This window comes from Pseudomonas sp. GW822-FHT04H02, assembly GCF_058800645.1.
On sequence record NZ_JBXAMM010000006.1, the window covers coordinates 115,344 to 171,345 of the forward strand.

Below are 56,002 nucleotides of genomic sequence, written 5' to 3' on the forward strand. Positions count from 1 at the left end.
GTAGACGGCGATTGGCGCGCTTTCGGAAAATCCCGGAAACGCAAAGGGCGCCCCAGGCGCCCTTTGCGTTGTCAGTCGCAGGTCACTGGACCTTGGACAGATCCCCGCGCAGCGCTACACCAGCCATGATGGCGCCGGCATGGCACTCATAGGTGGTGGCGTCCTTGCGCTCGTGGCTCTTGTAGAAGCTGGCAATGTCGGTCACGGCGTTGGCGCCGACTTTCTTCGCCGCTTCATGCAGGGTGATCAGTGCCGACTGCAAGGCCCACTCGCAGGCCACCTGGTCGGCCTTGCCGAAGGCATTGGTCTTCTTGTTGGTCACGGCGCCGGGGCTCAGCACGCTGACCTTGCCGGCCGGCTTGTTGCCTGCCAGGTAGAACTTCACGCTGCCGTCGATCTTGCCGGTGCTGATGGCCTCGGCCACGACCTTGTCGAAGGGCAGGTACAGGGTGGTATCGCGGGCCTGGCTGACGCCGGGCAGGGTGCACAGCAGCAGGGTGGCGGTGGCCGCCAGTGTCTTCAAACGCATCGCATTCTCCATGACATCAAAGGGGGTGAAGCAGCCCTGTGACCAGGGTCACAGGGAAGGGCTCATTGTGCGGCCGGGAAGCTCTTGGCCGCGGCATCCGACAGCTGTTGCGCGGCCCGCTCGTTCTGGTCGTCCCGCAGTTCGCGCAGGATTCCCTTGTCCAGCAGGCGCACCCAGCGGATGTAGTTCTTGTGGATCTTGCCGTCCTTGTAGTCCATGTCGCGGCTGTCGCGGTAGACGATCTTGTAGTAGCTGGCGGAGTACTGGATATCGATCTCCGCGTGGAACTGTTGACGCACGGTGATCTCGGCCTGGATCAGCTCCGGGCTGACGCGCTGCACGGTCCACTTGCGGGCTACGAGGTTCTTCAGGATCGCCTGCTTGACCTGCTCCTGGTCGGCCTGGATGGTGGCCGGGAGCACCCGGTTGGGGGTGTACATGCGCTTGCTGGTACAGGCGGTGACGCTCAGCAGGGCAAGGACGATGAGGGTGGCGCGAAACAGGGAAGACATTCCATTTCTCCAGTGAGGTGAGGCATCAGGACCAGCGGCGGAAGATCAACGAGGTGTTGACGCCGCCAAAGGCAAAGTTGTTGTTCATCACGTATTCGTGGCTCATGGCGCGAAAGCCTCCCTGCAGGTAGTCCAGCTCGCCGCAGCGGGGGTCGACCTGATCCAGGTTGCAGGTGTGCACATAGAGGTCGCGGTTGAGCATCTCGATGCTGAACCAGGATTCCAGCGCGCCGCAGGCGCCCAGGGTGTGGCCGAGGAAACTCTTCTGCGAACTGATGGGCATGCGGCTGCCGAACAGGCTGCTGGTGGCCAGGGTCTCGGCGATGTCGCCTTGCTCGGTGGCGGTGCCATGGCCGTTGACGTAGCCGATGGCCTCCGGGGCCAGGGCCCCATCCTCCAGCGCCAGCTCCATGGCCCGGCGCATGGTGCTCTGTTCGGGGCGGGTGGTGTGCTGGCCGTCGGCGTTGCTGCCGAAGCCGACGATTTCCGCGTGGATGCGCGCGCCACGGGCCAGGGCGTGCTCCAGCTCCTCGAGCACCAGCATGCCGCCACCTTCGCCGATCACCAGGCCGTCACGGCCGCTGTCGTAGGGGCGCGGGCTGGTGTGCGGCGCATCGTTCTTCAGGCTGGTGGCATACAGCGCGTCGAACACCATGGCTTCGGTGGGGCACAGTTCCTCGGCGCCGCCGGCGAGCATCAGCGGCAGGCGGCCGAACTTGATCGCCTCATAGGCGTAGCCGATGCCCTGGCTACCGCTGGTGCAGGCGCTGGAGGTAGGGATCAGGCGCCCGGTCAGGCCGAAGAAGATGCTGATATTGGCGGCGGTGGTGTGGGGCATCATGCGCACGTAGGAGTTGGCGTTGAGCCCCTCGGCCACCGAGTTGAGCAGCATGTTGCCGAAGGCCTTGATCTCGTCGGTGCTGCCGGTGGAAGAACCACAGGCCACGCCCATGCGTCCGTCCTTGATCGACGGGTCGCCCAGCAGCCCGGCGTCGGCCAGGGCCTGCTCGGCGGCGCCCACGGCCAGGCGCGAAACCCGGCCCATGCTGCGCAGCTGCTTGCGGGTCCAGTGCCCGGGCACCTGGAAGTCATCGATGGGGCCGGCCAGGCGGGTGTTGAGTTCGCTGAACCTGTCCCACTCGTCCATGCGCCGGATGCCGCTGCGGTTGGCGGCAAAGCGCTCGGCGATGCTGGCCCAGTCGCTGCCCAGGGAGGTGATGCCGGCCATGCCGGTGACGACCACGCGTTTCATCAGCACAGGCCCCCGTTCACCGACAGCACCTGGCGAGTGATGTAGGACGCTTCGGCGGACATCAGGAAATTCACCGCGCCGGCCACCTCTTCCGGGGTGCCCATGCGCTGCGCGGGAATCATTTTCAGCAGTTCTTCCACCGGCACGTTTTCATCCAGCATGGCGGTGTCGATCAGCCCCGGGGCCACGCAGTTGACGGTGATCTTGCGCTTGCCCAGCTCGATGGCCAGGGCCTTGGCGGCGCCGATCACGCCGGCCTTGGAGGCGCTGTAGTTGACCTGGCCACGGTTGCCGATCAGCCCCGAGACCGAGGTGATGCAGACGATGCGCCCGGCTGCGCGGCGGCGGATCATGGGCATCATCACCGGGTGCAGGACATTGTAGAAACCGTCGAGGTTGGTGCGCAGCACCTGGTCCCAGTCCTCTTCGCTGAGGGCCGGGAAGGCGCCGTCGCGAGTCAGGCCGGCGTTGAGCACCACGCCGTAATAGGCGCCATGGGCTTCGACATCGGCCTCCAGGGCAGCCCGGCAGGCCTCCCGGTCCGATACATCGAATTGCAGGACGCGGGCGCTGCGGCCCAGGGCCTGGACTTCGCCCCTGACGGCTTCGGCTTCGGTGCGGCCGCTGCGGCAGTGCAGCACCAGGTCATACCCGGCCCGGGCCAGACGCAGGGCGATGGCACGGCCGATGCCACGGCTGGAGCCGGTGACCAGTACGGAGTCAGTCATGACGGTGTTCCTGTAGAAGAGGCAGGTGTTTCATGCAGGTAGTCGGCGGCCTGGGGCGGACGGAACACGTTCAGGCGCGCGCTGGCGGAGATGCCGGGGCCACTGAGGTGGCACTCGAACACGCCCATGCCGTTGTCGTCTTCCAGAGAGCGCAGGGCATGGATTTCCAGGGTGCTGCCGAGGGGGAAGTGCTCGACATTGCATTCGAATTTGCGGGTGCCCAGAAGAAAGCCCAGCTCCACCGGCAAGCCTTGCTGGCGGGCGCGGCAACCGGCGTAGGCGGCCACGCTCTGGGCCATCAGCTCGACGCCGACCCAGGCCGGCAGGCTGCCGTCGGGGCGGTTGAACAAGCCACCGGGGCGAACTTCGAGGCGGGTGCGGATCTGTTCTTCATCAAAGGCCAGGACCTGATCGATGAGGATCATGTCCCCGGCGTGGGGCAGCAACTCGGCGAGCGGCCAGTCAATCATGGGGCGTCTCCGATAATCAGGCTGACGTTGTTGCCGCCGAAGGCGAAGGAATTGCTCATCAGGCGGCGCGGTGCGTGGGGAGCCAGGCGATCGTCCGGGGTGACCCAGCGCAGTGGAGGCAAGGCCGGGTCGGCCTGGGCATCCCAGACATGGGGCGGCAGCGCCAGGCCGGGGTTGTCGGTACTCAGGGCCAGCCAGCAGAACGCCGCCTCCAGGGCCCCGGCGGCCCCCAGGGTGTGGCCGCTCATGGGCTTGGTCGATGAGCAAGGCACGCCTTCGGGGAACAGCTGCGCAACGGCCAGGCTTTCCATGGCGTCGTTGTGCTGGGTGGCGGTGCCGTGCAGGTTCAGGTAGCCGATCTGCTGTGGCTGCAGGCCGGCGCTGCGCAAGGCCTGGCTCATGGCCTGCAGGGCGCCGCGGCCATCGGGGGCCGGGGCGGAAATATGGTAGGCGTCGGAGCTGGCGCCACCGCCCAGCAGGGCAACAGGGGCGTCGCCGGCAGGCTCCCGGCTCATGAGGAACAGCACCGCCGCTTCACCGATGTTGATCCCGTCGCGGTTGCGGGAAAAGGGGTTGCAGCGCTGCCCGGAGACCGCCTCCAGGGCTGTGAAACCATTGAGGGTCAGCTTGCACAGGCTGTCGACCCCGCCGCACAGCACGGCGTCGCACAGGCCCAGATCGAGCAGGCGCCGGGCACTGATCAGGGCCCGGGCGCTGGAGGTACAGGCGGTGGAAATCACATAGGCCGGGCCGCAGAGTTGCAGCCATTGGGCGAGGAAGTTCGCCGGCGCGCTGAGCTCCTGCTGACGGTAGTCGTAGCCCACCGGGAATTGCCGGTCCTGCAGGTAACGGGCGATGCCCCGGCTGGCTTCGTCGATGCCCGACGTGCTGGTGCCCAGGACGATGCCGATGCGGCCATGGCCGTAGCGCTGGATGGCCTGCTGGATGTCGTCTTCGATCTGCCGGGTGGCCTCCAGCAGCAGCTGATTGTTGCGGCTGTTCTGGGCTTCGAGGCCCGCCGGCATGCCCGCCAGCGGGCTGCGCACTGCCGCCACCGGCAAGGTGCGCTCGGGCACCCAGTGGCTTTCGTCGCGCATGCCCGAACAGTCGCCGGCAAACAGGCTGCGGGCGACTTCCTGGCGATTGCGGCCCAGGGCGCAGATCACCCCGAGGGCGTTGAGGTAAGCCGTCATGGCGTGGCCTCGGTGCTCAGAGCCGTGATGTGGTAGTGCGGGCCTTGGGGCAGGTTCAAGGTGAAATCCAGAGCGTGTTGATAGTCGACTCGCCAGCGCGGGCCGAGGGTACGTTGGGCGCCCTGTTGCCGGGCGTGCGGATAATTGGCCTGCAGTTCGGCCACAGGCGTCAGGGCGAACAGCAGGGCCGCGAACAGCTCCCGGGCCTCCGGGTTGGGTGGCAGCAGGCCGTCGGCCTGCCAGTGTCCGCCCACCAGGCGCTGACGGGCCTGGGGAATGCCCAGCGGGTCCATCAGCGACCAGCGCAGGTCCGGGCCTTCGGCCTGGATCACCAGCAGCCAGTCCTGGCGCTGGTCCTGAAGCTGGCGCTGTACGTGGAGCTGCAACGGCAGCACCAGCGAGGGCGTGCGCTCGGGCAGCGGAGCCTGACTGACGCAAGCGCTCAGCAACAGGACACAACCGAGCAGCAGGGCACGGATCATTCGGACGGACCTTCCTCGGCAACAGGGGGAGCGAGCGGCTTGCGGGCCACCACATTGACCAGGGTTTCCTCGCGCTGGCCCACCGGCGGCGGCTGGCGCAGGCCGAAGCGCTCCAGCAGGCCGAAGTCCTTGGCGCGACTCCACCACAGGTAGGGATAAGACACGTTCTGCGGGCCGAATTCAAAGCCCTGCTGACGAATCATCTGCAGGTACTGGGCGGCGCTTTTCTGCACATGCATCGGATGGCGGAACAGCCAGCGGATCACCCAGGTGTCGATATAGGCCTCGGTGGATTCGGCAAACAGCAGGTAACCCCCGGGCTTGAGCACCCGGTAGAACTCGGCCAGGGCTTTTTCCTGTTCCACCAGGTGGTGGAAGGTCTGGTGGCAGAACAGCAGGTCGACGCTGGCGTCGGCCAGTTCCAGGGTCGCGCAGTCGCTGCCGATCAACTCCACCTGCATCTGCTGGCGCCGGGCTTCCTCGGCGCTGAGCTTGAGGCTGTGGGGGTCGGCGTCCAGGCCGATCAGGCGTTGCGGGGCGAACACCTGGCGCAGGTACTGGAACGACTTGCCCTGGCCGCAACCGGCGTCCAGCAACACCGGATGCCGGGGCAGTTCGCCATCGAACAGCGAGCGCAGGTCATTGATCGCCACCCGCAGCACATGGTGCTGCCAGGTGTGGCTGCGCAGGAACCAGAAGCCGAAGCGGGTTTCCTCGACGTAGCTGTCACTCAGGTACTGGCTGGTTTGCTCACTCATGCGCGGTCCCTCGCACAGACTTCCGAGAGGGCCTTGAGCCGGCGCTTGGGCTCGCTGACGAAAGGGTTGCGTTCATCCCAGGCATAACCGGCGAGGATCGAGCTGATCATGCGGCGGATTTCCGGGGAGCTGCCCGGATGGTAGATCACGTCCTGGAAAGTGCCGGCGTACCAGCCCTCGACGTAGCAGCGGAAGGTGTCCACGCCGCGTTTCAGCGGTTCGGCGAACTCCGTCGCCCAGTCGACGCCCTGGCCCTGCAACTGCCGGTGCAACACGGCGGCGGCCATGCTCGCGGAACGCATGGCGATGGTCACCCCGGAAGAGAACACCGGGTCGAGGAATTCCGCGGCGTTGCCCAGCAGGGCGAAGCCCGGGCCATGCAGGGTGCTGACGTTGGCCGAGTAGCCGCCGATGGTCCGCGCCGGGGTGTCCCACTCGGCGTATTGCAGCACCTTGGCCAGGCTCGGGGTTTCGCTGATGAAGCCCCGCAGGCAGGCGTCCAGGTCGCCATCGCGCCCGGCGAAATGCTCTTGGGCGGCCACCACCCCTACCGAGCAGCGGCCGTTGCTGAAGGGGATGCTCCAGAACCAGATGTCGCGGTGCTCGGGGTGGGTGGTGATGAGGATCTTGTTGCGGTCGAAGTGCTCGCAGTCGATGCGGTCTTCGACATGAGTGAACACCGCTCGGCGTACCGGAAAGTTCGACGGCGCTTCCAGTTCCAGCAGACGCGGCAGGACCCGGCCGTAGCCGCTGGCGTCGAGGATGAAGTCGGCTTCGATGCGGTACTGGCTGCCGTCTTCACGGCGGCAGTCGAGCTGCGGCAAGGGCCGCTCCACCTCCACCGCGACAATCTCTTCGCCGTAGCGGATCTCCACCCCTTGCAGGGCGGCCTGGTCGGCCAGCAGCTTGTCGAAGTCGGCGCGCTGCACCTGGAAGGTGGTGGGCTTGCCATTGCTGAAGGTGTCGCCGAAATCGAAGGTGCTGTAGTGCTCGCCCCAGGCGAAGGCCGCGCCGTTCTTGAGCTGGAAGCCGGCGGCTTGCACGGCCTCCAGCATCCCGGCTTCCTCGACGAAATCCAGGCAGTGGGACAGCAGGCTTTCACCGATGGAGAAACGCGGGAAATGTTGCCGCTCGACGATCAGCACGTCGTGGCCCTGGCGCTTGAGCAGCGCGGCCGCGATGGCCCCCGAGGGGCCGGCACCGATCACCACGACTTGGCGACGTTCCATTTCAACTGTTGGCACTGGGGCTCCTTGCCGGTTTGGCGATGTTCAGGTTCAAGGGGGCAGCGTGGGGCGCCGCCTGGGGAGTTCGGTGCATTCCGGCCAGGGCCGGCAGCAGGGTGGCGATCAGGCCCATGAGCATCAGCGCGAAGTACAGCGCCGGGCTGATCAACTGTTGTTGCAGCAGCAGGTTGAGAAAGACGATCTCGCTCAAGCCGCGAATGTTCAGCAGCAGGCTTTCCCGCCAGCGGCTGGCGCCGGTAAAGGAAGCGCCGGCCCAGACCAGGCCCAGCCAGTTGCCCAGCAGCTTGCTGGCAATCGGCAACAGCAGCAGGGCCGCCAGTTGCACCCAGCCGAGGCTGCCCATGGCGCTGTGCACATCGATCTGCACGATGCCGAAGGTCAGGATCAGCGGGATGGCGATGTAGGTCTGCAAGCGGTTCATCCAGGCAGCCTGTAACGGCAGCACCAGCGCCAGCTTGAGGGCGGCCATGCACAGCAGGTAGCCGATGCCGAAGATCAGCGCATTGAGCCGGTAGTGCTCGGCCACCACCAGCAGGCCGAAAAAGCCCAGGCTGTAGAGCAGCGGCTGGCGCAGGCCCAGGCCGCGCAGCACCAGGGGCAGGCAGGCACCGGCCAGGGGCAGCAGCAGGCTGCTCAGGTGCAGGCTGCCCTGGGCCAGGGCGAACAGGCTCCAGCAGGTCAGGTCGATGAGGATCGCGGTCTGCACCAGGCGCCGGGTGGCGGCGGGCGGGTACTGGATGTGCCGCAGGTACAGGTAGAGCACCGGGATCGCGGTGATGGCGAACAGCAGGCCGACCGCCAGGGAGCTGATCCAGGGTTGCGCCGGCAGCAGCCAGAAGGCGGTGGCCAGGCCGCAGGCGAAGGGAATGCCGAAGCTCGGCACGGCGATCTTCAGGCTCTGGCGGTCCAGGCGCAGGTCGATCACGTCACTGAGGATATGCCCCAGCAGCAAGGCAAAGCTCAGGCTGTACAGATGCTTGAGCCACTGCGGCGAAACCAGCTGCGCACCACTTAGCTGCCAGTGCGGTTCGATCCACAGCAGCATCAGCAGCGGCAGGCCGAAGGTCGCCAGCAGCAGCTGGCTGACAATCGGGATCAGGCCCAGGCGCCGGCCGATGTGGGTGGCCAGGGCAAACAGCGCCAGGGCCAGTAGCCAGAACATCAGGGTCAGCATGCTGCACGCTCTGCGTCGGGCGCCGGGTGCGGCCTGTGGCCGGCCCAGGGCGCGAGGATGAAGCTGAAGGCCAGCCCCAGGCTGACCGCCAGACCGAAGTTGCTCACCGCCGGGGTGCTGGAAATGGCCAGCAGGCCGAACGACAGCCAGGTGGTCAGTGCCGCCAGCAGCGTGCCCAGCAGGCTCACCGCGGCGCCGCCGATCTGCTCGCGCATGAGGATCGCGTAGTCGACGCTGATGGCCGTCACCAGCAGCAGGCCGAACAGGCTGAACAGGGTCAGCGGCTGGCCCAGCCAGCCGAGGCTGGCCAGGCTGCACAGGGCTGCCAGCAGGGGCAGGGCTACCAGGCGCAAGGCGCCGCCGAGGCCGAAGGGCAGGATCAACAGCAGCACGATCAGCACGCAGGAGGCCAGCTTGAGTTCGGCGGCGCTGACCTGGGTGGCGGCGAATACCCGGTTCAGCTCACCCAGGCGGTCCACCAGTTGCACCCCTGGCAGATCATCGGCCTGGATTCGCAGCAGGGCGGCGTCGTTCAGCCCCTGCAGGCTGACCATGGCGGCCACGCCGTTGGCGTTGGCTCCCAGCCACAGCGGGCGATAGGGCTCGGCCAGCGGCCCGGAAAGCGCGGCGTCGAGGTCTTCCACCGGCAATTGCTGCAGCTGTTCCAGCTCCGCTTGCAGGGCGACCAGGGGCACCCCCAGGTCCAGCAGCGGCTGCCAGAAACGCGGCAGCTGTTTGAGGGCTTCGCGCACCTGCTGTTGTTCGGTCGGTTGGCTGAGCAACTGGTTCAGCGACAGGTAGCCCTTGAGCTTGCCCAGGTTCACCAGCTGTTGCAGGCGCAGGTCCAGGGCCTCCAGGCGCTCCAGCAGTTGCTGCTGATCGGTGGCGCGCACCAGGAAGAACTGGCTGGTGGGCTGATAGCCGGTGATCCGCGCAATGGCCTGGGCTTCCTGCAGCAACTGCGGCGGTGCGCCGACCCATTGGCGGATGTCGTTCTTGCTCTCGAGCTGCCACAGGCCGGCGGCGCAGAACAGCGCCAGCAATACCAGCAGCACCGGGCTGGGCACCCGCTTGAGCAAGGCCGCGCGGGCCTGCAGCAGGGCTTGGGCCACTTGCAGCGGCCATTGCGCCGGGCGCAGTTGCACCCCCTTGAGCAGTGCCGGCAGCAGGCACACCGCCGCCAGGTAGGCGCCCACCAGGCCGGCGGCGGAGAACACGGCGATCTGGGTCAGGGCCGGGAACGGGGTCCAGGCCAGGGCCAGGTAGCCGATGCAACTGGTGGCCAGGCTCAGGCTCAACCCCGGCAGGGTCAGGCGCAGGGCCGGCCAGCTGCGCCAGGGTTTCAGGCTCCAGCTCTTGGACAGGTAGTGCAGGGGGTAGTCGACGGCCACGCCGATCAGGCTCGACCCCAGCACCAGGGTCATTACGTGCATGCGGCCGAACAGCGCCACGCAGGCCACGGCGCCGAACAGCATGCCCACCAGCACCGGGACGAAGGCCAGCAGGGCACGCCAGCGGCGGAAGGCCAGCAGCAACAGCAAAAGGATGCCCAGGGTGGCGCCGCCGCCGACCCAGGTGATTTCCCGGGTGGCCTGTTGCTGGCCGTTGGCGGCGTACAGCAAACCGCTGGCGGCCAACAGTTGTACCTGTTGCTGGCTGGCCTGCTCACGGCTGTGGCGCAGCAGGTCAGCCACTTGCAGAGGCAGTTGCATGTCGAAGGCGTTGCCGCCGGTGCGGGCCCGCAGCAATACCCAGTGCTGGCCGTCGGCCTCGGCCACCAGGGCGCCGCTGCCGATGTCCAGTTGCACCGCGCCGTGTTGCGGCTGGCTGTTCTGGATACGTCCGGTCAGGCCCAGCCAGTCATCCTGGCTGGGCACCAGGGTAAAGCCGCCGAACGGGTCGAACAGGCTCTGCACCCGTTGCTGGATAAACGCCTGGGGCTGCTGGGCCAGTTGCTCGCGATCCTTGGCCCCGAGCATCGCCAGGCGGCCCTGCAACAGTTGCTGGCGCAGCGCCGGCAGGTCGGCCTGGAGGTTCCACTGGACCTTCTCGAACAACCCGCTGGCCTGCCATTGCTCGGCCAGTTGCCGGGCCATGGCCACTGCCTGCTGACGTTCGGCATGCCCCACCAGCACCAGGATTTCCCGGTTCAGCGGTTCCTGCATGCGTTGCTCGGCCTGTTGCTCCAGGGCATCCGGGGCGGTGCCGGGTACCAGTTCCATGAGGTTGGCCGACAGCGGCGCGCCATGGCGCCATTGCCAGGCACCGAGGGCCAGGACCAGGGTCAGCAGAATCAGGAAAAACCGCGGCAGCCAGCGTTCACTCGGCAAAGTCATGTTGCTCCGTTTCACTGAGCGGCTGGGCGCTGCTGCTGTCCTGCATGATCAGCAGGGTGCGGTCGCCCTGGGCTTCCAGCAGTTCGATGCGCTGCACCAGCTCGCCGCCGTCGATGTTGATCTGGTTGAAGATCTGTTTCAGCAGCAGGGAACGGGGGATCAGTTGCAACTGCCAGTTCTGCGCGCTGCCTTGCAGCTTGAGTTCGAAGTCCCGCTGCAGGCCGCTGCTGTCGCCTTGCAGCACAGCGAGGAACAGGCGGTTCTGCTCGGCCCCGGCGCTCTTGCCGGGAAGCATCTGCCAGCCGCCGCCATCGCGCCGGGCGATGCCCTGGGCAGTGATGCGGTAGTCCTGTTGCAACGGGGTCTGCAGCAGCCACAGCAGGCCATGGTTTTTCGCCAGCACGAAGTGACCCTTGCTGGTCAATGGCTGGGGCAGGGCCCGCAGGTGTTTTTCCTGGATGAAACGACCGTGGATCACCTCCGGCCGCGACAGTTGATCGCTCAACTGTTGCAGGTCGAAGGCCTGGGCCAGCCCCGGCACACACCAGAGCACCAAGAGCGTGGGCGCGAGCTTGCTCGCGAACCGCCGCACCACGGTACGCAGCCTCATGCAGCTGGCAGGCAGACCGACCCTCTTGGCGAGCAAGCTCGCTCCTACCTTCATGGCAAGGCCCTCGCGACGGCATCGGTGAAGACCTTGGGCGAGGCCAGTTGCATTTCCCGGCTGGCGATCTCCACGGCCACCTGCACCGAGCTGGCGCGGGTCATGCGCTCGCCCGTGGCCTGGTCGGTGATCAGGTAATTGATCTTCAGCCGGCTTTCCCACTCCACCAGGCTGGCGCGCACGTTCAGGGTCTGGCCGAACACCGCGCCGCGCACGTAGCGCAGTTGCAGGTCGATCACTGGCCAGGCGTAGCCGGATTCGAGCATCTGCTGGTAGTTGTGGCCGAGCTTGTCCAGCAGGGCGCAGCGGGCGACCTCCAGGTATTTGACGTAATGCCCGTGCCAGACGACGTGCATGGTGTCGACGTCGAAGAAGGGCACCTGGATCTGGGTGTCGGCGTGGATCACTCCCTTGCTACGCATGCAGCCTCCAGTGTTGTTCGGCGATGCGTTGCAGGCACAGGCGCAGTTCGTGCTCCAGGGCGCGGTCTTCGATCACCGGTGCGAAGTCCTCGGCCAGTTGCCGGTGCATGGCATCCAGGGCTGGTGGCAAAGGCCGGGCATCGGCTTCCTGGCTGCGCAGCCAGACCCCCTGGTTGGCCGCCAGCAAGGTGGCGGCGGCCACTTGCTCGGTGAGCTCCAGCACGCGGATCGCGTCCCGGGCGGCGATGGTGCCCATGCTCACCTTGTCCTGGTTGTGGCACTCGGTGGAGCGCGAGAACACGCTGGCCGGCATGGTGTTTTTCAGGGCCTCGGCGGTCCAGGCGCTGGCGCCGATCTGCACCGCCTTGAAGCCGTGGTTGAGCATGGCGCGCTCGGCGCTGGCGCCGGAAAGGTTGCTCGGCAGGCCGTGGTTGTAGCGCACGTCCACCAGCAGGGCCAGTTGCCGGTCCAGCAGGTCGGCGACGTTGGCCACCAGGTTCTTCAGGCTGTCCATGGCGAAGGCGATGTGCCCGCCATAGAAGTGCCCGCCGTGCAGCACGCGCTCGGCCTCGGCGTCGATGATGGGGTTGTCGTTGGCGCTGTTGAGCTCGGTCTCGATGAAATCGCGCAGCCAGTTCAGGCTGTCGGCCAGCACCCCCAGTACATGGGGGGCGCAGCGCAGCGAGTAGCGGTCCTGCAGGCGATGCAGGGGCGCGGTCGGCGCGTCGATCGCCAGGTCCTGGCGCAGCCAGGCGGCCACTTGCATCTGCCCCGGGTGCGGCTTGGCGGCGAACAGGCGTTCGTCGAAATGTTCCGGATTGCCCTGCAGGGCCACCACGTTGAGGGCGGTGATGCGGGTCGCCAGGCGCAGCAGGTAGTCGGCCCGGGCAAAGGCCAGGCAGGCCAGCCCGGTCATTACCGCGGTGCCGTTCATCAGCGCCAGGGCTTCCTTGGGCCGCAGCACCAGGGGTTCCCAGCCCAGCTCGCGGTGCACGTCGGCGGACTCACGCCGTTCGCCGCGGAACATCACCTCGCGTTCCCCGGACAGGGTTGCCGCCACATAGGACAGCGGCGTCAGGTCGCCGCTGGCGCCCACCGAGCCCTCTTCCGGGATCAGCGGCAGGATGTCCTGGTCGAGGAAGGCCTGCAGGCGCTCCAGCAGTTCCACGCGCACCCCGGAAACCCCGTGGCACAGCGACTGCAAGCGCGCCGCCAGCACCGCACGGGTAGCCTGGGCGTCCAGCAGCTTGCCCAGGCCGCAACCGTGGAAGGTGTACAGATGGCGCGGCAACGCCTCGACGTGCTGCAGCGGCACCGCCACCACGCAAGAGTCGCCGTAGCCGGTGGTCACGCCGTAGATCACCCCTTCCTTGTCCAGCAGGGAATCGAGGAACTGCGCGCCCTTGGCGATCCGCTGGCGCCAGGCGGCGTCGCCTTGCAGGCGCGTCGGCACCTGGCGGTTGGCCAGGGCCAGCACGTCTTCGATGCGCAGGGGGTGTTCGCCGAAGGTTACCGGCTCATGGGTCGAGGTCGTCATCGGTCTTCCAGAATGGGTAAAAGTTGAACCATTGTTGCGGGGCTTGCAGGCAGTACTGGCCCAGGCGCTCGGCGTAGCGGGCGGTCCACTGGGCGATCACCTGCTGGCGGTCATTGCGTTTCCACTGCACGGCGTCGGCGAAGGGCTCGAGGATCACCTGGTAGCGGCCTTGCTGTTTCAGGCACAGCAGCAGGTTGACCGGGCACTTGAGCAGCCCGGCCAGCAACCAGGGGCCCTGGGGGAAGGCGGCCGGGTGGCCGAGGAAATCCACCCGCACGTTGCGCCCGCCGTGCAGCGGCACGCGGTCCCCGGCAATCGCCAGCCATTCGCCGCGATCCAGGCGCTGGCTCAGTTGCAGCATGATCGCCGGGTCCAGCTCGCTGACCTGGATCAGCCGCAGGTTGCTGGCGCCGGCCTCGCCCAGCAGGCGGTTGAAGCGTTCGGCGTGCTTGGTGTGCACCAGCACGTTCATGGTCACCTGCTCCCCCAGCTCGGCAAGGGCCCGGCACACTTCCAGGTTGCCCAGGTGCGCGCCCACCAGCATCTGCCCGCGTTCGCCGCGCAGCTGGTGGCGCAGTTGCGCCGGGTCGACGATCTCGATCTGTTCGATGCGCAGTTTGCCGTTCCACACGTCGAGCTTGTCCAGCAGGGCATCGGCAAAGGCCATGAACTGGCCGAACACCCGCCAGTGGCTGGAGCGCAACTCGTCGCGCCCGCTCCATTGGGCCAGGTGCTGCTGGTACTGCCAGATGCTGCGCCGGGCCCGGCGGCCGAACAGGAAGAAGTAGAACACGATGGCGTACAGCACCGGGCTCAGCAGCCGGCGCCCCAGCACCCGCACGCCCAGGGCGGTGAGCTTCATCAGCCAGAAGCTGCCGCGCTCCTGATGGTCGGCCCAGTGTTCGTTGCCGGGCTCCTTGGGTTGCTCCTGGCTCATGGACGCCACCGGCGCCAGAGGATCAGCGGCAGGCGCGCCAACATGCCGATGAACAGCTTGGCGTGCATCTTCGAGATCAGCGCGTTGTCATGGAACAGGCGAAAGTGCGAGAGGCCGTCCTGGGGATAGTGGACCCGGGTCGGCAGCCAGCGCATGGGCTGGTTGCGCCAGGCCAGGCGCACCAGGATCTCCGGATCGAAGTCCATGCGCCGGCCCAGTTGCACCGAGTCCAGCAGGGCCAGGGTCGGTGGCAAGGGGTAGACCCGGAAGCCGCACATGGAATCGGGAATCTGCAGTGACAGGCTGTTGATCCAGACCCACACGTGGGTCAGGTAGCGGGCATACAGGCGCCCCTTGGGCACGCTGGCGTCGTACTGTGGATAACCGCAGACCAGCGCCTCGGGGTGGGCCTGGGAGTGCTGGATGAAGTTATCCACATCCGTGAGGTCGTGCTGGCCATCGGCATCGACTTGCAGGGCATGGCTGAAGCCCAGCTGCGCGGCTTCGCGCAGGCCGGCCATGACCGCGCCGCCCTTGCCCTGGTTGATCGCCAGGCGGATCAGGAACACCTGGTCTCGGCCGGCCAGTTGCTCCAGCACCGCCGCGCATTGGGGGCTGCTGGCGTCGTCCACCAGGACACAGGGCAGGCCGCGGGCCAGGAGCGCCTCGACCACCGCCGGCACGGCGGTTTCATGGTTGTAGACCGGGATCACCGCGCAAGGCTTATGCATGGCAGCGGGCCCCTTTAGCGTAGGCGCTGGCTTGCCAGCGAATCCCGGGCGCGAGGCCGTACAACTTATCCACAGCTGGCCTCCAGGACGATCCGCCCGCTGGAGCAGGGAGCCCCGTCATTGAGGTAGGCGAAATACAGTTTCTGGCGCTGGGCATCGAAACGCAGGTTCAGCTGGATGCGGTCGCCGGGGCGTACCAGTTGCTGGAACTTCAGCACTTCCATGCCGGCGAAGCGGCCCGGCAGCTCCAGCAGTTGCTGGCCCAGGGCCAGGGCCCAGTCCACCTGCACCACCCCCGGCAGCACCGGGGTCTGGGGGAAGTGCCCGCTGAAGTACGCCAGGTCCGGCGGAATGGCCAGTTGCAGCTGCCACTCCTCCTCGTGCTGCCGTTGCTCCAGCACTTCCGGGGCTTGCGGGCGTGGAGCCAGCAGCAGGGCCTGGACTTGCGCCTGGGGCAGCTTGCCCTGGCTGTTCAGCGGCAGTTGCCGCACCAGGCGCCAGCGCCGGGGCCGGGCCAGGGCTTCGCAATGCCCGGCCAGGTGCTGGCGCAGGGCCTGGGTCAGGTGGCGCCGGCCCTGGTTGCGCAGGGCATGCAGGCCGGGCTCGCTGAGCACCAGCAGGGCGCCGAGGTAGGCGCGGTTGTCTTCGATCACCCCGAGCCGCGCTTCCGCCACCCATTCGTGGCTGGCCAGGGCCTGCTCAAGCATGGGCAGGGAAATGCGTTTTTCTTCCAGCTTGACGATGCGATCCAGGCGCCCCAGCAGTTCGAAGCGCCCGTCGGCGGCGATCCGCGCGGCGTCGGCCGTGTGTTCCACATGCCCGGCCGGCAGGTAGGGCGAGGCGATCAACAGCGCGCCGTCGGCATCCTGGCTCAGCCGTACATCGGCGAAGGGCTGCCACAGGCCTGGCCCCTGGCGCCAGGCGATGCCGCCGGTTTCCGAGCTGCCGAGGATTTCCGTCGGCCATTGCTGCAGGCGCTGGTGCAGGCCGCTGGCCGCTTCGGCGGGCAAGGCGCCGCCGGAGGAAAATACCCGCCGTACCTGGCTCAGGGCCGGCCAGTCGAGGTTGTCGCCCATGCGCTTGAGCAGGGCCGGGCTCGCCACCCAGGCAAACGCCGGGCACTCGCGGCTGGCCCGTTGCAGGTCTTCGGGAAATGGCAGCTGGCGGCGTACAAAAGGCCGCCCGGCGCACAGTGGCCAGAGCACGCGGAACAGCAGGCCGTAGATGTGCTGGGTGGCGACGCTGCCGATGATCCAGGCCTGGCCCAGGTCGGCGCCCCACAGGTGTTCCAGGGCGACGACCTCGTTGGCCAGTTGCCGCAGGTTCTTCTCGATGCGCTTGGGTTCGCCGCTGGAGCCGGAGGTGCACAGGCTCAACTGGCAGGTGTCCAGGTCCAGCTCGGCCGGGGCCAGGGGGCTGGCCTGCAACTGGTGCAGGGGCGTGTCCTGGTCGGTCAGCCACAGGTCGACTTCGCTCGACCAGCGCTGGCGGGTCTGGGCTTGCAGGTCGGCGGGCAGCAGCACGCTGGCCCCGGCACGCCAGGCGCCGAGCAGGGCCACCGCCAGTTCCACGGCGTCTTCCAGGTGCACCGCCAGGCGCCGTACGCCACGGGCTTGCAGGGCAGCGGCCAGGCTCAGGGCCTGGTCCTGCACGGCCCCCAGGTCGATGGCCGGCGCGGCGCTGACCGCTCGCGGCGTATGTAGCTTGAGCAACAGCTGCTCAAGGGGAATCCAGTTCATCTACGGCCTCTTACCCGTTGTCGTAACAGCCATTCAATGGCAAACAGCAGGCCCATCAGCCCGTAGGCGATCAGGCCGTTGTACAACGTCCACCAGCTCAGCGGCGCCCACAGGGTCAGGGCCGCGGCGAGCATTCCGTTACAGAGGAAAAACACGCTCCAGGCGACGGTCACCTGGCGCGTATAACGTATGGCCTTTTCCGGCAATTGCGGCTCGCTGATGCGGGCCAGGCGCTCTGCCACCGGGGGGCCGTATTTCAGGCTCAGGCCGAACAGGCCGAGCATGAAGGCGCTGATCAGCACCGGGTACCAGCGCAGCAGCGCCGGGTTGTCGAACCAGGCCAGCAGCAGGCAGAACGCGATCGCCGCAATGGCCATCCACAGGCTGCCGGGGCGGCGTTCGCCGGTCAGCGCCCGGGCCAGCCACAGGCCGCCCAGCAGCAGGCCGAACTGCCACGGAGCGAAATGCTCCATGCCGAAGTACACCGCGAAGGGGTAGAGCAGGCCGGCCAGCAACAAGCCCAGGCCGATCAGCCGGCTCATGCGGCCGGCTGGACCAGACGGTAGACCGCCTCGACCACGTCGTTGACGGTGCGCACCGACTTGAATTCCTCGGCGGCGATTTTCTTGCCGGTCTGGCGCTTGATGTGGTCGATCAGGTCGACCGCATCGATGCTGTCGATTTCCAGGTCTTCATACAGGTTGGACTCGAGGCTGACGCGCTCGGGCTCCAGTTCGAAGAGCTCGACCAGGGCATCGCGCAGGGTGTTGAAGATATCGTCACGGGTTTGCATGGTCGGTTCTCAAGCTGCCTGTTTTGCAGTGACGAACGCCGCAAGGCTCGCCACGTTGCTGAAGTGGTTGCGGGTGTCCTTGGCGTCGGCGTCGATCTTGATGCCGTACTTCTTCTGGATCGCCAGGCCCAGCTCCAGGGCATCCACCGAGTCCAGGCCGAGGCCTTCGCCGAACAGCGTCTGGTCGTTGCCGATGTCCTGGGCACTGATGTCTTCGAGGCCCAGGGCGTCGATGATCAGCAGTTTGATTTCAAGCATCAGGTCCGGGTGTGTATCGCTCATCTCTGGCGAGCTCCTTAATGAAAAAATGGTGCAAGTGCTCATTGAGCTTGCGCGAAGCCTGGGGCGCCGGGCCCTGGGCTGCAAAGGTCTGTGGGTCTATATCGGCACCGACGTGAAAACTGAAGTGCACACGGCGTTGCGGGATGCGGTACCAGGGTTCGGCCTTGGTCAGGGTGCTGGGGCTGACCCGGATCACCACCGGGGTGATGATCTTCGCACCGCGCAGGGCAATGGCCGCCGCTCCCCGATGAAAGGCCGGAGCGGCACCCGGCTGAGTGCGGGTGCCCTCGGGAAAGACGATCAGGGTCTGGCCTGCTTGCAGCGCCCCGCAGGCACTGTCGAGCATGTCCATGCTGCCGTCGTTGCTGATGTACTGGGTGGCGCGCACCGGGCCGCGGGTGAAGGGGTTGTTCCACAGGCTCTGCTTCACCACGCAGTTGGCGTCGCGGACCAGGCCGATGAGGAACACCACGTCGATCAGCGAGGGGTGGTTGGCGATGATCATCTGCCCCGGTCGCCCGAGCCGCTCGGCGCCCTGGACCTCATAGGTGAGCACGCCGCTCCTGGCCATGAAGCGGATAAACAGCCAGAACAGCCGGCTGACGGTCTTGCGCGCCCGCTGGCGCTGGCGCTGGGCGTCGCCGGGCAGGCAGGCGAGCAGGGGGAAAATCACCAGGCGCAGGCACAAACCACCTATTCCGAACAGTGCAAAGCTCAGCGCCGTGGCCGTCAGGCGCCAGTAGTAGGCATTGCGGCCCTTGGCGCTCAGTGGTTGCGTTGCCAGGTCCATACACGATTCATCCAGGCATGTTGGCAAAAGGTCTGCGCGCCCAGCAGGGTACGCAGCAGATTCAGGGCGTGGGGCCATTGGGCCCTGGGCGTTTGACCGTCATGGCTGCCCAGGGACAACTGCCAGTCGTCGCCGGGGGTCAGCAGCAGGCCCAGGGCATAGGGGAACGGCACGTCGTCGATCCAGCTGGCATAGGCCTCGGGCGGTTGTTCCTCGGTGATCACCAGCAGTACATGGGGGGCGCCGTCGGCCAGCAGCGTGGCCGCCTCCAGCAGGCCATGCTCAAGGCCATCGCCGGCAGCGGCCAGGGCCGTCATTTCGCTGGTTTCGCCGCGCATGATCGACCACAGGCCGATCACTGCGTTGTGTACCGAGAGGCTGAACTGGGTGGGCGACAACGGCTGCTCGGCGGCCAGGTCGCTGAGAATCTCGAAGGTGCGCGGGGTTTCGCCATGCCGGGAGATGAACACCAGCGGCAGTTGTTCCAGGCCCTCGGCCAGGGGCCAGCCGACGCTGAACGCCATGCGCGCCAGGCGGCTGAGACGGCGCCGCTGCATGGCGGGGAGAAAGGATACATCGGGGGCGGCATCGCTGTTTTCAGGCAGGGCCGGTTGACGGCTCCAGGCCTGCCAGGCGTCCACGCTTTCGAGCCCAGGGGCCCACGCACGCCATTGAGCGATGTTGAACTTGATCACTTGATTTCATCCCGCCCCTGCGGGCTTCCTTGACGCGGCATATCGCTTCGATCGGCGATTGGCCTGAGTGACGCGAAGGCGTCAGTGGCGCGCATTATCCCGGTGCGACTGGCTTGTAGCAAATGCTCCTTGGCCTGTTGGTCGCAAAAGAGAAAAATCCGACGCGATGCGAGGTGTCTTTTTGCCACTATCTGAAGTCTTTCAGTCCCAGGTCGGCCTCGGGGCCGACATTGCCCGGTGTTTGTGCCAGGGCTGCGGGCAAGGAAAATCTGTGTGACAGCAAGGTAGCTAAGGGGCCGCGTGGCCTACTACACTCGGTGATCTTTGATACAGGGAGGTCTAGACATGCGGCGTGTGGTGTTCAATCAGAAAGGTGGCGTGGGCAAATCCAGTATTGCCTGCAATCTGGCGGCGGTCAGCGCCAGCGAGGGCTATCGCACCTTGCTGGTGGACCTGGATGCCCAGGCCAACTCGACCCAGTACCTCACCGGCCTGACCGGCGAGGACATTCCCATGGGCATTGCCGATTTTTTCAAGCAAACCCTGTCGTCCGGACCGTTCGCCAAGAAAAACCAGGTGGATATCTACGAGACCCCCTTCGACAACCTGCACGTGATCACGGCCACCGCCGAGCTGGCGGACCTGCAGCCCAAGCTTGAGGCCAAGCACAAGATCAACAAGCTGCGCAAATTGCTGGACGAACTGGCCGAGGATTACGACCGGATCTACCTCGATACCCCGCCGGCCCTGAATTTCTACGCGGTATCGGCGCTGATCGCCGCTGATCGTGTGCTGATCCCCTTCGACTGCGACAGTTTTTCCCGTCAGGCCCTGTACGGCCTGCTGGCGGAGATCGAAGAGCTGAAGGAAGACCACAACGAGGGGCTGGAGGTCGAGGGCATCGTGGTCAATCAGTTCCAGGCCCGGGCCAGCCTGCCGCAGCAGATGCTCGACGAACTGATCAGCGAGGGCCTGCCAGTGCTGCCGGTGTACCTGGGCAGCTCGGTGCGCATGCGTGAATCCCACCAGGCCAGCATGCCGCTGATCCACCTGGACCCACGACACAAGCTGACCCAGCAATTCGTCGACCTGCACAACCTGCTGGAAAACGCCTGACCCTCAAGAGGCCATGAGCGCAGGGTTTGGCCTGCGGCTCTTGGCGCTGCGTCAAATCCCCTGGCTGCGCAGCCAGCTCAACAATTGCGGCAGTGGCAAGGCGCCGCTTTGCCGGGCTACTTCCCGACCGTTCTTGAACAGAATCAGGCTGGGGATCGAGCGAATCCCCAATTGCCCCGCCAGCTGCGGGTTGGCTTCACTGTCCAGCTTGGCCAGGCGGCACTTGCCGCTGAGCTGCGCGGCGGCTTGCTGGAAGACCGGCGCAAAGGATTTGCACGGCCCGCACCAGTCTGCCCACACATCCACCAGCAACGGCAGGTCGCCCTTGATCTGGCTGGCGTAGTCGCCCTGTTTCAAGTCAAAGGGTTTGCTCAGCAAGACCTCGGCCTTGCAGCGCCCGCACTTGGGGTGGTCCCCCAGGCGCTCGGCGGGAATGCGGTTGAGGCCGTTGCAGTGCGGGCAGGGGATCAGCAGTGGGTCGGACATGGTCGGGCTCCGCAAACAGGGTAGAGCGCCTTAGATGGCGGCGCCCGGGGGCAATATCAAGTCGCAGCGGTCGGCCTGGAGCCGTTGCGGCTCCAGGGCTCATGCGCTGGGCGGGGCCAGTTCGACGCTGACCAGGCGGTCCATGGAGCGGCCGATGTAGAAGGTAAAGGGCCGCCCCAGCGCCATGGCCATGCCCTCGCACCTGCCCATGAAGCCGATGTGTTGCAACGGGGAAATCTCCCCGTCCTCGTGGTACTGCAGGCCCAGGGAGCCGACGCTGAAACCGACGCGGTCGGCCCGGCGGTCCGCTCGCGTGCCCCAGGAGGTCTTGATCGCGGACAGCTGGATGCGGTTGTCGAACAGCATCTGGTTGAGCGTGGGGCTGGCGAAAGTGATGTTGCCGAACAAGTATTGCGCCGGTTCGCGCTTGCCGTCTTTCCACTCCAGATACAGGTTGTAATCCCCTGTGCCGCTACCGGCCTTGCTGCCCATCTGGCTGAACGGCATGCCCGGCGCCTGGAGGGTGGCCTGGTATTGGCAGAACGCCTCGTTGGGCGTGCCGGTGGCCGCGAGCTTGCCGCTGATCAACTCCTCCATCGAGTAATGAAACAGCACGTCGGCGTATTTCACCGGCTCCAGCGCCAGGGAGAAGCGTCGCGGCAAGGCCATGGCCCTTTTGCGGTACTCGGGGGTGGTGTATCTCCCGGTTTGCGGGGCGATCTCCAGAACGGCTTCGAAGGTGGCGGCTGCGCGTGCCTCGACAATCTCGCTGAACAGCGCTTGCAGGCGCAGGCGCTGGGGTTCGGGCACGCTGCTGTCCAGGCTGATATGCAGGGTCTTGTCGTCCTTGCGGTCCATTTCCAGGCCGATGGCGTCGGGTTCGATGCCGATCCCGGCGGCCATCTGAGTGATGGCCTCTGCGAAGTACGGCACTATCCGGGCCTGCTGGGGGTTGCCCACTTCTTCCTGGAAATGCAGGGTGAGGTAGGTCTGCTTGCAGCCGGTCAGCAGCATCAGCAACAGGCCGGCAGTGGAGAGGCGTCGGTTCAATGGAAATCCTGGTCGCATAGTGGCTGTTAGCGGTAGTCGACGCTGGTCAGGCGATCCAGGGTCCGGCCCATGTGAAAGGTGAACGGCCGGCCCAGGGTCTGCATCTTCTGCTCGCACAGCGCTTGCAGCTCGTCCTTGCGGGTGTCGAAGGCCAGGGCCGAGGTCAGGGTCTGGATGCCGATGGAGCCGATGACGATGGCGAATTCGTCAAGGGGCACCGGGGCGGGCCGGGTGATCTTCGAGCTGGATGGCCAGGCCTGGACGGTTTTGTGCTGCAGGAGCCGGTTCAGGTCCGGGTCATCGAAATGCACCTTGAGTGGCACCTTGGCAATGCTGCCGCCGCGGGTCAGCAAGGAGATCAGGCCGCGCTCGCTGTTGTCCTGTTCAAGGGCTTCGTAGGCGATCAGTTTCAAGGGCCTGGGCATGGCCAGGCGCGCGGTGATCTTGCAACTGACCGGGCCTTCGATTTCGCTCGCGTTGACGATGGCCTGCATGCTGTCTTCGTAGCTGCGGTCCAGCAGCATGCCGAACTCCGGCTCGAACGCCAGGGGGGCGTCGATGTTGTCCGGCAGGTCGCTGGTGCCGGAAGGGGTGACCTTGGCATGGGCGTTGTCCAGCTCCAGGCGCAGGTTCATCGAGCTGGCATTTCGCGCGCTGACGACCTGTTCGAGGATGGCCTTGAGGCTGCCCCGTTGTTCCGGGCTCAGGGAGTAGTCCACCAGGCGCAGGTGAATGACCTTGTCGTCCTCCTGGTCCCGCTCCAGGGCGATGGCGTCCGGGTCCAGGCCCTGGGCGCCGAGCGCGGTGTAAATGTTGTGTTTGTACGCCTCGTGCACCAACTGGTCGGAGTATTGCGGGCCGGCCTTGGGGTCGGAGCGCACCGACTCCTGGAAGTGCAGGGTGGCGAAGTCTTCCTTGCACCCGGCCAGCGACAGCAGCAGGGGCAACAGCAGCAGGTAGCGACGTTTCATGGCGGACTCTTGCAGGGCAGCGATGGTGGCAGGGCTCGGGGCATGGGCGAGCGGTGAAGGTGGCAGCCAGGCCGCCAGTGCGTCATTGGGCCAGGCGATGCCCGTTGAGGCCGATGACCACGGCGAACTTCTTGGCGATCACCACTTCGGCCTGGTTGTTGTCGGCCAGGAAGCTTTCCATCGGGAAGGGAAATTCCACGGGAATACCGGCGATCGACATATGTTTCACCGACTGGACCTGCAGTTCCAGCCCGTCGCTCGCGGTGCCGCCGCTAATCAGATAGACGCTGTCGCTGATTGGCTTGTAGGACATGCCGCCGCTGCCCTGGATGCGTTGCAGGCTGGCGGTCTGTTTGGCCAGCTCGTCCAGTTCGGCCTGGGTAATGCTGCGGTGCGCCTTACCGTGCAGGTGCAGGTCCTGCAGGTTCATGCGGTACTTGGCGCGGCGGCTCAGGTAGATGACGACCGACACCAGGCTGAAGACGACCAGGGCGAGGGTGGCCAGGGTGAAGAACAGGTTCATGTGCATCCTTGCAGGTACTGGAAATCAGGGCGCGCATTATCCCTGCCCGTCAGTGGCGGGTCCATGCGCAATCCCAGGTTGAGCCAGTGCTGGACGGCAAGCGCCTGCTCAACCTGCGGCAGGTCCGCAGGTTGGCCTAGGGCTTGAAGGTATCGATGGACAGCTTCGCCCGACTCAGGACGAACAGCTGATTTCCAGGTGCTTGCCCCACTCCGGCGGGCGTTCGGCGTAGCTGTCCATGCCGGGCTGTTCCTCGAAAGGCCGGCTCAGCACCTGATGCAGGCGGCGCACTTCGCTGTAGTCCCCGGCTTCTGCGGCGTCGATGGCTTTCTGCGCCAAATAGTTGCGCAGGATGTACAGCGGGTTGACCGCGTGCATGCGCTCGCGGCGCAGGTCCTGGCCCTGGATCGGATCGCGGGCGACCCGTTCCCGGTACAGCTCGGCCCAGGCGTCGAAGCCGTTGCGGTCGACGAAGTCGTCCCGCAGCCGTGCCAGCGCCTGCTCCGGGGCGTGCTCCCCCAGCCGGCGGAAGAACAGGCTGTAGTCGACGCCGCTGTTCTGCATCAGTTGCAGCAGGCGTTCCACCAGCTTCTGGTCGTCGTCCTCGGCCTGGGTGAAGCCCAGGCGCCGGCGCATCAGGTCCAGGTAGTGGGCCTGGTACAGCGGCAGGAACAGGCCCAGGCTTTCGCGCAGCGCCTCGACACTGATGAACGGGGTCAGGGCCTGGGCCAGGGCGCTGAGGTTCCACTGGCCGATGGGTACCTGGTTGCTGAAGGAGTAGCGCCCCTGATCGTCCGAGTGGTTGCAGATGAAGTGGGCGTCGAAATCGTCGAGGAAGGCGAAGGGGCCGAAGTCGAAGGTGATGCCCAGGATCGACATGTTGTCGGTGTTCATCACCCCGTGGCAGAAGCCATAGGCCTGCCATTTGGCAATCAGCTCGGCATTGCGCTCGACGATCTCGCGGAACATCGCCAGGTAGGGTTCAGGCTGCTCTTGGCACTCGGGGAAATGCAGGGCCAGCACATGCTCCCCCAACTGCTTCTGCTGCTCGGGTTTCTTGGTGTAGTAGAAATACTCGAAATGGCCGAAGCGGATATGGCTCGGTGCCAGGCGCAGAACCATGGCCCCGCGCTCCTGCTTCTCGCGCCATACCGGAGTGTCCGAGCCGATCACGCACAGTGCGCGGCTGCTGGGAATGCCCAGGGCATGCAGGGCCTCGGAGGCAAGGAATTCGCGGATCGACGAGCGCAGCACCGCGCGGCCATCGCCCATGCGCGAATAGGGCGTCTGGCCGGCGCCCTTCAGGTGCAGGTCCCAGTGTTCTCCCGCCTGGTTGTAGACCTCGCCCAGCAGCAGCCCGCGGCCGTCCCCCAATTGCGGGTTGTAGGAGCCGAACTGATGCCCGGAATAGACCATCGCCCGGGGCTCGGCCTCGGCCCACAGCTTGTGCCCGCCGAACAGTTCGGCGAACACCGGGGTTTCGGCCACGGCCGGGTCCAGGTCCAGCAGCGCCATGGCGCCAGGGCTGGCGGCCACCAGCCGCGGGTTGTCGAGGGGTTCGGGCAGTACGTGGGTCGAGAAGGCGTCGCCCAGGCGGGCGAAGCGGTTGTCGAAGGTCAGTTCGTCGAGGGCTTTCAACGGCCATCTCCCAGCAGAATGTCCGAGTATTCTGCTGGGGAAAGAGGCCTTAGTCGAGTTTGCTGGCCGGCGGTTCCTGCAGCGGCTTGCCCTCGGCCACCGGGACTATGGTCTTGGCCTCGGGTTCGATGGGCACCATCTTGTATTCCTGGCCGTGGAGGTTCTTCAGGTAGACCTCCATCTGCCGGAACGAGATGTTGATGTGCTGTTTCTTGAACTCGCGGTTGATGAAGCGGTTGACTTCGTCGACCACCGGGTTGCGGTCCCCCAGCTCGCGCACGTGCATGCGCAGCTCATGGTCCAGGGTGCTTTCACCGAAGTTCAGGAAGTACACATGGGGTTCCGGCTCCTTGAGGACCCGCGGGTTCTCCCGGGCGGCCTTGAGCAGCAGTTCCTTGACCAGGTCCAGGTCCGAACCGTAGTCCACGCCGAGCTTGAGGGTCACCCGGGTGATGGTGTCGGTCAGCGACCAGTTGATCAACTGCCCGGTGATGAAGGTCTGGTTGGGGACGATGATGTCCTTGCGGTCGAAGTCGGTGATGGTGGTGGCGCGGATGCGGATCTTGCTCACGGTGCCCGACAGGTTGCCGATGGTGATGGTGTCGCCGATCCGTACCGGGCGCTCGAACAGGATGATGATGCCGGAGATGAAGTTGGCGAAGATCGCCTGCATGCCGAAGCCCAGGCCCACGGACAAGGCGGCCACCAGCCATTGCAGCTTGTCCCAGCTGACCCCCAGGGTCGACAGGGTGGCGACGAAACCTATCCCGGCGATGGCGTAGGACAGCAGGGTGGTGGTGGCATAGGCGCTGCCCTGGGCCAGGTCCAGCTTGGACAGCACCAGTACCTCCAGCAGGCCAGGCAGGTTGCGCGCCAGGGCGAAGGTGATGCCGACGATGATCAGCGCGCCGATGACGTCGCCGATGCTGATGGGCACCATGCTCATGTTGGCGCCGGTGCCGCTGGTGTATTCGTAGAGGGTGACGTTGTCCAGGTAGGAGAACACCGTGATCAGGTCCGCCCATACCCAGTACAGCGCCGCCATGAAGCCGCCCAGCAGGGCCAGGCGGATCAGGCGCAGGGATTGCTCGTTGACCTTCTCGATATCCAGGGTCGGCTCTTCCACCACCGCCTCGCCGCTTTCCCCGGCTTCCTTGGCGGCCTGGCGCTTGCTCAGCGCGCGCTGGTAGGCCAGGCGCCGGGCCGCCACGCTCAGGCCGCGGACGAAGGTGGCCTCGATCACCAGCCAGAACATCAGCAGGTACAGGGTGTTGATCAGCCGGTCGCTGAGTTTCAGGGCGGTGTAGTAGTAGCCGAAGCACACGGCGATGAACAGGGCGATCGGCAGCAGGGTGAAGAGCACGCCCACGGCCTTGCGGAACAGCGAGGTGTTCTGGTGGGTCGGGCTGCTCAGCAGCAGGCGGCTCAGCAGCCAGGCCATCAGTGCATAGCAGGTCAGCACCACGGCGATACCCAGCACGTCCTCGGCCAGGGCCGCGGGCTGGTGCTCGGCCACCGCCACCACGGCCACCAGTGCCAGGACCACCAGCCCCAGGCGGCGGACCCAGCCCTGGAGGAATTCCACCTGGGGTTTTTCCCAGCGGAAATGCAGTTCCGCCACGCCGCCGGGGGCGAGGATCCGATAGGCGGTATAGAACACCAGCCAGGCCTGGGCGATCTGCAGCAGCGCGGCGCCGAGGTTGGCGTTCTGCCCACGGGCGTCGATCTGCAGGGCGTAGCCGCACAGGGCCAGGACCAGGGTCACCGGCATCGCCAGGAGGATGTTCACCAGGATCGCCAGTGGTGTGTGCCACTGGCTGTCGCGTTTGAAATGGCCGATGTCCCTGTGCACCTTGTTCAGGCGCGCATACAGGGCCTTGCGCCGCCACAGCAGGGCGCCGAACAGCAGCGCCAGGGGCAGGAACAGCAGTGGCCGCTGGGCCAGGCCGTCGGTCAGTTCGCTGAGGCTGGAGGCCCAGGGCAGGGTAGTGACCTGGCGCTCCAGGCGCACGGGGACGCTTTGCAGCCACTCGGCGTCCAGCGGCTTGTTGCTGGGGATCCAGAACATCTGCTCGTCGAGGGTCGCTCGCAGGCTCTGGGAGGTGCTGAGCAGCTGCTTCTGGTTCAACTGCAGGGTGATGGATTCATTGAGCAGCGCGCTCAGCTCGCGGTTCAGGCGTTCCAGCAGGTCGGCGCGGGTGATGGCGAGATCGATCAGGGTCCGGCGCAGTTGTGGCGTGACCTGTTCCGGGGGTTGGTTCTTGAGCAGGTTGTCGACGTAGGTGCTGGGGCTGCCCAGCAGCTCGCGCTGTTGATTGACTTCGAACTGATAGAGGCGGATGTCGGCGATTTCGTCCGCCAGGTCGCGGTCCAGTTTCAGGCGCGGCAGGGCCTGCTTCTGTTTATAGAGGATCTTCGACAGCAGCAGGCTGCCCTTGAGCACGTTGATCTGCTCGTCCAGGGCCGCATCGCTCTGGGTCACGCTGTCCAGCTGCTGCTTGGTCAGCAGGTTCTGCTGGGTCAGTTCGTTGAGGCGGTCGGTGCTTTTGAGCAGGTAGTCGGAGAGCCTGAGGTTGCTGGCGCTCTCGGTGGCCAGCAGGCTGCTGCTCCCGGCCTTCTGCGCCTCGATGGACTGCTGGGTCACGGTTTCCTGGGACTGGGCCAGGCGCTTCTGGTTGATCAGGGTCTGCAGGTCCTGGATTTCCTGCTCCAGGCGCGCGGTCTTTTCCATCAGCAGGTCATGCTGGCTACTGCCCAGATCCTGCAATTGGCTGTTGCCGGCCAGTTCCTGGCGGCGCAGGGGGATCAGCGCGTTGATCGCTGCCAGCTCGGCGTTGAGCAGGTTGCGCTGGTCGGCGCTGAGCAGCTTGCCGCCGTCCTTGCCGGATTTGAGTGCGGCGTTGATCTGCAGGATGCGCGTCTGGCTGCTGCTGATCTCCGCCTGGGCGCGCTCGGGGCGGGTCTGGGCGGTGATGTCCAGGGTATTGGCGTCGGCCAGGGCCTTTTGCAGGTCGCCCTGCAGGCTGGTGCGCTCGGTCAGCAGCTGTTCGAGCTGCGATACCGGCAACGAGCCGTAGCGCTGGATCACCGGGACCACTTTGCTGGCTTTCAGGCGGGCCAGTTCGCGCTGGTTTTCCGATGTCTGGCGCGGGGCATTGCTCAATTGCTGCTTGAGATCGCTCAGGCGCTGCTCATAGTTCTGCTTGTTGGCCAGCTGATTCAGGGTGTTCTGCAGCAGGGTCTGCAGGGCCTTCTGGTCGGCCTCCGGCAGTTTGCGCTCGGCGATCTTGTCCAGGCTCTGCTGGACCGCCTCGGCGCTGGGCGGGTCACCGCCCTGTACCGCGCCGACAGAGAGGCTCAGGCCCAGCAGGGCAACAGCGAAAAATTTACGCAGGATAGGCATAGAGGTCGGTCAAGCAAGTAGGAATAGGGGGCGCCATGCCGGGAGCTGACGCGTTCCGCAGTTTAGAGGAAGAGTCCGGGGCCGGGGCGACTTCCTTCGGGGAATCTGACGCCGACCTTGCCGATCTTGTTCCCGTCCATCACGGCCACGGTCCAGATGGTGTTGTTCCATTCCACCTGGTCGCCGACCACCGGTGCACCACCGACCTTCTGGGCGATGAAGGCGCCCAGCGGCATGTCTGCGTCCTGGCCGTCGAGCTTGAGCCCGTAGAGCGCCGAGACCGCGCCCAGCTGGGCATCGCCCTCGAGCACGAAGTCACCGAAGAAGCGCAGGTCCAGGCCGCGTTCCGGAGCCTGGCTGAAGAGTTTGCCCAAGGCCGGGAGGTTGTGTTCATGGCCGATCACGCACAGCAGATCGTCGGCTTCGAGCACCGTACTACCCGACGGATGGAGCAGTTGCTGGCCACGAAACAGTGCGGCGATGCGCGTGCCCTCGGGCATTTTCAGCTCCCGCAGGGCGGCGCCGATGCACCATTTCTCCGCCCCCAGGCGGTAGACGAACAGCTCCCACTCGCTGGTGACGTGGACCTCCAGGGCCGCCCGGGAGATCGGTGCCGGCTCCGGTGGAACCGTCACCTTCAGCCACTTGGCCACCCACGGCAGGCTGGTGCCCTGCACCAGCAGCGAGATCAGGACGATGAAGAACGCCAGGTTGAAGTACAGCTGGGCATTGGGCAGCCCGGCCATCAGCGGGAACACCGCGAGAATGATCGGTACCGCACCGCGCAGCCCGACCCAGGAAATGAAGGCCTTTTCCCGGCCATGGAAGGCCTTGAACGGCGCCAGGCCCACCAGCACCGACAGCGGTCGGGCGAACAGGATCATCCACAGCGCCAGGCCCAGGGCCGGCAGGGCGATGGGCAGCAGGTCGTGGGGGGTGACCAGCAGCCCCAGCACCAGGAACATGCCGATCTGTGCCAGCCAGGCCATGCCGTCGAGCATGTGCAGGATGCCGTGGCGGCTGCGTACCGGGCGGTTGCCGATCACCAGGCCGCACAGGTACACGGCGAGGAAGCCGCTGCCGTGCAGGGCGTTGGTCAGGGCGAACACCACCAGGCCGCCGGCCACCACCAGGATCGGGTACAGACCGGTGGCCAGGTGGATGCGGTTGACCAGTTGCAACATCAGCCAGCCACCGCCCAGGCCGATCACCGCGCCGATGCCGAACTCGCGGATCAGGTCCGTCAGCAGGCTCCAGTGCAGGCCGGTGTGGCCGCTGGCGAGCATGTCGATCAGGGTCACGGTGAGGAACACCGCCATCGGGTCGTTGCTGCCGGATTCGATCTCCAGGCTGGCGGTGACCCGCTCGTTGAGGCCCTTGCCCCCCAGCAGCGAGAACACCGCGGCGGCGTCGGTGGAGCCGACGATGGCGCCGATCAGCAGGCCCTGGATCAGGTTGAGGTCGAACAGCCAGGCGGCTGCCATGCCGGTCAGGCCAGTGGTGATCAGCACCCCCACCGTGGCCAGGGACAGCGCCGGCCACAGGGCCACGCGGAAGCTCGCGACCCGGGTACGCAGGCCGCCGTCCAGCAGGATCACGGCCAGGGCCAGGTTGCCCACCAGGTAGGCGGTCGGGTAGTTGTCGAAGATGATGCCGCCGCCGTCCACCCCGGCGGTCATGCCCACGGCCAGGATGATCACCAGGATCGGGATGCCCAGGCGCGATGAAAGTGAACTCACCAGAATGCTCGCACCTACCAGCAACGCGCCGATCAAGAACAGGCTGTTGATGGTCGTCGCATTCAAAGGCAGTACTCCAGGGCGAAAAAGGCGGGCGCAGGCTGACCATGCAGTCTGCGTGCCAGCGATTCTAACCTGTTGAAATACGCCACTGTCAAAAAGCTTTTGGCGACAGTGGCGGATTCCCCAGGTGCGAATTCCGGCGCCGTTTTACCGGCGCCATCCAGGGCTGGCGGGGTGTTTCAGAGGCGGAAGCGGGCAACCATGCCGTTGAGGTCCACGGCCAGGCGCGACAGCTCGTTGCTGGCTGCACTGGTCTGGTTGGCACCGGTGGAGGACTGCACCGACAAGTCGCGGATGTTCACCAGGTTGCGGTCCACTTCCCGGGCCACCTGGGCCTGTTCTTCAGCGGCGCTGGCGATCACCAGGTTGCGTTCGTTGATCTCGATGATGGCGCTGTTGATGGTGTCCAGGGACAGGCCGGCACCCCGGGCGATATTCAGGGTCGATTCGGCGCGTTCGGTGCTGTTGCGCATGGAATCCACGGCGTGCTCGGTGCCGCTCTGGATGCTGCCGATCATGCGTTCGATTTCGCTGGTGGACTGCTGGGTGCGGTGGGCCAGGGCGCGGACTTCGTCGGCGACCACGGCAAAACCGCGACCGGCCTCACCGGCACGGGCGGCCTCGATGGCGGCATTGAGGGCCAGCAGGTTGGTCTGGTCGGCCAGGCCGCGAATCACGTCCAGTACCTTGCCGATGTCCCGGGACTCGTTGGCCAGGTCGCCGATCAGGCTGGCGGTGCCCTGCACGTCGGAACTCATGCGCTCGATGGCCGACACGGTTTCCTGCACCAGGTCGCGGCCGTCGCCGGCGGAGGCGGTGGCATTCTTCGAGGCTTCGGAGGTGCTCACCGCGTTGCGCGCCACTTCTTCCACGGCGCTGGTCATTTCATTGACCGCGGTGGCGGCCTGTTCGATCTCGTTGTTCTGCTGGGTCAGGCCGCGGGCGCTTTCCTCGGTGACGCTGTTGAGCTCTTCAGCCGCCGAAGCCAACTGGGTGGCGGAACCGGAGATGCGCTGCAGGGTGTCGCGCAGTTTTTCCTGCATCTTGGCCATGGCCTGCAACAGGCGCCCGGCCTCGTCACTACCATCGACCTTGATCGGCCGGGTCAGGTTGCCCTCGGCGATTTCCTCGGCGGCGCCCAGGGCGTTGGCGATGGGCTGGGTGATGCTGCGGGTCAGCAGCCAGGCGAAGAGGAAGGTCAGGCCAGTAGCCAGCACCAGCAGCGCCACCACCAGGTTGAAGGCCGAGGAGTACTGCTCGGCGGCTTGCTGGTTGGTGTCCACGGTCTGCTGGGTGTTGATCTCCAGCAAGCGGTTGAGCACGGTGTTCATGGCTTCGGAGTTGTTCAGCAGTTCGGTGTTGAGCAAGTTGCGCAGCTCATCCACCTGATTGTTGCGCGACAGGCTCTTCATCCGCTCTTCGATCTGCCGGTACTGGCCCAGCAGTTGGAGGTACTGCTCGTAGGCGGATTTTTCTTCCGGGCTGGTGATGAATTTTTCGTAGATGACCTGGGCGGCGCGGATCTGCTGGTTGCGCATTTCCAGCAGTTCGATGGTCTTTTGCTGCACGTCCGGCTCACGGTTCACCAGCAAGCGGTAGGACAGCACCCGCAGGCGCAGGGTCAACTGGGTGAATTCGTCGAGGCTCTTGATGCTTGGCACGCTGCTCGACGTGATGTCTTCGGCGGCGCCGCGGATCTTGCTCATCTGGTTCAGGGCGAACACCCCGAGGATCAGCATCAAGCCGCCGATCATGGCGAAGCCGAGGAAGGCCCGCGGAGCGATATTCATATTACGAAGGGACATGGTAGGTACCAAAAAGGGCGCATCCGTGCGGGGCTTGAGACTGACTCTACCGTGACTTATCGGTCGTACGACTAAAGTCTTGAGTCTCGCCGTGGATTAAGCCTGTCCGGTACCTGCCTGCTGGAGTGCCTTGAACGCCACCCTCACCAGCCCCCACCGCTCAACGGCGGGAGCTGGAGCAGGGCGCAAGGGCTTCAGAGCTTGAATCGGGTGACCAGGTTGCTGAGGTCGACCGCCAGGCGTGACAGCTCGCTGCTGGCGGCCTGGGTCTGGTTGGCACCGGTGGTGGACTGTACCGACAGGTCGCGGATGTTCACCAGGTTGCGGTCCACTTCGCGGGCCACCTGGGCCTGTTCTTCAGCGGCGCTGGCGATCACCAGGTTGCGTTCGTTGATTTCGCTGATGGCGCTGTTGATGGTGTCCAGGGACTGGCCGGCCCCCCGGGCGATGCTCAGGGTCGATTCGGCGCGTTCGGTGCTGTTGCGCATGGAGTCCACGGCGTGCTCGGTGCCGCTCTGGATGCTGCCGATCATGCGTTCGATTTCGCTGGTGGACTGCTGGGTGCGGTGTGCCAGGGCGCGGACTTCGTCGGCGACCACGGCAAAACCGCGACCGGCCTCACCGGCCCGGGCAGCCTCGATGGCGGCATTGAGGGCCAGCAGGTTGGTCTGGTCGGCCAGGCCGCGAATCACGTCCAGCACCTTGCCGATGTCCCGGGACTCGTTGGCCAGGTCGCCGATCAGGCTGGCGGTGCCCTGCACGTCGGAGCTCATGCGCTCGATGGCCGACACGGTTTCGCGCACCAGGTCGCGGCCGTCGCCGGCGGAAGTGGTGGCGCTCTTCGAGGCTTCGGAGGTGCTCACCGCATTGCGCGCCACTTCTTCCACGGCGCTGGTCATTTCATTAACCGCGGTGGCGGCCTGTTCGATCTCGTTGTTCTGCTGGGTCAGGCCGCGGGCGCCTTCCTCGGTGACGCTGTTGAGCTCTTCGGCCGCCGACGCCAACTGATGGGCGGAGCCGGAAATACTCTGCAGGGTGTCGCGCAGCTTTTCCTGCATCGTGACCATGGCTTGCAGCAGGCGCCCGGCTTCGTCGCTGCCATCGACCGTGATGGGGCGGGTCAGGTTGCCTTCGGCGATCTCTTCGGCGGCCCTCAGGGCATTGGCGATGGGCTGGGTGATGCTGCGGATCAGGCGCCAGGCGAACAGCAGGGTCAGGGCGCTGGCCAGCACCAGCAGCCCCACCACCAGATTGAAGGCGCTGCGGTACTGAGCGGCAGCATCATCGTCGGCGACGGTGGCGTAATGGCTGTTGATCTCCACCAGTTGGTTGAGGACCGCGTTGATCTTTTCAGCGCTGTCCATCAGTTCGGTATTGAGCAGTTGTTGCATGGCCTCAAGCTGGTTGTTGTGCGACAGCTCGATCAGTTGGCTCTCCAACTGCCGGTGGTGGCTCAGCAGCGTGCCGTATTGCTCGTAGGCAAGGCGCTCCTCGGGGCTGCTGATGAGCTTCAGGTACTGGGCCCGGGCTTCTTCGATCTTCTGGTTGCGCTGGTCGATGGCATCCAGGGTCTGCTGCTGGGCCTGGGGTTCGCGGTTGAGCAGCAGCCGGTAGGCCTGGACCCGTTGGCGCAGGCTGAGCTGGGTGAATTCATCGACGCTCTTGATGCTCGGGATGGTGTCCTGGCTCATGCGCTCGGTGGCTGAGCGGATCTTGCCCATCTGATTCAGGGCGAACACCCCGAGAAACAGCATCAGGCAGCCGATCAGGGCAAATCCGAGGAAAGCCCTCGGGGCAATATTCAGGGAGCGCAGGGACATGGACATTACCTCGGGTGAGCGCTTTATTGCGCTGGCAGGATCAGGGACGTACCTGTCTATCGCGTTGAACAATGGCTTCTTGAACCGGCGGATGCAGTTTCAGAAATTTCTTATGCGTAACTGGGAAAGTTCATAAAAGTCCGAGACTCCGACGAGGCGTCAGGAACCGGAGCGCAGAATGACAGTCTCTAACAGCTCTCGCGGAAGGGTCATCGCCAGTAAAATCAAGGCTTTGCGCCTGGATAACCCTGGCATCCAGGGTGACTTTTCTTTATCGTACGCGCCCTTTGCAAAAAGCCCGGAAGATCAAAATGTTGGAAGCATCCCTCAGCCAATTGGAACAGCTGGTCAGCGACCTGGTGGTACAGAACCAGGAACTGCTCGGTACGAACGCAGCCCTCAAGGAACAACTGGACCAGGCCAAGGATGAAAACGAAAGCCTGCAACTGAGCCTGATGGAGCAGGAAGAAAAGCAAGGCGCCACCGCTGCCCGGATCCAGGCGCTGGTTGAGCGTGTCAGCGCGAGCCCGGCCAATCCATGAGACATCACATCGATGGAGTGAAGGTCGTTTCGATCCTGGGGGAGGATTACTCGATCAAGGCGCCGGCCGGGGAAGAACAGACCCTGATGGACGCTGCGCTGATGCTCAAGGCGGCCCTGGCCGACACCAAGAAGAAGTACCCGACGCTGATCGGCGAGCGCCTGCTGGTGCTGGCGGCGATGAACCTGTGCTCGCAGCAGATCGAGATGCAGAAGCGCCACGCCCAGGAACTGGAGCGCTATCAGGAGCAAGTGAGCGCCACCGTCGAGGTCATCGCCAAGACCATTCAACAGAACTGACGGAACTGCACACAGCCGCAGGGTTATAGGTTGGACAAACATAGCTAATGTTTGTATACAACCTTCCGCGGCTGGCGCGACATTTCAGCCTCTTATACCAATAAGAAAGAGGTGTTCCATGCAATTCTGGCGACGCAGTATTCAATGGCAACTGGTCCTCAGCATGGGCTCGGCCCTGCTGGTCAGCCTGCTGGTGGTGGTGGCGGTCTACACCGTGGTGATCAACCACCTGACCCAGAACTACCTGGTGGACAAGGCGCTGCCTTCGAGCATCGAAGCCATGCGCAACGATATCGAACGCATCCTCGCCCAGCCGCTGACGGTCGCCCGGGACATTGCCAGCAACGGCATGCTGCGCGATTGGCTGGCAGGCGGCGAGGATCCGGCCCAGGCCCAGGTGTTCGTCGACTACCTGGAAGGCATCCGCGCCGAAAATCAGGCCTTCACCACCTTGATGGTGGGCACCGCGACCAACCACTACTACAACGAGAAGGGGCTGGATCGCACCCTCAGCCGTTCCAATCCCAAGGACGCCTGGTTCTACAGCTTCATCGACAGCGACAAGCCGCGGCTGCTCAACATCGACACTGATGTGGCCACCGGCGAGTTGGCGATGTTCATCGACATGCGGGTCAAGAAGGACGGCAAGCTGGTGGGGGTGGCCGGGCTCGGGCTGAAGATGCAGGCGCTGTCGCAACTGATCCATGACTTCAGCTTCGGCGAGCGCGGCAAGGTCTATCTGGTGCGCGCCGACGGCTTGATCCAGGTTCACCCCGAGGCGCAGTTCAGCGGCAAGCGGCACCTGTCCGAGCAGATCGGCGAGTCGGCCGCCCAGGCGGTCATGGGGCACGAGGGGTTGGCCAGCAGCCGGTTCGTGCGCGACGGCGAAGACTTTGTGGCCCTGAGCCTGCCACTGCGGGGCATGGGGTGGTCGCTGGTGGCCGAGGTGCCCGAAGCGCAGATCTACGCCGATGCCCGGCAAACCTTGTGGCTGACCACCGGCATCGGCCTGGCTATCGCCCTGGTCTGCCTGCTGCTGGTGATCTGGCTGGCTCGCGGCCTGGTGCGGCCTGTGCGTCAGGTGACCGCCGGGCTGGTAGCCATCGGCAGCGGTGGTGGCGACCTGACCCTGCGCCTGGATGCCAGCCGGGCCGACGAGCTGGGGGACCTGGCCCGGGGCTTCAATCGTTTTCTCGACAGCCAGCACGGCATGATCGGCGAAGTGCTGGCCACCACCGAGCGTCTGCGCTCATCCGTGGGGCAGGTGGCGGCGGTGGTGGAGAACACTGCCGAGCGCTCGGGGCGGCAGCAGGAAATGACCGACATGGTGGCCACGGCCGTGCACCAGATGGGGCTGACCGTCCAGGACATCGCGCGCAATGCCGGGCAGGCGGCCGATGCGTCCCAGGCGGCCCGGGATGAGGCCCAGCTGGCCCAGGGGGTGGTGGACGGCTCGATCCGGCACATCGAAAGCATGTCCGGGGAAATTGCCCTGGCCGCCAGCGCTGTCAGTGAACTGGCGCATCAGGTGGCCTCCATCGATCAGGTATTGGCGGTGATCCGCGGGGTCTCCGAGCAGACCAACCTGCTGGCCCTCAATGCGGCTATCGAGGCAGCCCGTGCCGGGGAAATGGGCCGAGGCTTTGCCGTGGTGGCGGACGAAGTGCGGACCCTGGCCCAGCGCACCCAGGCTTCCACCGACGAGATCCAGCAGATGATCCAGAGCCTCAAGCAGGGCGCGGAGAATGCCGTGGCCTCCATGCATGCCGGGCAGTCGGCCACGGGTACCGGGGTGCAGTCCAGCCAGCAGACCGGGGCTTCGCTGACAGCGATTACCGGGCAGGTTGAGCACATCAGCGACATGAACCAGCAAGTGGCCACCGCCACCGAGGAGCAGTCGGCGGTGACCGAAGAGATCAACCGCAATGTCCAGGGCATCTCCGATCTGGCCCGGGCCACCGCGGCCGAAGTCCAGGCCTGTCGTGAAGACTGCCGGACCCTGCAGCGCCTCTCCGAGGACCTGGCCCGACAGGTGGGCGGCTTCAAGCTGCACTGACCACCCGCCGCGGTGCGTCAGGCCGGGCGCTTTCGCCGGCAAGCCGGCTCCTACGGGGAGCAATGGCGCCTGGTGCAGGAGCTGGCTTGCCAGCGAACCATGCACCGCGGTGTGTCAGGCCGGGCGCTTTCGTCGGCAGCCGGCTCCTGGGTGGCCTCAGAACCAGGCGTCCTGCATGCTCAGGCAGGTATCGTCCCGCGCTTCCAGCAGTGCCAGCTCGTGCTGGCAGCCTGGCACTTCCCAGGTCAGGAAGTAGCGCGCGGCCTGCAACTTGCCCAGGTAGAAATCCCGATCCGCCGCCACTGCCCGCGCCAGTCCTTCCTCGGCCCGGATGGCCTGTTCCAGCCAGCGCCAGCCGATCACCGCATGGCCGAAGGCTTTCAGATACAGCGCCGAGTTGGCCAGGGTGCCGGTGACCTTGCCGCTGGCCAGGTCACCCAGCAACCCCAGCGTCACGTTTTGCAGGCGCGTTACCAGTTGTTCCAGGGGCAGGCGCAGGGCGTCCAGTGATTGATGGGCGCGGGCCCGCTCGCCGGTCTCGGCAATCAGGCGTACCAGGCGCTTGAGCCCGGCGCCGCCGTTCTGCGCCAGCTTGCGCCCCAGCAGGTCCAGGGACTGGATGCCGTGGGTGCCTTCGTGAATCGGGTTCAGGCGGTTGTCGCGGTAGTACTGCTCCACCGGGTACTCCCGGGTATAGCCGTGGCCGCCGAGAATCTGGATCGCCAGTTCGTTGGCCTTCAGGCAGAACTCTGAAGGCCAGGACTTGACGATCGGGGTCAGCAAGTCCAGCAGTTCGTGTGCCTGCTGGCGCTCGGCCGCATCGGCCAGGGTGGTGGTGTCGTCGAACAGCCGCGCCGCGTACAGCCCCAGGTCGAAGGCGCCTTCGACGTAGGCCTTCTGGGTCAGCAACATGCGCCGCACATCGGCGTGCTGGATGATCGCCACCGGCGCGGTGCTCGGGTCCTTGCTGTCCGGCAGGCGACCTTGCGGGCGTTCGCGGGCATATTCCAGGGAGTACAGGTAGCCGGCGTAGCCGAGCATCACCGCCCCCATGCCGACGCCGATCCGTGCCTCGTTCATCATCTGGAACATGTAGCTCAGGCCGTGATGGGGCTTGCCCACCAGATACCCCACGCACTGGCCGTTATCGCCGAAGTTCAGTGCGGTGGAGGTGGTGCCGCGCCAGCCCATCTTGTGGAACAGCCCGGCCAGCAGCACATCGTTGCGCGGCCCCAGGCTGCCGTCGTCGTTGACCAGGAACTTGGGCACGATAAACAGCGAAATGCCCTTCACTCCGGGCGGCGCGTCCGGCAGCTTGGCCAGGACCATGTGCACGATGTTTTCCGACAGCGGGTGGTCGCCGCCGGAAATGAAGATCTTGTTGCCCTTGAGCCGGTAGCTGCCGTTGGCGGCCGGTTCGGCACGGGTGCGGATATCCGATAGCGACGAGCCGGCATGGGGCTCGGTCAGGGCCATGGTGCCGAAGAAGCGACCGTCGATCATCGGCTGCAGGAAGCGTTGTTTCTGTTCTTCGGTGCCGAAGCTCTCGATCAGGTTGGCGGCGCCCATGGTCAGGAACGGGTAGGAGGTCGAGGCCGCGTTGGCCGCCTGGAAGTGGGCGAAGCAGGCCTGGGACAGCAGGGTTGGCAGTTGCATGCCGCCGGCCTCGAAACTGCGGGCGGCATTCAGGAAGCCGGCTTCGAGGAACGCATCCACCGCCGGTTTCACTTCGGGGATCAGCACCGCCTGGCCGTCTTCGTAGCGTGGCTCGTGCTCATCGCCCTTGCGGTTGTGCGGGGCGAAGAACTTCTCGGCGATGCTGCGGGCGGTGCCCAGGGCGGCGTCGAAGGTTTCCCGGTTGTGCTCGGCAAACCGCTCGCGCTGGGTCAGGCCCTCGGCGTCGAGTACCTCATACAGTTCGAAGGCCAGATTGCGGGAACTGAGCAGCGTCTCGGACATGGCGGCATACCTGTGGGATAGGGAATGGGCCGAGTCTAGGCGCGTGAATGAAGGCTGGATAGCAAGATTGATGTGGGTGATAAAGATGCCAAACAGGCACAGCCCCTGTCGCCGCTGCCGAAGGCTGGGATTAGTCCCGCAGGAACTTCGGCGGCAATGAAATCGCTACGGCCGTTCCGGCCGATCGCAGCCTTCGGCAGCGGCTACAGGAAATGGCGTCGGGCAAAAAAAAAGAGCGCCGCTGAGGGCGCTCTTTTCCAGGGTGCCGACTATCGGCTTCAGCCGATGGTCATCAGGCTGGCGTTGCCGCCGGCCGCTGCGGTGTTGACGCTCAAGGCGCGCTCGATCACCAGGCGCTCCAGGGCAATCGCGGTCTCGCCCTGGGACAGGCCCTGGACGCCGACGATGGCACCGGCACGCTGGGCCACCTGTTGGCAGACGCTGCGCAGCTGGTCGGAATCACCGTGGTGCAGGACGGCGTCGAATACCACTTCGTCCTTGCTCCAGTCGGCCACGCGCTGGATGCGTGCCTGGACTTCCTTCGGCAAGCGGGCGAACAGCGCCTTGCTGATCTCGCTTTCCGGCCACACCGCCGAGCCACCGACGGCCAGCACGGCTGCCAGTTGGGTCAGCAGGTCACCCTCGACCTCCGCCAGGCACAGGACGTGCTCGCGGGGCAGGATGGCGTAGCTGTTGCGCTCGCCGGTAGGGCCGGTCAACTGCCGGGTGATGCCGCTCTGGGACTGGCCGGCGAACTGTTTGCACAGGATCGCCAGTTCCGCCAGCTTGCTGCTCTCGGCCCAGGCTTGCAGGGCGTTCAACGGCTTGCTGAGGACTTCGCGCAGGCGCAGGTCCGGGGCGTTCTCGGCGTCGCCACGGGCAAAGGACTGCTCGATGGCATCCACCGGGCGGGTCGACAGCAGGCGGTACAGGTACAGCGGGCCGCCGGCTTTCGGGCCGGTGCCCGACAGGCCTTCGCCGCCGAACGGTTGCACGCCGACCACGGCACCGACGATGTTGCGGTTGACGTAGACGTTACCGGCGTGGACGTTGTCCACCACCTTGGCGATGGTCTCGTCGATCCGGGTGTGCACGCCCAGGGTCAGGCCGTAGCCGGAAGCGTTGATCTGGGCGATCAGCTGGTCGATTTCCTTGCGCTTGTAGCGCACCACGTGCAGCACCGGACCGAAGATCTCGCGCTGCAGCTCGTCAAAGCTTTCCAGCTCGATCAGGGTCGGCATGACAAAGGTGCCGCGCTTGCATTCTTCGCCGTCGGCGATGGCCATCTGGTACACGTTGCGACCTTTGTCGCGCATGGCCTGGATGTGCTTCTCGATGCCGGCCTTGGCTTCGGCGTCGATCACCGGGCCGATGTCCACCGACAGGCGCTCAGGGTTGCCCAGGCGGTTTTCGGCCATGGCGCCCTTGAGCATTTCGATCACGCGGTCGGCGGAATCTTCCTGCAGGCACAGCACGCGCAGGGCCGAGCAACGCTGGCCGGCACTGTCGAAGGCCGAGGACACCACGTCGATGACCACCTGTTCGGTCAGGGCCGAGGAATCGACGATCATGGCGTTCTGGCCGCCGGTTTCGGCGATCAGCGGGATCGGCCGGCCCTGGTTGTCCAGGCGCCCGGCGATGTTGCGTTGCAGCAGGCGCGCAACTTCAGTGGAGCCGGTGAACATCACGCCCTTGACGCGCTCGTCACCCACCAGGCGGGCACCGACGCTTTCGCCCTGGCCCGGCAGCAGTTGCAGCACGCCTTCGGGAATTCCGGCTTCGAGCAGCAGGCGCACGGCCTGGGCGGCTACCAGCGGAGTCTGTTCGGCCGGTTTGGCCAGGACCGGGTTGCCGGCAGCCAAGGCTGCGGCGACCTGGCCACTGAAGATCGCCAGCGGGAAGTTCCATGGGCTGATGCACACCACAGGACCCAGCGGACGGTGGGCGTCGTTGCTGAAGTCGTTGCGGGCCTGCACCGCGTAGTAACGCAGGAAGTCCACGGCTTCACGCACTTCGGCGATGGCGTTGGCGAAGGTCTTGCCGGCTTCGCGGGCCAGCAGGCCCATCAGCGGCTGGATCTCGCCTTCCATCAGGTCGGCGGCGCGTTCCAGGATTGCAGCGCGTTCGGCCGGCGGAGTGGCCTGCCAGATCGGTGCGGCGTTGAGGGCGCACTGGATGGCGTTGTCGACGTCTTCCACCGTGGCTTCCTGGACATGGCCCACCACGTCGCGATGATCCGACGGGTTGAGTACCGGCGCCGGGGTTTCGTTGCTGGCGGCGCAACCGAGCATCGGTGCGGCTTTCCAGTTGTTGTGGGCGGTGGCCAGCAGTGCGCAGGACAGCGACGCCAGGCGGTGTTCGTTGGCCATGTCGATGCCGGCGGAGTTGGCCCGCTCGGCGCCATACAGGTCACGCGGCAATGGAATGCGCGGGTGCGGCAGGCCGAAGCCGCCTTCCAGGGTGGCCATCTGTTCGATCTGGGTCACCGGATCGGCCACCAGTTCCTGGATCGAGATCGACTGGTCGGCGATACGGTTGACGAACGAGGTGTTGGCGCCGTTTTCCAGTAGCCGGCGGACCAGGTAGGCCAGCAGGGTTTCGTGGGTGCCCACCGGTGCATAGACGCGGCATGGACGGTTCAGCTTGCCCTCGGCAACCTTGCCCACCACTTGCTCGTACAGCGGTTCGCCCATGCCGTGCAGGCACTGGAACTCGTACTGGCCGGGGTAATAGTTCTGACCGGCAATGTGGTAGATCGCCGACAGAGTGTGGGCGTTGTGGGTGGCGAACTGCGGGTAGATGACTTCCGGCACCGACAGCAGCTTGCGTGCGCAGGCGATGTAGGAAACGTCGGTGTACACCTTGCGGGTGTAGACCGGATAGCCTTCCAGGCCTTCGACCTGGGCGCGCTTGATCTCGCTGTCCCAGTAGGCGCCTTTCACCAGGCGGATCATCAGGCGGTGACGGCTGCGACGGGCCAGATCGATGACATAGTCGATCACGTACGGGCAGCGCTTCTGGTAGGCCTGGATCACGAAGCCGATACCGTTCCAGCCGGTCAGTTGCGGCTCGAAGCACAGGCGCTCCAGCAGGTCCAGGGACAGCTCCAGGCGGTCGGCTTCCTCGGCGTCGATGTTCAGGCCGATGTCGTACTGCTTGGCCAGCAGGGTCAGGGACAGCAGGCGCGGGTACAGCTCTTCCATCACGCGCTCGTACTGGGCGCGGCTGTAGCGCGGGTGCAGGGCCGAGAGCTTGATGGAGATGCCCGGGCCTTCATAGATGCCGCGACCGTGGGAGGCCTTGCCGATGGAGTGGATGGCCTGCTCGTAGGACGCGAGGTACTTCTGTGCGTCGTGCTCAGTCAGTGCGGCTTCGCCGAGCATGTCGTAGGAATAGCGGAAGCCCTTGGCTTCGAACTTGCTGGCGTTGGCCAGGGCTTCGGCGATGGTTTCGCCGGTGACGAACTGTTCGCCCATCAAGCGCATGGCCATGTCCACGCCCTTGCGGATCATCGGCTCGCCGCTCTTGCCGATGATGCGGCTCAGGGAGGAGGTCAGGCCGGCCTCGTTGTGGGTCGACACCAGCTTGCCGGTGAGCAGCAGGCCCCAGGTGGCGGCGTTGACGAACAGCGATGGGCTGTTGCCCAGGTGCGGCTGCCAGTTGCCGGTGCTGATCTTGTCGCGGATCAGCGCGTCACGGGTGCCCTTGTCGGGGATGCGCAGCAGGGCTTCGGCGAGGCACATCAGCGCCACGCCTTCCTGGGACGACAGGGAGAACTCCTGCAGCAGGCCCTGGACGATACCGGCACGGCCGCCGGCGCTCTTCTGGTTGCGCAGCTTCTCGGCGATCGAGGCGGCCAGCTTGTTCGCGGCTTCGGCGGTGGCGGCCGGCAAGCGCGCCTGCTCCAGCAGCATCGGCACCACTTCCGGTTCCGGGCGGCGGTAGGCGGCGGTGATCGAGGCGCGCAGCACCGACTGCGGGAGAATGCTTTCGGCGAACTCCAGGAAGCATTGGTGAGCGTGATCGGTCTGTACCTCGCCGGCATCCTCGCCGTCTTTGGCGGTGGCACTGCTCAGCTCGGTCAGGGTTGCACCACCCTCGAGTTTTTCCAGGTAATTGAAAATCGCCTGCTTGATCAGCCAGTGCGGCGTACGATCGATCGAGGCCGCGGCGGCCTTGAGGCGCTCGCGGGTAGGGTCGTCGAGTTTGACCCCGAGGGTGGTGGTAGCCATATTTTTATCCTCATGTTTGCCACGCACGTGTGGCATCAGCTGGCGGCAAGATTATCCGTGCACTGCAATAGGTGCAACCGGGTGCAACCCATTTTTAGCTGGAAAAAGAAGCAGCTTGTCAGGAATAAAATTCCTGCACGGAGTGGCTTGCCTCCTACTGGTGCCTTTACTTCTGAAAACGCCATTTTTTGCTCCAAAAAGGAGCAAAAGCGTCGTCAACGACCAGTTTTTGGACAAGGTGCAACTGATTCGGCGCAAATTGGTTGCACCTTGTTCGTCTTGTTGCATAGGATTCGCGGCCAAGGTGCAACCGTCCTGCAGGACTGGTTCATCGGCTGATGGCTTTCCTGGGGAAACATCAGTCATAAATGCGCGGCCCGCCTGATCGTCTCCCAAGCGTCATCGTTTGGCGGCGGGTGGCAGTGGCCGCCGCACCATAAAAACAAAGCCAGGGCGTAACTCAATGAGTGCAAGCAATCCAACCTTGATCACCTTCGTGATCTACATCGCGGCAATGGTGCTGATCGGCTTCATGGCCTATCGCTCCACCAACAACCTTTCCGACTACATTCTTGGCGGCCGCAGCCTCGGCAGCGTGGTCACCGCGCTTTCCGCCGGTGCTTCCGACATGAGTGGCTGGCTGCTGATGGGCCTGCCGGGCGCCATCTACATGTCCGGTCTTTCGGAAAGCTGGATCGCCATCGGCCTGATCGTCGGTGCCTACCTCAACTGGCTGTTCGTGGCCGGCCGCCTGCGGGTGCAGACCGAACACAACGGTGACGCGCTGACCCTGCCGGACTACTTCTCCAGCCGCTTTGAAGACAAGAGCGGCCTGCTGCGGATCATCTCTGCGGTGGTGATCCTGGTGTTCTTCACCATCTACTGCGCCTCCGGCATCGTCGCCGGTGCCCGCCTGTTCGAAAGCACTTTCGGCATGCCCTACGAGACAGCGCTGTGGGCCGGTGCGGCGGCAACCATTGCCTACACCTTCGTAGGTGGTTTCCTGGCAGTGAGCTGGACCGATACCGTCCAGGCCACGCTGATGATCTTCGCTCTGATCCTGACGCCGATCATCGTGCTGCTGGCGACCGGTGGCGTGGACACCACCTTCCTGGCCATCGAAGCCAAGGACCCGACCAACTTCGACATGCTCAAGAACACCACCTTCATCGGCGTCATCTCGCTGATGGGCTGGGGCCTGGGCTACTTCGGCCAGCCGCATATCCTGGCGCGCTTCATGGCCGCCGATTCGGTGAAGTCGATTGCCAAGGCCCGTCGCATCTCCATGACCTGGATGATCCTGTGCCTGGGCGGCACCGTGGCGGTGGGCTTCTTCGGTATCGCCTATTTCTCGGCGCACCCTGAGGTGGCCGGCCCTGTGACCGAAAACCCTGAGCGGGTGTTCATCGAACTGGCCAAGCTGCTGTTCAACCCGTGGATCGCGGGTGTGCTGCTGTCGGCCATCCTGGCGGCAGTCATGAGTACCCTGAGCTGCCAGCTGCTGGTGTGCTCCAGTGCCCTGACCGAAGACTTCTACAAAGCCTTCCTGCGCAAGCACGCTTCCCAGCTGGAACTGGTGTGGGTCGGCCGCGCCATGGTGCTGGTGGTGGCGCTGATCGCCATTGCCATGGCCGCCAACCCGGAAAACCGCGTGCTGGGCCTGGTGAGCTATGCCTGGGCCGGGTTCGGCGCGGCCTTCGGCCCCGTGGTACTGATTTCGGTGATCTGGAAAGGCATGACCCGTGACGGCGCGCTGGCCGGCATCATCGTCGGTGCCGTCACCGTGATCCTGTGGAAGCATTTCGCTCTGCTGGGCCTGTACGAAATCATCCCGGGCTTCATCTTCGCCAGCCTGGCGATCCTGCTGGTGAGCAAGATGGGCACGCCGAGCGCCGGCATGGTCCAGCGCTTCGAAGCGGCCGAGAAGGATTTCAAGCTCAACCACTGAGTGCGCAGATCCTGCCCTGATTCCCCGGGGCGCTGAAGAACGGCCCGCTGCGTCACCGCAGCGGGCCGTTTTTTTTTGCGTCCCGTAGCCGCTGCCGCAGGCTGTTAACGAGGGGCGCTCGGAGGGACCGCAAGGCCCTGCGGGCCTTTGCGCAGCCTCGCCATGGCTCGGCTGCGGCTACAGGGTCAGTGCAGCTCGGTGTCGGGCTGGTTGAGGAATATCAGTACGCCCAGGATCGCCATGTAGAACTTGAACGCCGCGTCCTGGCCGTTCCAGGCCTTGGACTGCCACATCATGAACCACTCGCCGCCGACCACCATGAAACCGAAGAACCAGACGCAAAAGCCCAGGCAGAAGCCGGCAATGGCCCAGCGCTTGGCGCGGTTGAAGTCGCTGGCGACACCGTGCCGGGCCAGCCACAGGCGCAGGGCGCCAAACACCAGCAGCGCGCCGGTCAGGGCTTCGCCGGCGATGATCAGCCAGTAACCGGCATTCCACAGCAGCGGCAAGGTCAGGGCGCGGTCGGTGGCGCTGTTGCCGGGGAAGACGCTGTCCATGCTCAGCACGTGCTGGACAAAGGCGAAGTTGGAACCGTAGTCGCTGATGTTGTTGTAGGCCACCAGCAGGGCGAAGGCCGCCACTGCCAGGGTCATGGTGATCTTGACGTAACGCACAATCATGTCGGGTTCCTTTGCGGGTGATTAAGGGTCCTGGGGGCTGGAGAGGGGAGAGGCGTGGGTGCCAACGCGCTAGGCAATGGCCCTGGCGCAGAACGCCAGGGCCGGGGATCAGGCTTGTTGCAGTGCCTGGTCCAGGTCTTCGAGCAGGTCTTCGATGGCCTCGATGCCCACCGAGAGACGGATCATCTCCGGCTTGACCCCGGCCTTGGCCTGCTCTTCTTCGTTCATCTGCCGGTGAGTGGTGGACGCCGGGTGGCAAGCCAGGGACTTGGCGTCGCCGATGTTCACCAGGCGCTTGAAGATCTGCAGCGCATCGTAGAAGCGCACGCCCGCGGCATAGCCGCCCTTGAGGCCGAAGGAGAGGATTGCCGACGGCTTGCCCTGCATGTATTTGCGCGCCAGTTCATGGTGCGGGTGGTCGGGCAGGCCGGCGTAGCTGACCCAGGCCACCAGCGGGTGGGCCTTGAGGAACTGCGCCACCTTGAGGGCGTTGTCGGTGTGGCGTTCCATGCGCAGGGCCAGGGTTTCCAGGCCTTGCAGCAACAGGAAGGCGTTCATCGGCGCCAATGCTGCGCCGGTGTTGCGCAGCGGCACGGTGCGGGCCCGGGCGATAAAGGCGGCGGGGCCGAACTTCTCGGTGTAGACCACGCCGTGGTAGGCCGGCTCCGGGGTGTTGAGGCTGGCGAACTTCTGCGGGTGGTCGGCCCAGGGGAAGTTGCCGCTGTCGACGATCACCCCGCCCAGGGAGTTGCCGTGGCCGCCGACGTACTTGGTCACCGAGTGCACCACGATGTCGGCGCCGAACTGAATCGGCTTGCACAGGATCGGCGTGGCCACGGTGTTGTCCACCATCAGTGGCACGTTACGGGCGTGGGCGGCCTGGGCCAGGCCCTCGATATCGACGATGTTGCCCGCGGGGTTGCCGATGCTCTCGCAGTACACCAGCTTGGTCTTGTCGTCGATCAGCTCGGCAATGGCCTCGGCCGAGTCGTCCCGGGCAAAACGCACTTCGACCCCGAAGCTGGGCAGCAGGTGGGCGAACAGGGTGTAGGTGCCGCCGTACAGCTGGGGCGTAGAGACGATATTGTCCCCAGCCTGGGTCAGGGTCTGGATCGCGTAGTGGATGGCGGCACTGCCGGCGGCCACCGCCAGCCCGGCGATCCCGCCTTCCAGGGCGGCCATGCGCTGTTCCAGCACATCGTTGGTGGGGTTCATGATGCGGGTGTAGATGTTGCCGGGCACATCGAGGTTGAACAGGTCAGCGCCGTGCTGGGCGTTGTCGAACTCGAAGGCGACGTTCTGGTAGATGGGCACGGCCACGGCCTTGGTGGTCGGGTCCGACTTGAATCCATGGTGCAGCGCAATCGTTGCGTCTTTCATAAATCCTCGACTAAGGGTCTGTTACCAAGCGGTAACAGACCCTGGCTAATCCATTAATGAGCACAGCCAGGCAGGTCGTGTGCCCGCGCAGCAGTCAGTGGTCCCGTGTGTCTGAGTCGCCAGCAACCGCTTGATGTGCCCGCCGCTTGGCCGCGAGCGGGCGCGTCAGTGTCCAATAGGCGCGGCGGATGGGCAAGGGTCCCGAGGTGCGGCAGGAAAGGGCCGGCCATCCATGGCCGGCGGGCGGTTTCAGCGCGGCTGGGACCAGCCCTGGGAGCGCTTGACCGCGGTGCTGAAGGTGCAGCGCCAGGCGTCTGCCGTGGCCCGGTCGATACGCGGCCGGTAGTCGGTGCGGGTGTTGTCCAGCTCTGGCAACTCCAGCCCCAGGCCGCGGGCGGCGAGGGCGGCGCAGCCCAGGGCGGTGAGTTCGTCGAAGCGCTGGGTGACGATGGTGCGTTGCAGGATATCGGCCAGGAACTGGGCGAAATACGGGCTGCGGGCCAGGCCGCCGTCAATCGACAACTGGTCGGTGACGTTAAGGTGATCGTCCATCGCCGTGATCACTTCGGCGCTGCGCAGGGCCACGCCTTCCAGTACCGCCTGGCACAGGTCCTGGCGAGTGGTGGCGGCGTTCATGCCGATCCATACCGCCCCGGCACTGCGGTCCCAGTGCGGGCAGGCAAGCCCGGACAAGGCCGGGACAAACGCCAGCTCGCGGGAAATCGCCGGTGGCTGATCGAAGGCTGCCAGTTCCGAGAAGTCGCTGAACAGGCCCAGGCGCCCGGCCCATTCCACTGCGGCGCTGGCGTCGTACACGCCACCGTCCATGGCATACACCGGTTTGCCGTCGGCCTGCCAGGCGACGGTGGCCAGCAGGCCTTTCTCCGGGGCGCGAATGATCTGTTCGCCTGTGACTGTCAGGGCGAAGGCGCCGGTGCCGAAGGTGATCTTGGCGTCCCCCGGCTCCCGGCAGCCGTGACCGTACAGCGAGGCTTGCTGGTCGACCACCGAGGCGCTGATGGGGGTCTGGCCGATGCGTCCGAAGTCGCCGACCGTGGCGCGGATTTCCGGCAGGGCCTGCAGGGGCACGCCGAACAGTTGGCACAACTGCGGGTCCCACTGGCCGGTGGCGAGATTCATCAGCGAGGTGCGCGAGGCGGTGGTGATGTCAGTGGCGTAGACCCCGGTCAGGCGATCGAGAAAGTAGGCATCGGTGGTGCCCAGGCGCAGTCGGCCGGCACTCAGGGCGGCCTGTGCCGCCGGCAGGTTGTCGACGATCCAGGCCAGCTTGCTGGCGGAGAAGTAGGCATCCAGGGGCAGCCCGGCCCGTTCCAGGGTCAGGGCCTCGGCGCCGCTGGCGCGCAGTTCTTCGATGCGCGCGGCGCTGCGGTTGTCCTGCCAGACGATCACCGGCGACAGCGGCGCGCCACTGACGGCGTCCCAGGCCAGGCAGCTTTCACCCTGGTTGGCCAGGCCGATGGCGTCGACCCGGCCGGTGGCTTCCAGGCAGCGTTGCAGGTTGGCCAGCAGCTCCAGCGGGTCGTGTTCGACCCAGCCCGGGCGCGGGTGATGCTGCTGGTGGCGCAGCGCCAGTTGGATATCGGCGCGGCCTTGCATGTCCACGACCAGTACGCGGGTGCTGGTGGTGCCCTGGTCAAGTGCGGCTATTCGCATGGTCATTTCTCTTGTTGTGGGACGGCCTGGTCGATGCAGATGTCCAGTTGGTCGAAATGTTCCGGCAGGTGCAGGTCCTTGATGGGGATCAGCACGCGCCGTTCCGGCAGTGCCGAGACCGGTCGGCTCCAGAGCTCCAGGCCCTGGGCGCGGACCCGCAGGGTGCCACTGACCGCCTGGCTGACCCGCAACTGGATGTGCGCCAGGCCCGCCAGTTCGCCGCGCACCAGGCGGCCCGGCACGCCGAGCTTGATCGGGGCGGCGTACTTCAGGGTCAGGGCGTCATTGGCATCGGGTAGCTGGCCGCTCAGGGCCAGGGCCATCAGGCTGCCGATGCGCCGCCCTTCGCGGTAGGACCAGCCGGCCGTCTCGATTGGCCGCAGCAGGTTGCCGGCGGCAAAGTAGGCCGGGTCCGAACAGCGGCCGTACTGGTCGATCTTCGGCCCCCCGCTGCCATTGTCCAGTTGCAGGTGGCTCAGGCGCACCAGGCTCGACTCCGGGGTGAACTGGCCGGTGAGCAGCACGCCGTCGCAGGAAATGTCGCGAACCTGGCCATCGGCCAGGCGCACCCGGGCCGACTCCACCCGGCCACACCCATTGATCGCCAGCAGCTCGGCGCCAAAGTGCATGGGGATGCCCAGCAACCTTGGGAACACCGACAGCGGCCAGCGGGCGGTGGCTCGTTTATTGGCTTCCAGCACCGCCACCGGACGGATACCGGCGCGTCGGCAACTGAGTACGGCAGACAGGCTGACCAGTTCGGTGCCGATGATCAGGGGCCGCTCGAAAGGCTTGAGGTGCTGCACATAGAGGAAGTTCTGCAAGGCCCCGGTGTTGATCACCCCCACCGGGCGGTCGCCGGACAGCAGGCGTGCCGAGCGCGGGGTTTCCCGGGCGCCGGTGGCGATCAGCACCTTCTGTGCCTGGATCTGCCGTGGCCCGTCTGGAGTGGCCAGGCGCAACAGGCCGCCGGGTTCCAGGCTGACCACCGTGTGTCGCAGCAGCAGGATCACGCCGGCTTTCAGCGCGGCTTCGACATTGCGCCGGGCATAGGCCGGGCCGCTGAGAAGGCGCTGGTACTCGCGCATGCCGAAGGGCGGGTGGGCACAGTGCCGGGGAATGCCGCCGGCTTCGCTTTCACGTTCGATGACAATCACCGGGCCGATACCCTGGCGCCGCAGTTCGATGGCCGCGGCCAGGCCCGCCGGGCCGCTGCCGATAATGGCCGCTTCGGCCTGAAGAAGTTCAGTGCTGTTCATGGCAACGACCTGTGGCAAGAGGGACGGCCAGTTGGCTGGCGCTGAGTTCGGCGACCTGGGCCGAGCAATAGAAACCCTGGCAGCGGCCCATGCAGGCGCGGGTGCGGCGCTTGAGCCCGCCCAGGTCGCCAGGTGGCAGGGGGCTGTGCAGGGCGCTTTCTATTTCGCGCCGGGTCACCAGTTCGCAATGGCAGACGATTTCGCCATAGCCGGGGCGCTGCCAGTCGCGGGGCAAGTGCTCCGCCAGATTGGGCATCTGTGGCCAGACCGGTTCGCGCACCGGCTGGTGCTGGCGGCGCTGGCTGTACAGGCCGTAGACATGCCGGGCAATACCCAGGGCGGCGGTGAGCCCGGTGGAGCGGATGCCGCCGACGGTGATCCAGTGCCGGGCGTGGTCGGCCTGGATCCGGTACTCCTTCTTTTCGCTGGCGGGGCGCAGCCCGGCGTAGGTGGCGGTGACCGGCATCCCGGCGAGGGCGGGAATCCGCTCCACGGCGGCATCGATCAGGCTTTGCAGGGTCGGGCCGTCGAGCCCCGCATGCACGCGGTCCTCCTGCTCTTCGGCGGTGGGGCCCACCAGCAGGTTGCCGTACACCGTGCGGGTCAGGACTATGCCCTTGGTGCGCTCGTTGGGTACCGGCAGGACGATGCGCTCCAGCAGTGTGGCCGCGGCCTTGTCGAAGACCACGAACTGGCCCTTGCGCGGCATGATGCGAAATTCGCTGTGGCCCAGCAGGTTGTGTTCCAGGGTGTCGCCGAACAGCCCGGCGCAGTTGATCACCTGGGCGCTGCGCAGGGTGCCCCGGTTGGTGTGCAGGGTCCAGGCGTCGCCATCGAACTGGCCTTGCTGCACCTCGCATTGCAACTGTACGCGGGCGCCATGGGCCATGGCCTGCTGCAGGTAACCCAGGGGGGCGGACCAGGGGTCGATCAGGTGCTCGTCGGGGACCAGTACCGCGCCCACGGCGTGATTGGCCAGGTGCGGCTCCAGGGCGAGGATCTCGCTGCGTTCCAGCAGGCGTACGTTGTCTACCCCATTGGCCTGGGCCTGGGCGAGGATCCCCGGCAGCCTGGCCTGGTCCTCGGCGTTCCAGGCCACTACCAGCGCGCCACTCTTGAGCAGTGGCAGGTTCATGGCCGAGTGGATTTCCAGGTATTCCTGGTAGCCGGCCTGCATGCACTGCAGTTCCAGGCTGCCACTGGGGGCGTCGAAGCCGGTGTGCAGGATGGCGCTGTTGGCCTTGCTGGCGCCGGAGAGAATGTCGCTGCCCTTTTCCAGCAGCACCACCCGTGCGCCTTCGAGGGCGAAGCGCCGGGCCATGGCGCAACCGACGACCCCGCCACCGACGATGGCCACATCGAAAGTCACATTGTTCGGATAAAGTTCGGTCATATAAATGCCTGTTTCCTGCGGTAACACCCAAGGATCTGTGCAGGAATCAAAGCATAATGCGGGCCATGATTGTTGTTTTTGTTTTCTATTCGGTCATATATCGGTCATTTGGTTGTGGTTTTTTGGGGGGTGGCCATCACCTTTGGCAACGGCCCTGGTTCAGGGTTGTGGCACCAGATGCACCTCCACGCCCGCTTTCTCCAGGGCCGCCAGCAGCTCCGGGCCGGGCTGGCGGTCGATCACCAGGCGGTCTATGCGCTCCAGCGGGAACACCTTGAACAGGCCGCGGCGTTCCAGCTTCGAGGAATCGGCGATCACCGTCAGCTGGCGGGCCTGGGCAATCATGGCGCGGGCCACTTCGGCTTCTTCGATGGAGAAGTCCATGGCGCCGTCTTCATTCAGTGCGCCAATGGTGATCACCGCGTGCTCGGCGTTGAAACGGGTGATCTGTTCCAGGGCCAGGGTGCCGACGTTCTGTGTCGAGTCGGGGCGATATTCACCACCGATCATGAACACCCGATTGCCCGACTCGCCAATGCAGCCGGCAATCGGCAGGGAGTTGGTGATCACCGTCAGGCGGGTGTGCTGCGCCAGTTCCCGGGCGAAGAACAGGGTGGTGGTGCCGGTATCGATGAAGATGCTGTCGCCCGCGCAGAACAGGCCGGCGGCGTAGCGGCCGATGGCGCGCTTCTCCTGGGCGTGTTCGTTCATGCGGGTCTGGAAGGTGTTTTCGTGCTCGCCGGTAGGGGGCAGGGCCGCGCCACCGTGGAACTTGGTGACCAGGCCGCTTTCCGCCAGGTCGCTGAGGTCGCGGCGGATGGTTTCCTGGGATGTGGCAGTGATGCGCGCCAGCTCTTCCACAGAAATCCGCTCCCGTTGCCGCAGGAGTTCGAGAATGTGCTGTCGTCGTTCGTTGGGGCGCATGGTGTTTTCCGTTTAGTGGTACTTCGCCACACAAATGGGCATTTTTTGTTACTTACGCACACTCCTGGTTCAGGAATGTGCTGATTCGGTCAAATTCGATGGAAAAGTTAAGCATTTACTTGCACGTTTCACAATGGCCTGCAGTCATGGGGTTGGCAAAGGAGCCACGGCAGGTCGGGCCAATGTTGCGAAGGTGCATTGACCGAAATATGGTTGTTTTAAAGTAAAAACCACAACTAATACACATTGTGGCACGGGATGTGCCCTGTGTTTCATCACCTGGTTCATCGTTCTCCTTGGCGATGAGTTACCAGAGCTGGCCTCGACAAGAACTTCCCCGGCGGGGGAAACCTATAAATGACGCTCAGAGAGATGAACCCACATGGCTGAATTTGGAAACTACGTCATTTACCTGATCATGCTCGGCGCCGTGATCGGCGCCCTGTCATCCATCATCAAGCCCGAGAGCGGGCTGGGTAAGGAGTTCGTCAACGGTATCCACTCCATCGGCCCGGTGTTCCTGGCCCAGGCCGGGATCATGGTGGCGATTCCCTACCTGTCCCAGGGCATTTCCCACGCCTTGGGGCCGTTCTTCAACGCCCTGGGTTCGGATGTCTCCATTGCGGCGCTGTCGATCATTGCCGTGGACATGGGCGGCTACCAGTTGGCCAACGCCCTGACCGCCAACCGTGACCTGTGGATCACCGCAATGCTGGTGGGCTACACCTCCGGGGCGACCATCGTCTACCTGATCCCGGTGGGCCTGACCATGCTCGAGCGCAAGGACCACAAGTACCTGGCCCTGGGTGCCATGGCCGGGCTGATCAGCATTCCGTTCGCGGTGCTGATGTCGCTGCTGATCATCACCGCTACCCACTTGCCGGTGCGGGACATCGTTTCCACCAACTCCGAGGCGCTGTACTACCTGTCCCTGGGCTTCGTCGACATGCTCAAGCTGCTGGCGCCGCTGTTCGTGTTCTGCTTCCTGCTGGCGGCGGGGTTGCGCTACCGGCCGCAGATGATGGTCAGGGGCTTCCTGGTGTTCGGCAAGATCATGGACGCGGCGATCAAGCTGATCCTGGCCCTGAGCATCGTCGAGCACTTCACCAAGTTCTTCAGCATCAACTTCGGCGGCTGGGGCTTCGACCCGATGTTCGCCGACGAAAAGGAGCTGTTCCGGGCGATCGAGATCGCCGGCTACATCGGCATCATGCTCGCCGGTACCTTCCCCATCTGCTACCTGTTCCAGCGCTACTGCAAGAAGCCCATGGAACTGCTGGGACGCCATCTGAACCTGTCCAGCACCGGTGCCGCGGGGTTCATCATGGTGTTTGCCAACATCATCGCCACCTTCCACCTGTTCAAGCACATGACCGCCCGCGACAAGGTGCTGTGCGTGGCCCTGGGGGTCTGCGCCCAGGCACTGATCGGCGACCACCTGGCGTTCACTGCGAACTTCCAGCCAAGCCTGATCCTGCCGATTCTGCTCGGCAAACTGTTCGGCGGCCTGCTGGCGGTGGCGATCGCCATCCGCATCTCGGTGCCGGCCGCCCAGCGCTATGAGCTGCAAGAGCAGGAACAGGCGGCAGCCTTTGCCCTGCAACCTGCGCGGGCCTGACGGCCCGCATCACCTATCCCTGAAATCGAGGTAACGATGCGCAAGATTTTCCTGGCCTGCCCCTACAGCCATTCCGAGCCGGCCGTCATCAACGAGCGTTTTCTCCAATGCAACCAGGTCGCGGCGCAGATACTGGAAGCCGGTCATGCGGTGTTCAGCCAGGTGAGCATGTCCCACCCGATCAACCTGTGCCTGGCGGGCAAGGACAATGCCGCCATCGGCAAGCTCTGGGCGCCGGTGGATGCGCTGTACATGGCGATGATGGAGGAGCTGATCGTGCTCGACCTGCCGGGCTGGAAGGACAGTGGCGGGATCAAGCGCGAGATCGAGGTGTTCGAAACGTCCGGACGGCGGGTCAGCCTGTGGTCGCAAGTCAGTCACGAGTTTGTCTGAAACCCTGGCCGTGCCCGTCGTCGCCTGCGCCGGGTACGGCCCCGCTCTGAACTGACGACAGCCTGCGCACAGGGTAAACTTGCCCCCCTGCGCAGGAGCAACCATGAACTATCGTCACGCCTTCCACGCCGGCAATCACGCCGACGTCTTCAAACACCTGACCCTGACCCGCCTCATCGCCCTGATGTCGCGCAAGGAGCAGCCGTTCGCCTACCTCGACAGCCACGCCGGTATCGGCCTGTATGACCTCAAGGGCGACCAGGCCACGCGCACCGGCGAGTACCTGGAAGGCATCGCCCGCCTGTGGGGCGACGAGGACCTGCCGGCGCTGACCGCCGATTACATGCAGGTGCTGCACAAGATGAACCCCGATGGCGAGTTGCGTTACTACCCGGGCTCGCCGGAACTGGCTCGGCGCCTGACCCGTTCCCAGGATCGGGTGCTGCTCAACGAGAAACACCCGGAAGACGGCCTGCTGCTCAAGGACAACATGAAGGGTGACCGGCGGGTAGCGGTGCACCTGGGCGAGGGCTGGCACGTGGCCCGGGCCCTGCTGCCGGTGGCGGAAAAACGCGCGGTGATGCTCATCGACCCGCCTTTCGAGCAACTGGACGAGATGCAGCGCTGTGCGGCATCGCTGAAGGAAGCCATTGGCCGCATGCGCCAGACCGTGGCGGCCATCTGGTACCCGGTCAAGGACCAGCGCGCCCTGCGACGCTTCTATCAGGACCTGGCCGGTACCGGTGCGCCGAAGCTGCTGCGGGTGGAGTTGCTGGTGCATCCGCTGGATACGCCCAACAGCCTCAACGGTTCGGGCCTGGCGATCGCCAACCCGCCTTGGGGCCTGGAAGAGGAGTTGCGCGAGCTGCTGCCCTGGCTGTCGAAGAAGCTGGGCCAGACCCAGGGCGGCTGGCAGATGGACTGGTTGATCGCAGAGTAAAGGGTCGCTGGCCAGCCAGCTCCTGCGGAAGGTTGCAGGAGCCGGCTGGCCGGCCCAAGGACTCAGATCGGGCAGGTCACGCCGGTGCCGCCGATCCCGCAATAGCCTTCAGGGTTCTTCGCCAGGTACTGCTGGTGGTAAGCCTCGGCGAAGTACACGGTCGGCGCTTCTTCGATTTCCGTGGTGATGGTGCCCAGGCCGGCCTTGGTCAGCTCCGCCTGGAACACGTCCCTGCTGTGCAGCGCCTGCTCCAGCTGGGTCGGATTGGTGGCGTAGATCACCGAGCGGTACTGGGTGCCGATGTCATTGCCCTGGCGCATGCCCTGGGTCGGGTTGTGCAGTTCCCAGAACATCGCCAGCAATTCCTTGTAGCTGACCTTTTCCGGCTCGTACACCACCAGCACCACTTCGGTATGCCCGGTCAGGCCCGAGCAGACTTCTTCGTAGGTCGGGTTCGGGGTGAAGCCGCCGGCATAGCCCACGCACGTGCTGAACACCCCTTCGCGCTGCCAGAAGCGCCGTTCGGCACCCCAGAAACAGCCCAGGCCGAAGATGGCGAAATCCACATTGCCCGGAAACGGGCCCAGCAGCGGGTTGCCGTTGACGTAGTGTTCGGCAGGTAGGGCCATGGGGGTTTCACGGCCAGGCAGAGCTTGTTCTTTGGTTGGAAGCACGTTTTTGTTCACCAGAATTTCCGAGCGCAAGACCATGTTGCAGTCCTCCAGTCAGGTTGGGGAGTCAGTCAGTCGATAGACACGCAGTTTGCCCGAGTGTTACAGCGCTGTCAGGCAATTGGGCCACGAGGATAACGCTTGAGCTT

50 protein-coding genes and 3 pseudogenes (1 of these 53 running past the window's edge) are annotated in these 56,002 nt (G+C 65.3%); 10 read left to right on the forward strand and 43 right to left on the reverse strand.

What is annotated here, in order from left to right; all coding sequences use genetic code 11:
- Positions 1-82: 82 nt before the first annotated feature.
- From AC1RMG_RS25195 to AC1RMG_RS25300, 22 genes are all read right to left on the reverse strand, one after another.
- Positions 83-529: a hypothetical protein gene (locus tag AC1RMG_RS25195; protein WP_015633874.1), complete on the reverse strand. Its 447-nt coding sequence runs from the start codon at positions 527-529 to the stop codon at positions 83-85.
- 62 nt (positions 530-591) lie between these two features.
- Positions 592-1,041, reverse strand: coding sequence for a hypothetical protein (locus tag AC1RMG_RS25200; RefSeq protein ID WP_065364845.1), 450 nt, complete (start codon positions 1,039-1,041; stop codon positions 592-594).
- A 25-nt stretch (positions 1,042-1,066) separates the two neighbouring features.
- Entirely contained in the window at positions 1,067-2,293 is a 1,227-nt protein-coding gene (locus AC1RMG_RS25205) for a beta-ketoacyl-ACP synthase (RefSeq protein ID WP_011058835.1), read from the reverse strand.
- Positions 2,293-3,021, reverse strand: coding sequence for a 3-oxoacyl-ACP reductase FabG (fabG, locus tag AC1RMG_RS25210; protein WP_011058836.1), 729 nt, complete (start codon positions 3,019-3,021; stop codon positions 2,293-2,295). The genes AC1RMG_RS25205 and fabG overlap by 1 nt, the downstream gene beginning before the upstream one ends.
- On the reverse strand, positions 3,018-3,491 hold the full coding sequence (locus tag AC1RMG_RS25215) for a hotdog family protein (RefSeq protein ID WP_152685893.1): 474 nt from the start codon (positions 3,489-3,491) through the stop codon (positions 3,018-3,020). The genes fabG and AC1RMG_RS25215 overlap by 4 nt, the downstream gene beginning before the upstream one ends.
- On the reverse strand, positions 3,488-4,684 hold the full coding sequence (locus AC1RMG_RS25220; protein ID WP_262211966.1) for a beta-ketoacyl-[acyl-carrier-protein] synthase family protein: 1,197 nt from the start codon (positions 4,682-4,684) through the stop codon (positions 3,488-3,490). Before AC1RMG_RS25220 ends, AC1RMG_RS25215 begins: the two co-directional genes overlap by 4 nt.
- A complete protein-coding gene (locus AC1RMG_RS25225; RefSeq protein ID WP_015633878.1) occupies positions 4,681-5,166 on the reverse strand; it encodes a hypothetical protein in 486 nt (161 codons plus the stop codon). Before AC1RMG_RS25225 ends, AC1RMG_RS25220 begins: the two co-directional genes overlap by 4 nt.
- Positions 5,163-5,924, reverse strand: coding sequence for a class I SAM-dependent methyltransferase (locus tag AC1RMG_RS25230; RefSeq protein ID WP_019095190.1), 762 nt, complete (start codon positions 5,922-5,924; stop codon positions 5,163-5,165). Before AC1RMG_RS25230 ends, AC1RMG_RS25225 begins: the two co-directional genes overlap by 4 nt.
- The gene (locus tag AC1RMG_RS25235) at positions 5,921-7,168 is read right to left on the reverse strand and encodes an NAD(P)/FAD-dependent oxidoreductase (RefSeq protein ID WP_015633880.1); all 1,248 of its coding nucleotides are present in this window, start codon (positions 7,166-7,168) and stop codon (positions 5,921-5,923) included. Before AC1RMG_RS25235 ends, AC1RMG_RS25230 begins: the two co-directional genes overlap by 4 nt.
- On the reverse strand, positions 7,155-8,345 hold the full coding sequence (locus AC1RMG_RS25240) for a cation:proton antiporter (protein WP_493170497.1): 1,191 nt from the start codon (positions 8,343-8,345) through the stop codon (positions 7,155-7,157). Before AC1RMG_RS25240 ends, AC1RMG_RS25235 begins: the two co-directional genes overlap by 14 nt.
- Positions 8,339-10,681 (reverse strand): MMPL family transporter, encoded by a 2,343-nt coding sequence (locus AC1RMG_RS25245; protein ID WP_019095193.1) that lies wholly within the window; start codon positions 10,679-10,681, stop codon positions 8,339-8,341. The genes AC1RMG_RS25240 and AC1RMG_RS25245 overlap by 7 nt, the downstream gene beginning before the upstream one ends.
- Complete coding sequence (locus AC1RMG_RS25250) at positions 10,665-11,345, reverse strand: outer membrane lipoprotein carrier protein LolA (RefSeq protein WP_019095194.1); 681 nt, start codon at positions 11,343-11,345, stop codon at positions 10,665-10,667. The genes AC1RMG_RS25245 and AC1RMG_RS25250 overlap by 17 nt, the downstream gene beginning before the upstream one ends.
- Positions 11,342-11,767 (reverse strand): acyl-CoA thioesterase, encoded by a 426-nt coding sequence (locus AC1RMG_RS25255; protein ID WP_011058845.1) that lies wholly within the window; start codon positions 11,765-11,767, stop codon positions 11,342-11,344. The genes AC1RMG_RS25250 and AC1RMG_RS25255 overlap by 4 nt, the downstream gene beginning before the upstream one ends.
- Positions 11,760-13,304: an HAL/PAL/TAL family ammonia-lyase gene (locus tag AC1RMG_RS25260; RefSeq protein ID WP_493170499.1), complete on the reverse strand. Its 1,545-nt coding sequence runs from the start codon at positions 13,302-13,304 to the stop codon at positions 11,760-11,762. The genes AC1RMG_RS25255 and AC1RMG_RS25260 overlap by 8 nt, the downstream gene beginning before the upstream one ends.
- A complete protein-coding gene (locus AC1RMG_RS25265; protein ID WP_493170501.1) occupies positions 13,285-14,241 on the reverse strand; it encodes a lysophospholipid acyltransferase family protein in 957 nt (318 codons plus the stop codon). The genes AC1RMG_RS25260 and AC1RMG_RS25265 overlap by 20 nt, the downstream gene beginning before the upstream one ends.
- Complete coding sequence (locus AC1RMG_RS25270; RefSeq protein WP_493170503.1) at positions 14,238-14,972, reverse strand: glycosyltransferase family 2 protein; 735 nt, start codon at positions 14,970-14,972, stop codon at positions 14,238-14,240. Before AC1RMG_RS25270 ends, AC1RMG_RS25265 begins: the two co-directional genes overlap by 4 nt.
- A 65-nt stretch (positions 14,973-15,037) precedes the next feature.
- Positions 15,038-16,711: an ApeI family dehydratase gene (locus AC1RMG_RS25275; RefSeq protein ID WP_493170505.1), complete on the reverse strand. Its 1,674-nt coding sequence runs from the start codon at positions 16,709-16,711 to the stop codon at positions 15,038-15,040.
- On the reverse strand, positions 16,708-17,253 hold the full coding sequence (locus tag AC1RMG_RS25280) for a COG4648 family protein (protein WP_011058849.1): 546 nt from the start codon (positions 17,251-17,253) through the stop codon (positions 16,708-16,710). The genes AC1RMG_RS25275 and AC1RMG_RS25280 overlap by 4 nt, the downstream gene beginning before the upstream one ends.
- The gene (locus AC1RMG_RS25285; RefSeq protein WP_011058850.1) at positions 17,250-17,504 is read right to left on the reverse strand and encodes an acyl carrier protein; all 255 of its coding nucleotides are present in this window, start codon (positions 17,502-17,504) and stop codon (positions 17,250-17,252) included. The genes AC1RMG_RS25280 and AC1RMG_RS25285 overlap by 4 nt, the downstream gene beginning before the upstream one ends.
- Before the next feature lie 9 nt (positions 17,505-17,513).
- On the reverse strand, positions 17,514-17,786 hold the full coding sequence (locus AC1RMG_RS25290) for a phosphopantetheine-binding protein (protein ID WP_011058851.1): 273 nt from the start codon (positions 17,784-17,786) through the stop codon (positions 17,514-17,516).
- Positions 17,755-18,576, reverse strand: coding sequence for a lysophospholipid acyltransferase family protein (locus AC1RMG_RS25295; protein ID WP_011058852.1), 822 nt, complete (start codon positions 18,574-18,576; stop codon positions 17,755-17,757). Before AC1RMG_RS25295 ends, AC1RMG_RS25290 begins: the two co-directional genes overlap by 32 nt.
- Positions 18,552-19,271: a beta-ketoacyl synthase chain length factor gene (locus AC1RMG_RS25300; RefSeq protein WP_011058853.1), complete on the reverse strand. Its 720-nt coding sequence runs from the start codon at positions 19,269-19,271 to the stop codon at positions 18,552-18,554. The genes AC1RMG_RS25295 and AC1RMG_RS25300 overlap by 25 nt, the downstream gene beginning before the upstream one ends.
- A 345-nt stretch (positions 19,272-19,616) precedes the next feature.
- On the opposite strand from AC1RMG_RS25300, the gene AC1RMG_RS25305 reads away from it, so the two are divergent.
- Positions 19,617-20,387 (forward strand): ParA family protein, encoded by a 771-nt coding sequence (locus AC1RMG_RS25305; RefSeq protein ID WP_011058854.1) that lies wholly within the window; start codon positions 19,617-19,619, stop codon positions 20,385-20,387.
- A 51-nt stretch (positions 20,388-20,438) separates the two neighbouring features.
- Here the strand turns inward: AC1RMG_RS25305 and trxC are convergent, their stop codons facing one another.
- From trxC to AC1RMG_RS25360, 11 genes and pseudogenes are all read right to left on the reverse strand, one after another.
- Complete coding sequence (gene trxC, locus AC1RMG_RS25310; RefSeq protein ID WP_015633888.1) at positions 20,439-20,873, reverse strand: thioredoxin TrxC; 435 nt, start codon at positions 20,871-20,873, stop codon at positions 20,439-20,441.
- Between the two features lie 99 nt (positions 20,874-20,972).
- Entirely contained in the window at positions 20,973-21,923 is a 951-nt protein-coding gene (locus AC1RMG_RS25315) for a hypothetical protein (protein WP_493170507.1), read from the reverse strand.
- A 26-nt stretch (positions 21,924-21,949) separates the two neighbouring features.
- On the reverse strand, positions 21,950-22,894 hold the full coding sequence (locus tag AC1RMG_RS25320) for a hypothetical protein (protein WP_493170509.1): 945 nt from the start codon (positions 22,892-22,894) through the stop codon (positions 21,950-21,952).
- An 82-nt stretch (positions 22,895-22,976) separates the two neighbouring features.
- Positions 22,977-23,417 carry an IgaA/UmoB family intracellular growth attenuator gene (locus AC1RMG_RS25325; RefSeq protein ID WP_072443879.1) on the reverse strand — a complete coding sequence of 147 codons (441 nt, stop codon included), beginning with the start codon at positions 23,415-23,417 and terminating at the stop codon, positions 22,977-22,979.
- Positions 23,418-23,591: 174 nt separating this feature from the next.
- Positions 23,592-25,055 (reverse strand): protein adenylyltransferase SelO, encoded by a 1,464-nt coding sequence (gene selO / locus AC1RMG_RS25330; protein ID WP_493170511.1) that lies wholly within the window; start codon positions 25,053-25,055, stop codon positions 23,592-23,594.
- A 49-nt stretch (positions 25,056-25,104) separates the two neighbouring features.
- A complete protein-coding gene (gene mscK, locus AC1RMG_RS25335; RefSeq protein WP_019095204.1) occupies positions 25,105-28,458 on the reverse strand; it encodes a mechanosensitive channel MscK in 3,354 nt (1,117 codons plus the stop codon).
- A 62-nt stretch (positions 28,459-28,520) separates the two neighbouring features.
- Positions 28,521-30,263 (reverse strand): potassium/proton antiporter, encoded by a 1,743-nt coding sequence (locus AC1RMG_RS25340; protein ID WP_011058861.1) that lies wholly within the window; start codon positions 30,261-30,263, stop codon positions 28,521-28,523.
- 176 nt (positions 30,264-30,439) lie between these two features.
- On the reverse strand, positions 30,440-31,312 hold the full coding sequence (locus tag AC1RMG_RS25345; RefSeq protein ID WP_370059463.1) for a methyl-accepting chemotaxis protein: 873 nt from the start codon (positions 31,310-31,312) through the stop codon (positions 30,440-30,442).
- A 30-nt stretch (positions 31,313-31,342) separates the two neighbouring features.
- Positions 31,343-32,065 (reverse strand): annotated as a pseudogene (locus AC1RMG_RS25350) (MCP four helix bundle domain-containing protein); the annotation flags it as partial.
- 194 nt (positions 32,066-32,259) lie between these two features.
- Entirely contained in the window at positions 32,260-33,132 is an 873-nt protein-coding gene (locus tag AC1RMG_RS25355) for a methyl-accepting chemotaxis protein (RefSeq protein ID WP_370059464.1), read from the reverse strand.
- Positions 33,115-33,891: pseudogene (locus AC1RMG_RS25360) on the reverse strand (MCP four helix bundle domain-containing protein); the annotation flags it as partial. The pseudogene AC1RMG_RS25360 and the gene AC1RMG_RS25355, both read right to left, overlap by 18 nt.
- 305 nt (positions 33,892-34,196) lie before the next feature.
- Between AC1RMG_RS25360 and AC1RMG_RS25365 the strand changes: the two are divergent.
- The 4 genes and pseudogenes from AC1RMG_RS25365 (at position 34,197) to AC1RMG_RS25380 (ending at position 36,782) form a co-directional block, all read left to right on the forward strand.
- On the forward strand, positions 34,197-34,427 hold the full coding sequence (locus tag AC1RMG_RS25365) for a hypothetical protein (RefSeq protein WP_015633896.1): 231 nt from the start codon (positions 34,197-34,199) through the stop codon (positions 34,425-34,427).
- Positions 34,424-34,726 carry a cell division protein ZapA gene (locus AC1RMG_RS25370; protein ID WP_011058865.1) on the forward strand — a complete coding sequence of 101 codons (303 nt, stop codon included), beginning with the start codon at positions 34,424-34,426 and terminating at the stop codon, positions 34,724-34,726. The genes AC1RMG_RS25365 and AC1RMG_RS25370 overlap by 4 nt, the downstream gene beginning before the upstream one ends.
- A 280-nt stretch (positions 34,727-35,006) precedes the next feature.
- Positions 35,007-35,915, forward strand: a pseudogene (locus tag AC1RMG_RS25375) (cache domain-containing protein); the annotation flags it as partial.
- Positions 35,916-36,050: 135 nt separating this feature from the next.
- Positions 36,051-36,782, forward strand: coding sequence for a methyl-accepting chemotaxis protein (locus AC1RMG_RS25380; protein ID WP_370059465.1), 732 nt, complete (start codon positions 36,051-36,053; stop codon positions 36,780-36,782).
- Positions 36,783-36,938: 156 nt separating this feature from the next.
- Here the strand turns inward: AC1RMG_RS25380 and AC1RMG_RS25385 are convergent, their stop codons facing one another.
- Both AC1RMG_RS25385 and putA read right to left on the reverse strand, forming a co-directional pair.
- The gene (locus AC1RMG_RS25385) at positions 36,939-38,741 is read right to left on the reverse strand and encodes an acyl-CoA dehydrogenase (RefSeq protein ID WP_493170514.1); all 1,803 of its coding nucleotides are present in this window, start codon (positions 38,739-38,741) and stop codon (positions 36,939-36,941) included.
- A gap of 278 nt (positions 38,742-39,019) precedes the next feature.
- Positions 39,020-42,973: a trifunctional transcriptional regulator/proline dehydrogenase/L-glutamate gamma-semialdehyde dehydrogenase gene (putA, locus tag AC1RMG_RS25390; RefSeq protein ID WP_493170516.1), complete on the reverse strand. Its 3,954-nt coding sequence runs from the start codon at positions 42,971-42,973 to the stop codon at positions 39,020-39,022.
- A gap of 81 nt (positions 42,974-43,054) precedes the next feature.
- Between putA and AC1RMG_RS25395 the strand changes: the two genes are divergently transcribed.
- A complete protein-coding gene (locus AC1RMG_RS25395; RefSeq protein WP_134532534.1) occupies positions 43,055-43,312 on the forward strand; it encodes a hypothetical protein in 258 nt (85 codons plus the stop codon).
- Between the two features lie 124 nt (positions 43,313-43,436).
- Entirely contained in the window at positions 43,437-44,921 is a 1,485-nt protein-coding gene (gene putP / locus AC1RMG_RS25400; protein WP_011058869.1) for a sodium/proline symporter PutP, read from the forward strand.
- 185 nt (positions 44,922-45,106) lie between these two features.
- On the opposite strand, the gene AC1RMG_RS25405 is transcribed toward putP, so the two are convergent.
- The 6 genes from AC1RMG_RS25405 to AC1RMG_RS25430 all read right to left on the reverse strand — a co-directional run bounded on the left by AC1RMG_RS25405 (position 45,107) and on the right by AC1RMG_RS25430 (position 52,231).
- Positions 45,107-45,601: a DUF2165 family protein gene (locus tag AC1RMG_RS25405; protein ID WP_011058870.1), complete on the reverse strand. Its 495-nt coding sequence runs from the start codon at positions 45,599-45,601 to the stop codon at positions 45,107-45,109.
- Positions 45,602-45,709: 108 nt separating this feature from the next.
- Entirely contained in the window at positions 45,710-46,981 is a 1,272-nt protein-coding gene (locus AC1RMG_RS25410) for an O-acetylhomoserine aminocarboxypropyltransferase/cysteine synthase family protein (protein WP_015633901.1), read from the reverse strand.
- A 249-nt stretch (positions 46,982-47,230) separates the two neighbouring features.
- Positions 47,231-48,655 carry an FGGY family carbohydrate kinase gene (locus tag AC1RMG_RS25415; protein ID WP_350404086.1) on the reverse strand — a complete coding sequence of 475 codons (1,425 nt, stop codon included), beginning with the start codon at positions 48,653-48,655 and terminating at the stop codon, positions 47,231-47,233.
- A gap of 2 nt (positions 48,656-48,657) precedes the next feature.
- On the reverse strand, positions 48,658-49,914 hold the full coding sequence (locus AC1RMG_RS25420) for an NAD(P)/FAD-dependent oxidoreductase (RefSeq protein WP_262211977.1): 1,257 nt from the start codon (positions 49,912-49,914) through the stop codon (positions 48,658-48,660).
- The gene (locus AC1RMG_RS25425) at positions 49,901-51,307 is read right to left on the reverse strand and encodes an NAD(P)/FAD-dependent oxidoreductase (RefSeq protein ID WP_015633904.1); all 1,407 of its coding nucleotides are present in this window, start codon (positions 51,305-51,307) and stop codon (positions 49,901-49,903) included. The genes AC1RMG_RS25420 and AC1RMG_RS25425 overlap by 14 nt, the downstream gene beginning before the upstream one ends.
- Positions 51,308-51,466: 159 nt before the next feature.
- Positions 51,467-52,231: a DeoR/GlpR family DNA-binding transcription regulator gene (locus AC1RMG_RS25430; RefSeq protein WP_011058875.1), complete on the reverse strand. Its 765-nt coding sequence runs from the start codon at positions 52,229-52,231 to the stop codon at positions 51,467-51,469.
- Between the two features lie 382 nt (positions 52,232-52,613).
- On the opposite strand from AC1RMG_RS25430, the gene eutH reads away from it, so the two are divergent.
- The 3 genes from eutH (at position 52,614) to AC1RMG_RS25445 (ending at position 55,182) form a co-directional block, all read left to right on the forward strand.
- Complete coding sequence (gene eutH, locus AC1RMG_RS25435; RefSeq protein ID WP_011058876.1) at positions 52,614-53,849, forward strand: ethanolamine utilization protein EutH; 1,236 nt, start codon at positions 52,614-52,616, stop codon at positions 53,847-53,849.
- Between the two features lie 36 nt (positions 53,850-53,885).
- Positions 53,886-54,242 carry a DUF1937 family protein gene (locus AC1RMG_RS25440; RefSeq protein WP_011058877.1) on the forward strand — a complete coding sequence of 119 codons (357 nt, stop codon included), beginning with the start codon at positions 53,886-53,888 and terminating at the stop codon, positions 54,240-54,242.
- Between the two features lie 103 nt (positions 54,243-54,345).
- A complete protein-coding gene (locus AC1RMG_RS25445; protein WP_011058878.1) occupies positions 54,346-55,182 on the forward strand; it encodes a 23S rRNA (adenine(2030)-N(6))-methyltransferase RlmJ in 837 nt (278 codons plus the stop codon).
- A gap of 62 nt (positions 55,183-55,244) precedes the next feature.
- Here AC1RMG_RS25445 and msrA read toward each other — a convergent pair whose 3' ends face one another.
- The gene (msrA, locus tag AC1RMG_RS25450; RefSeq protein WP_011058879.1) at positions 55,245-55,892 is read right to left on the reverse strand and encodes a peptide-methionine (S)-S-oxide reductase MsrA; all 648 of its coding nucleotides are present in this window, start codon (positions 55,890-55,892) and stop codon (positions 55,245-55,247) included.
- 74 nt (positions 55,893-55,966) lie between these two features.
- Positions 55,967-56,002, reverse strand: partial view of a sensor domain-containing phosphodiesterase gene (locus AC1RMG_RS25455; RefSeq protein ID WP_011058880.1) — the 3' portion only. Its footprint extends 2,658 nt past the window's final position; the window shows 36 of its 2,694 coding nt (coding positions 2,659-2,694); its start codon lies off the right edge, out of view; it ends in the stop codon at positions 55,967-55,969.

Bases quoted from the DNA above. Each gene is read 5' to 3' on its own strand.
- putA (WP_493170516.1), bottom strand. From the start codon at position 42,973: ATGGCTACCACCACCCTCGGGGTCAAACTCGACGACCCTACCCGCGAG.
- AC1RMG_RS25195 (WP_015633874.1), bottom strand. From the start codon at position 529: ATGCGTTTGAAGACACTGGCGGCCACCGCCACCCTGCTGCTGTGCACC.
- AC1RMG_RS25415 (WP_350404086.1), bottom strand. From the start codon at position 48,655: ATGCGAATAGCCGCACTTGACCAGGGCACCACCAGCACCCGCGTACTG.
- AC1RMG_RS25225 (WP_015633878.1), bottom strand. From the start codon at position 5,166: ATGATCCGTGCCCTGCTGCTCGGTTGTGTCCTGTTGCTGAGCGCTTGC.
- AC1RMG_RS25270 (WP_493170503.1), bottom strand. From the start codon at position 14,972: ATGCATAAGCCTTGCGCGGTGATCCCGGTCTACAACCATGAAACCGCC.
- AC1RMG_RS25370 (WP_011058865.1), top strand. From the start codon at position 34,424: ATGAGACATCACATCGATGGAGTGAAGGTCGTTTCGATCCTGGGGGAG.
- AC1RMG_RS25200 (WP_065364845.1), bottom strand. From the start codon at position 1,041: ATGTCTTCCCTGTTTCGCGCCACCCTCATCGTCCTTGCCCTGCTGAGC.
- AC1RMG_RS25295 (WP_011058852.1), bottom strand. From the start codon at position 18,576: ATGGACCTGGCAACGCAACCACTGAGCGCCAAGGGCCGCAATGCCTAC.
- AC1RMG_RS25285 (WP_011058850.1), bottom strand. From the start codon at position 17,504: ATGCAAACCCGTGACGATATCTTCAACACCCTGCGCGATGCCCTGGTC.
- AC1RMG_RS25345 (WP_370059463.1), bottom strand. From the start codon at position 31,312: ATGGCCAAGATGCAGGAAAAACTGCGCGACACCCTGCAGCGCATCTCC.
- AC1RMG_RS25205 (WP_011058835.1), bottom strand. From the start codon at position 2,293: ATGAAACGCGTGGTCGTCACCGGCATGGCCGGCATCACCTCCCTGGGC.
- AC1RMG_RS25260 (WP_493170499.1), bottom strand. From the start codon at position 13,304: ATGACGACCTCGACCCATGAGCCGGTAACCTTCGGCGAACACCCCCTG.
- AC1RMG_RS25280 (WP_011058849.1), bottom strand. From the start codon at position 17,253: ATGAGCCGGCTGATCGGCCTGGGCTTGTTGCTGGCCGGCCTGCTCTAC.
- AC1RMG_RS25355 (WP_370059464.1), bottom strand. From the start codon at position 33,132: ATGGTCACGATGCAGGAAAAGCTGCGCGACACCCTGCAGAGTATTTCC.
- AC1RMG_RS25245 (WP_019095193.1), bottom strand. From the start codon at position 10,681: ATGACTTTGCCGAGTGAACGCTGGCTGCCGCGGTTTTTCCTGATTCTG.
- AC1RMG_RS25425 (WP_015633904.1), bottom strand. From the start codon at position 51,307: ATGACCGAACTTTATCCGAACAATGTGACTTTCGATGTGGCCATCGTC.
- AC1RMG_RS25290 (WP_011058851.1), bottom strand. From the start codon at position 17,786: ATGAGCGATACACACCCGGACCTGATGCTTGAAATCAAACTGCTGATC.
- fabG (WP_011058836.1), bottom strand. From the start codon at position 3,021: ATGACTGACTCCGTACTGGTCACCGGCTCCAGCCGTGGCATCGGCCGT.
- AC1RMG_RS25410 (WP_015633901.1), bottom strand. From the start codon at position 46,981: ATGAAAGACGCAACGATTGCGCTGCACCATGGATTCAAGTCGGACCCG.
- trxC (WP_015633888.1), bottom strand. From the start codon at position 20,873: ATGTCCGACCCACTGCTGATCCCCTGCCCGCACTGCAACGGCCTCAAC.
- msrA (WP_011058879.1), bottom strand. From the start codon at position 55,892: ATGGTCTTGCGCTCGGAAATTCTGGTGAACAAAAACGTGCTTCCAACC.
- AC1RMG_RS25325 (WP_072443879.1), bottom strand. From the start codon at position 23,417: ATGAACCTGTTCTTCACCCTGGCCACCCTCGCCCTGGTCGTCTTCAGC.
- AC1RMG_RS25420 (WP_262211977.1), bottom strand. From the start codon at position 49,914: ATGAACAGCACTGAACTTCTTCAGGCCGAAGCGGCCATTATCGGCAGC.
- AC1RMG_RS25380 (WP_370059465.1), top strand. From the start codon at position 36,051: ATGGTGGCCACGGCCGTGCACCAGATGGGGCTGACCGTCCAGGACATC.
- AC1RMG_RS25220 (WP_262211966.1), bottom strand. From the start codon at position 4,684: ATGACGGCTTACCTCAACGCCCTCGGGGTGATCTGCGCCCTGGGCCGC.
- AC1RMG_RS25265 (WP_493170501.1), bottom strand. From the start codon at position 14,241: ATGAGCCAGGAGCAACCCAAGGAGCCCGGCAACGAACACTGGGCCGAC.
- AC1RMG_RS25305 (WP_011058854.1), top strand. From the start codon at position 19,617: ATGCGGCGTGTGGTGTTCAATCAGAAAGGTGGCGTGGGCAAATCCAGT.
- AC1RMG_RS25275 (WP_493170505.1), bottom strand. From the start codon at position 16,711: ATGAACTGGATTCCCCTTGAGCAGCTGTTGCTCAAGCTACATACGCCG.
- AC1RMG_RS25250 (WP_019095194.1), bottom strand. From the start codon at position 11,345: ATGAAGGTAGGAGCGAGCTTGCTCGCCAAGAGGGTCGGTCTGCCTGCC.
- AC1RMG_RS25385 (WP_493170514.1), bottom strand. From the start codon at position 38,741: ATGTCCGAGACGCTGCTCAGTTCCCGCAATCTGGCCTTCGAACTGTAT.
- mscK (WP_019095204.1), bottom strand. From the start codon at position 28,458: ATGCCTATCCTGCGTAAATTTTTCGCTGTTGCCCTGCTGGGCCTGAGC.
- AC1RMG_RS25255 (WP_011058845.1), bottom strand. From the start codon at position 11,767: ATGCGTAGCAAGGGAGTGATCCACGCCGACACCCAGATCCAGGTGCCC.
- AC1RMG_RS25445 (WP_011058878.1), top strand. From the start codon at position 54,346: ATGAACTATCGTCACGCCTTCCACGCCGGCAATCACGCCGACGTCTTC.
- AC1RMG_RS25240 (WP_493170497.1), bottom strand. From the start codon at position 8,345: ATGCTGACCCTGATGTTCTGGCTACTGGCCCTGGCGCTGTTTGCCCTG.
- AC1RMG_RS25405 (WP_011058870.1), bottom strand. From the start codon at position 45,601: ATGATTGTGCGTTACGTCAAGATCACCATGACCCTGGCAGTGGCGGCC.
- AC1RMG_RS25440 (WP_011058877.1), top strand. From the start codon at position 53,886: ATGCGCAAGATTTTCCTGGCCTGCCCCTACAGCCATTCCGAGCCGGCC.
- AC1RMG_RS25365 (WP_015633896.1), top strand. From the start codon at position 34,197: ATGTTGGAAGCATCCCTCAGCCAATTGGAACAGCTGGTCAGCGACCTG.
- AC1RMG_RS25320 (WP_493170509.1), bottom strand. From the start codon at position 22,894: ATGAAACGTCGCTACCTGCTGCTGTTGCCCCTGCTGCTGTCGCTGGCC.
- AC1RMG_RS25230 (WP_019095190.1), bottom strand. From the start codon at position 5,924: ATGAGTGAGCAAACCAGCCAGTACCTGAGTGACAGCTACGTCGAGGAA.
- eutH (WP_011058876.1), top strand. From the start codon at position 52,614: ATGGCTGAATTTGGAAACTACGTCATTTACCTGATCATGCTCGGCGCC.
- putP (WP_011058869.1), top strand. From the start codon at position 43,437: ATGAGTGCAAGCAATCCAACCTTGATCACCTTCGTGATCTACATCGCG.
- AC1RMG_RS25215 (WP_152685893.1), bottom strand. From the start codon at position 3,491: ATGATTGACTGGCCGCTCGCCGAGTTGCTGCCCCACGCCGGGGACATG.
- AC1RMG_RS25430 (WP_011058875.1), bottom strand. From the start codon at position 52,231: ATGCGCCCCAACGAACGACGACAGCACATTCTCGAACTCCTGCGGCAA.